This is a genomic window from Streptomyces sp. NPDC006711, assembly GCF_042869775.1.
Taxonomy (GTDB): domain Bacteria; phylum Actinomycetota; class Actinomycetes; order Streptomycetales; family Streptomycetaceae; genus Streptomyces.
On the sequence record NZ_JBIAGO010000003.1, the window covers coordinates 114,134 to 170,481 of the forward strand.

The following is a 56,348-nucleotide window of genomic DNA, read 5'->3' on the forward strand; positions in this document are numbered from 1 at the left end:
GCCGGCCAGACGGTGCCAGCCGGCCAGACGGTGCCGGCCGGTCAGGCGGTGCGGACCGGCTCGCTACCCAACGCGCCACCGCACCCACCTGGCCCCCGGTCGCAACCCGGACCGACGCCACCCATCCACCCCGCCGCCACGTGTCCCTGCCGTCAGCCCCTGCCGCCCTGCCCCTGCCGCCCTGCCCTTGTCGCCTCTCACCTGCTAACCCGCTCACCCGCTCACCCGCCCCTGTCACCCCGCGACCGAACGGAGCCGCCCCATGGGCCCGCCCCGCCCAGCAACCGACCCCGCCGACCCCGCCGACCCTGCCGACCGACGCCGCGCCGTCACCCGGCGCCGTCCCCCGCGAGGCGTCCGACGCCGCACCGAGGCATCATGACCACCTTCCTCCTCGTGTGCGCCGGACGGCTGGTCACCGCGCTCGGATCCAGCATCTCCGGCTTCGCGCTCGGCCTGTGGATCTATCAACAGACCGGCTCGGTCACGCAGTTCGCCACGGGCCTGCTGCTCGGCTTCGCGCCGGGCATGCTGGCCGCACCGGCCGCCGGTGTCCTGGTCGACCGCCACCGGCGCCGCACCGTGCTGCTCTGCGCGGACACGGCCGCGCTGCTCGCGGCAGTCGCCATGGCCCTCTCCCAGTCGACCGGGCACCTGGCGGTGTGGCAGGTGTACGCCGTCACCGTCCTCGAATCCTGCTGCGCGGCCTTCCAGTGGCCCGCGCTCGCCGCCGCCGTCACCGGCATGGTCCGGCCCGAACAGCGGGGCAGGGCGGGGGCGATGACACAGACCGCGCTGGCCGTGGCGCAGCTGCTCGGCCCGATGCTCGCCGCCACCCTGCTCGGCGTGGGCGGGCTGCGCGCCGTCCTGGTCATCGACGTCATCTCGTTCGCGCTGGGACTGCTCACCGTGGTGCTGGCCCGCTTCCCCGAGCCGGGCGACCGCGAGGCGGACAGCGGTCCGGGCGCTCAACGCCCGGGCTGGCGGGCGGAGTTGGCCGAGGGCAGGCGGCTGCTCACGGGGCAACCCGGCCTGCGCCACCTCCTGCGCGTGGTCACCGTCTTCAACGCGGCCGAGGCGACCGCGACCGCGCTCCTGCTGCCCCTGGTCCTCTCCAGCACCCCGCCGTCCGAACAGAACGCGGCGGTCGCCCTCGTCAGCACCTGCGGGGGCCTCGGCCTCGCGGTCAGCAGTGTCGCCATGTCGCTCTGCCGTCCGCCACGCCGGCCCATGCCCTGGATCACCTCGGCCACCGTCCTCAGCGGCGGCGCGGTCCTGCTCGCGGGTCTCCATCCGCGCCCGGTCCTGCTCGCCGGAGCCGCCTTCATGTTCTTCCTCGGCCTGCCGGTGGTCACCAGCTGCGCTCAGGTCCTGTGGCAGTCCGCGGTGGCCGCCGAGGCGCAGGGCCGGGTCTTCGCCCTGCGCCGCATGTTCACCCAGGGCGGCACCATGCTCGGCTTCCTGCTGGCCGGTCCGCTCGCCTCGCGGGTCTGCGAGCCGCTGGTGGGCGCGGGCGGCCCGCTCGCCTCCACCGTCGGCCGCCTCCTCGGCACCGCCCGCGACCGAGGCAGCGCCCTGCTGCTGTGCTGTACGGGTCTGACGCTGGCCCTGATCGCCCTCATCGGCCGGCGCCACACCATCGCCGCCCTGCCTCCTCCGGCGGACGAGGACACCACTCCCGTACCGGCGGCCGCCACGCGCTCTACGCCGGCGAGCCCGCCCACCGCCGCCCCCTAGGCTCATCCGGCATACGTTCCAAGCCGGCGCGTCCACCCGAACGGGCCGGGCGCGCCCGTCACTTCACCGTCATCACCCCGGAGGCACTGTGCTCTTCCGCCCCACCACCGCATCGGACCTCGACCATTTCCTGCCGCTCATCGTCGCCGACCCGGCAAGCGCCATGACCGCCGACACCTACACCTCCCGCGTCTCCCGTGGTGAGTACCGTCCCGAGTGGACCTGGATCGCGGACGACGGTTCGGGCCGGGCGCCGCTCGCCCTCGCCGTGTGGTGGGGCGGCCCGGACGAGGACCAACCGGGCGCTCTGGACGGCCTGTTCGTCCACGCGTCGGTGCCGGCCGCCGAGCGCGCCCCGTTGGCCGCGCGGCTGCTCGCCGCCGCGCACACGGCCTACGCGGGGGCCGGAGCGGACGTCGCGCCGGAGTACCACCTGTTCCTGCCGGGTGACTGGCGCGCCCGGCCCGACACCGTAGCGGCCGTGGCCTGGCGCCAGGAGGCGGCCCGACGCGCCGGTCTTGGCGCGAGTCTTGAGCGGCTGCGCTACGAATGGACCCCCGGGGCGGGTCTTCCCGAGCCGTCCGGCGCCCTGGTCTTCGATGCCGAGCCAGACGACGAGGTCTTCGTCGACCTGTTCCACCGGGTCCTCAGGGACACCCTGGACACGATGTCCCGCAAGGAGGCCGACCGCGTCGGCACCGAGAAGCAGGCACGCGACGACGTGGCGTTCTACCGCGACACGATGCCCGGGGACCGGTCCTGGTGGCGGGTCGCGCGGACCCCGGGCGGCGAGGTCGTGGGCTTCGGGCTGCCCTCGCGCAATCACACCTGCCCGGTGGTCGGGTATCTGGGCGTGCTGCCCGAGCACCGGGGCCGTCGTTACGCGGACGAGATCCTGGGCGAGATCACCCGGATCCTGGTCGCCGAGACCGCCCCCGAACTCGTCCGCGCCGACACCGACACGACGAACACGCCGATGGCGGCGGCCTTCGAACGCGTGGGGTACCGCAGCGACTCCTGCCGCCTGGTGCTCTCCGCCTCCTGAACCTCCCGGCGCGGACGACGGGCGCGAGGGCCGTCGACAGGTGGCCGAGATCCGGCGTGTATCCGGTGAATATCCCCCCTCGCTTCCATGGACCACAGGAATGGCACAGGGGTACGGGCACCGATACGCGTCGGACGATTCGGAAAAGGAACAACCGCACATGAGCATCGATGAGTTGGCCCTCGCCCCTACCGAGACCGAGGCCCGGGCCGCGTTCGTGTCCCGGGCCGGCGGCCCCGAGCTCGACGTGCGCACCCTGCTCGACCGGGCGGCGCGGTCGCTGCCGGGAGTGCTGCACGACGCGATGGACGCCGGCGCGGTGCTGGCCGAACTCGCCGCGTACGCGGCCCGGCGCCCCGTCCCCGCGGCCTGGGCGCTGGATCTGGCAACGGGCGCGCTGCACCGGGTGCCCGGGCCGCGATCGGGCGAGCCGGTGGGATTCGCGGCCGGCCTCACCTGGGTGGACGCCCTCGAATCGGGCCTGGCGGCGCACTGCGAGGCGCTGCTCGCCGACCGCTTGGCGTCCCCCGTCACCCGCGTCCCCGCGTTGCGCCTGGCCGGCGTCGAGGAGAACGGCGGCACACAGGAGTCGACCGCGCCCCTCGCAGCGCTTCCCGGGCCCCGCTCCGTTACGGCACCGCACCACGCCACGCGCGCCGAGGGCGAGTTCGTCGCGCACGACCTGTCGGGCCTGCTGTCGCTGCCCGCCTGCGCCGTACGGTTCGCACCGGCTCACGCGCCGCACGGGCGCCCGGACTCGTCCCCGTCGCCGAACACCGTCATCGCGACGGGCCCTACCCTGGCGGCCGCGACCCGTACCGCCACCGAACGCACCCAGTCCCTCAATGCTGGTCGCTCGTATGGGAGTTGGGTTCCCCGGACGGTCCCCGCCATCACCCGCGCCCAGGAACAACCCGCCCTCTGCCCACCTCCCCGCCCCCAGTGGACCCACCCTCTGGACGCCCTGCGTTCCCAGGGCCACGCTCCTGCCGCGATCCTCCTCGACCACGACACGCGCCTCACCGAGGTGCTTCCCTACGTGGTCCGAATCGTGCTGGACCGCGCAACGGCGTAATGCCGGTGCCGCGTCAGGCGCGTCCCGCGTGGGCGCGGATACGTCGGTGCCGGCGTCGGGTGGCGGTGGCGGCGTACTCCCTCGCCGGGTGCGCGAGGTTCGGCCCGGTCAGGGGTACTCAGGGGACGCGGCGGGACGGCGTCTCGGGCCACAGACGAACCAGGTACTCTTCCGTGCCTTCCAACCCTTCCCCGCCTTCCTGCCGCGACAGCTCGTTCTCCTGGGCCGGTGACGAGGTGGTTCCACGGGTTTCCTCACGCCCGCGATAGAAGACCCGGGCGTGATGATCGCCTGTCGGGACCGTGACGCATCGCGCCCCCATCGTCCCCTCGGATATGACGAGTTGGCCGGTGGGCAGCTCCATCCGCAGGTCGCGCCGGCCCTCCCAGCCTTCCGGCGTGGGTGGTTCCCCCGTCCACGTCTCGATGCGCAGCTTCACTCGGTGGGTCGCCTGGACACAGCAGATCCGCACCTCGTACCCGTTGCCCGCCGCCACGTCGGCGCGTGCCCGTGCGATCAGGGTGTTGTCGTCATGGGCGTCGCAGTCCGCGTCGAAGAGCTCGAATGCGCCGTAGTCGGGGAAGACGAGGGCTTCGTATGCCGTCAGTTGGTGCGTCACGTCTCTCCATACCTCTCACCAGTGCCGGTCGGTGCGTTCTTGTGCCCAACTACGTGACGCGGTCGAGGAGTGCGAGTACCCGACGGATGGCTTGCGTCGTGGCCCGCTCGTCGTGGGACGGCAGACCGCTGTCGGAGAACAGGTGCCGGTCACCTGGGTAGAGGAAGAGCTCGCCATCCGCTGCCGCCCCGGCCAGCGCGCGGGCCGCGTCGATGTCGCCCTCCCCCGCGAAGAACGGGTCCGCCTCCATGCCGTGGATCTGAACCGGAACGTCCCGGGGCCAGCCGCCACCGAACTCCGAGACCGGCACGCATGCCTCGAACAGCACCGCGCCCTTCGCGCCGGCGCGAGTCTGGGCCAGCTTCTGCGCCGGCAGGACACCGAGTGAGAACCCGAGGTAGACGATGTCGTGGGGTAACAACTCGGCTGCGGCGGTCCCTCGCGCGACGATCGTCCCGAACCCGATGCTCTCGGCGTAGCCGACGCCCTCCTCCAGGCTGTCGAAGACCCGCCCCTCGAACAGGTCCGGGACGTGGACGGTGTGCCCGGCCGCTCGCAACTGTTCAGCGAACGCGCGGACACCGGTGGTCAACCCGTGCCCATGGTGGAAAACCAGCACCTCAGCCATGCCGCTCCCCTCGTGCCGCCGCGCCCGATGACTTCGCAGACGAGTATGACCCCCACCACTGACATCACCCACGGCCGCCCCCACGGCCCCTGGGGCCACCTACGGCCTCCCTCGCCGGACGTACTGGACGGCCGTCGGTACGCGACGGCGGCGGGTCAGTCGATCGCGAGGGGCCCGATGCCCAGGTCCTCCCGCATGAGACGGCGCATCTTCGCCATGGCCTCGCGCCGTCGCTGTATGAGCGGCTGATCGTCGGCCGAGCCCACGGCCACCCCACGGGCGTACGCGTCACGGAGCGCCCGCAGGCAGTGGAACGCCTCGTTCCCCGCCTGCACGACCTGCGAGGGGCCCACGAGCCAGAGCCGTTCGCTCGCCGTGTATATCCCGGTGCCACGCACCGCCTCGCGCACCGCCGCGTCCCGTGCGGCCTCGGACCTGTGGTCGCCGAGGGCGACGGCGCGAATCTCCTCACCGGCGGCCTTGAGGGCGGAAACGTACTCCGTATAGACGTCCCGCCGCACCTCCAGCACGTGCCTGGCTTCCTCCCGACGCCAACGGTTGCGGTCGGCGAACAACGTGGCCGCGATGCCGATCACGGCACCGGTGAGCGTGGAGAGCAGGGGCATCCAGTCCATGCGCCACAGCTTGGCCAAACCGCGCCGCCGGCACCAGGGGGTTTCGCCATGATCCATGAAGGACGGCCACCCGCACATGAGGTGCCAGGAATCGGCCATCCATAAGGAGGCGAGCGGGTTGATGTGCGGCGGATGCCGTTATCCGACGGGAGCGCGGGGCACCCATGCAGTGCCCTGGTCCGGCCGCGGCTGCGGACGGGCCGTATCCGTGGATGAAAGACGAAGGAGTGCTCTCGGATGACGAAGGCACGCGAGATCATGACAGCGGGTGCCCAGTGCGTGGGCGCCCAGGAAACCGTGCTCGACGCCGCGAAGAAGATGACCGAGCTGGGGGTCGGCGCCCTGCCGATCTGCGGTACGGACGAACGGCTCAAGGGCATGCTCACCGACCGGGACATCGTGGTGAAGGTCCTGGGCGCCGGCAAGGACCCAGCCTCGGTCAAGGCCGGCGACCTCGCTCAGGGAGAGGCCGTCACCATCGGCGCCGACGACGACGCCGACGAGATCCTGCGCACCATGAGTGAGCACAAGGTCCGCCGGCTGCCCGTCATCGACGGCCACACCCTGGTGGGCATCGTCGCCCAGGCCGACGTCGCACGCGCCCTGCGCGACCCCAAGGTCGGCGACCTCCTCGAAGCGCTGTCGACCGACTGACCGCCGCCCGCACCAGGAGCCGAGGCCCGGGTACCCCCGTCTGCTGACGCGGCGCGGCGGGCGACCGGGCCCGCACCATCCGGGACAGAGCGCGCCCTCGGCAAGGCGATGCGCGTCTCGTCAGTCCCACGCACCGTGCCCTAAAGTCGCCCCATGCGACGAAGGCTTGGGCTGGCGATCGTCGGCGCTGCGGCGCTGGCTTGGGGCGAGTGGGTCAATTGGCGCTGGTCCCGGGCTCTTGTGGGAAGCGGTACGGGCGCATCCGAAGCCGTGGTCGTGCTGGGATTCCGAAATCCGCAGCCGACGGCGAACTTCATCAACCGCTGGCGCGTACGCGCGGGAATCCGCTCCGTGGCCGCTGACGGTCCTGGCTCCACGCGCGTGATCTTCAGCGGTGGCGTCACCGGCACAGGGGCCCCGGAGGCCCAGTTGATGGCCGACTACGCGAAGGCGGCGCTCAGCTACGACGGCACCGTACTGCTCGAGGACCGCAGCACCACGACATGGGAGAACATCACCAACGTCATTCCGCTCCTGGAGGACGTCGACCGCATCAAATTCGCCTCGCAGCCGGCGCACGCCCTCAAGGCCCGTGCGTACTTGCGGCGCCAGCGCCCCGATCTGGCCGAGAGAGTGGTGCGGGCCGATGATCACCGGCCCGGCGAATGGATGATCGGCAAACCCCTGCTCGCTCTCTACGGTTGGTGGTCCCTCCGCGGCCTCGGACCCGAGGAACGGAAGGCCGCGCCGTAAAGAACCGCCGGAACGGGGAAGCCGCCTCCCCAAGGCCGCGGCGCCGACCCCGAGCCCTCCGGCCCCCGGCTCACTGGGCCAGCATGAACGCGCGTGCCGCTTCGACAGTCATGCCGCGTCGTACGTACTCCTCTGCGAAATCCCTTAACCGGGGTTCGAGATCCATGACATCGCAGAGGCGGGTCAAACCCTCGAAGATCTCCTCCGCCAGCCAGGCCCCGGTCCGGGTGGTCCACAGGGTCGCGAAGTCCCCCTCACCCCCGTCGAGTCCGTCGAGTCCAAGCGCCCCGCACTCCTTCTCGGCCTCCGCCATTCGCTCCCGCGTAACACTCTTCGGCGTCGGCATCAATTCGCGTACCAGCCGGCGGACTTGGAGCCAGTCGGGACGGAATCCGTCGTTTTCGTCACGCTCGTCCCAGCCAGCGGTCCACGGGGGCGCCGGCTCGGGCACGAGGAGCGCGGTCGGCGGCAGCAACGCTTCGAGTGCGGCGTGCGCCGGGACGGGACCGAGCGGCCGGTCCACAACGCCCGCCGTATACGCGGGCAGTTACGGGGTCCGCGAGGCCGCCTCCTTCCACCCGCTCGCGAGGGTTTCTCAGCAACTTATGCGCGGAGTCGGACAGTTGGCTGCGCTCCCACATCGCCTCGAACCGGGCAACCTGTCCGGCAGGGACTTCCGGCAGGCGCCGCCCCTTTGACCGGCTCGCTCTTCTCGTACGCCTCGTAAAAGTCCCAGAGTTCGTCGGTCCAGCCCGGGCTGCTCGGCGGCAGAGCGGCCGCGCCCCCACAGCGGCAGGTGGCTCGTACGGCCGTGCCGCCGTGGGCGGGGGAGGTCACCAGGAACGTGCCGCCGTACGCTTCCGCAACACCGTCGCCTGATCACCCAGTTGGCGCATGGCGTCCTGCGCTGCCGGCTTCAGGGCATGCGGATCGGACGAGGGCCTGGGAGCGCGTGGGCCGGAAACGTCAATGCGCGCCACGCCGCCTCACCTCTTCCGTGTGGCGTTGCGGGCCGGGGTCCGGGTAACCCCCAGGAACGGCCCCCCATACGCCAGCCGACGCCGCCGATTCCATGCACCGCACACACACCGCACACCGCACACCACGAGGAGACCCACATGACCATGTCCGACCGTTACCGCACCGCCTGGGACGGGTTCTGGGCGGAGAGCTCGGGCGAACCGGGTGAACCCTTCTGGGACGCGGACCCGGCCCTCAGCGCGCGGCGCGACCTCGACCACCTCGACCCCTACGCCGACCGCTCCCTGCCGATCGCAGACCTGGGGTGCGGCAACGGCACCCAGACCCGCTTCCTGGCCACCCGTTTCGCCCGCGCCGTCGGCGTCGACCTATCCGCGGCCGCCGTCGCCCACGCCCGCCGCGCCGACCCGGAGGGCATCGCCACGTACGAACAGCTCAACCTCGCCAACCCCGCAGAGGCCGACGACCTGCACGAACGACTCGGCGATACCAACGTCTACATGCGGGCCGTGCTGCACCAGAGCGACCCGGAGGACCGTCCCGCCGTGGCGGCCTCCGTCGCTCAACTGGTCGGCACGCACGGACGCGCCCTCGTCCTGGAACCGACCGGGGAGGCCAAGGAGGTCATCGCCGCCGTCGCGGCGCGGCCCGGCGGCCCCTCACCCAAACTGCGCCGCGTCAAAGAACACGACCTGCACCCAGGTGAGGTGGCCGAGGGTGAAGTCGCCGCCCTGCTGCGCGCGGCCGGTCTCACCGTTCTCGACGAGGGGGCGGCCGCCCTCACCATGAGCGAGACCCATCCCGACGGCACCCCGGTGGAACTCCCCGGCCGCTGGTTCGTCGCGGGCCGCCCCTGACACCGAATTCGCCGGTCGCCGTGTGGAACGTGGATCGGTCGATCAGGCTGACCGCGAGCGTCCGCGTTCCTGCGACCGGGTCGAGGCCAGATGCCGGCCCGGATCCGCGGTGGCCCATGGAGCGAGGGCATCAACCTCTTCACGGAGCGCATGGCGGCCGGCGGATGCGACACCACTCTGCGGATGGCCGACCGGGCCGGCGGCCGCGCAACGGGACCGTCCACGCAACGGATCCGGTCGCTTGACCTCAAGTGCGGTTGACGTACGAGAGTGGCGACCATGACCCACTTCCTGGACCTCGTCCACCCCGCCGCCGGAACCGCTCTGATCAGTGAGTGGCACACCGGCACCCCCGAGCGCTCGCGCGCGGCCGCCGACGTGATGATCGGCGAGTGGGCCGCAGCGGAGATGCCCTCCGCGCTCCTGGCCCAGTACATATTCCTCTCCACCGACGGCACCGGCCTCCTCTTCTATGCCCAGTGGACAAGCGATGAGAACCACCTCACGTGGGTCCGTGCCCGGCGGGCCGGGATGGTCAATCGTGTCGACACCCTCGTGCCAGGCATCGTCCGCCCGGGGCTCAACCGGACCCGCCTCCATCGCAGCGTGGTCCACGACGCGGAGCACGAGCCCGGCGTCTTCGGGCTGTCCGTGGTGGCGACGGACCTCGCCGACGACGTGGCCACGGCGGCGCCGGGCCTGCTCGGCGCACACATCCACCTGACTCCGGACGGCCGGCGCGCGTTCGTCCTCACGGAATGGGCCGATGCCGCAGCGCAAGAGGCGGCCGACAACCATGCCGGTGGGTCGCGGCAATACGCCCTGCACCACTCGTTCTTGAATGACCGCAGCCACCACGTTCTCCCCTCGGAAGCCCGGCCCACCACAGACTGACGAAGGCCCGCCTTCTCGGAGTGGCCGTCGCGCGGGTGCGAGCAGCCAGCCGATACTGGAATTCGCGGTCGGACGCCAACTACCCTCGCAGCAAAGGGTGTTGGGTGCCAACGAGGGACCGCCCATCCCCTCGGCCCACCTGGTCGCACCCGACCTCAGGCCGGCCTCGACCGCCCGGGCCGGGACCACACGCCCATCCACTGCGCGGCCCCCCACTCCTCGAACCGTCGCACCTCGACGAACCCCAGCCGGGCCGCGAGGCGCATCGCGCGATTGTTGGCGGTCTGGGTGCGGAGGGCCACCGGTGCGTCCGGGCGCTCGTCGGCAAACCAGTCGAGTACCGCCGCGCACGCTTCGGCGGCGTACCCTCGCCCCCACGCCTCCGGCAGGAACATGTAGCCGAGCTCGGCCTCCCCCACGTCCGGCCCCATGCGCCCGGGCCGCTCGGACTCGCGCCGATCGAGGGTGACCATGCCGATCATCTCGCCGTCGAGCGCGGCCACGAAAAGTCCCGGGCGCCTCAGGGGTACGTCCGGCATCGCGCGCTCCAACTCGTCGCGCGGGCGTGGGCCACCCACGTAGACGCCCACCTCGGGTGAGGCGAACAGCTCGATGAACGCCGCGCGGTCCCGAGCCTCCGGTGTACGGAGCACGAGGCGGGCGTTCCGGATCGGGGACGACAACCAAGTGGCGGATCCCGGTTCAGTCATGCGCGGCAAGCTATCGCACGGCCGCCCGACGCAGCCGACGAGAGTTCCGCAGGTCCACCTCGTTCCGAGCCCCACCCCGGAGCTCATTGTCAGTGGGGGCGGTTACCTTCGGCTCATGGCACATACAGACCTTGACGCGTTCCGTCGTGAGTGGTCGCGGCTCGAATCGTGGCTCCGGGTGAACTCGCCCGCCGATCACGCGCTTCTGCGTGGGCCCGCGCGGCCCGAGCGGATGGTCGAGATGGAGGCTCGGCTCGGGTTTCCGCTGCATCCCGAGCTCAAGGCGCTGCTGGAACAGCACGACGGGGCCGGCGAACCCGCCGTCGTCCCCGGCTCGCGCGAATTCCTGCCTGCGGGCGCGTTTCTTCCGTTGGGCCACCGGCTCTGCGGGGTGGACGACATGGCGATGGCGTACGACGACCTCGTGGACGTCGGCGAGGACAACATCGAAGCCGACCTGTGGTCTGAGGACGCGTTGGCCGTCAACTTGCGTCGCTGCGTGCCGTTCGCGCTGCCGAACGACGGCGGTGTCGCCTTCGTCGACCACCGGCCCGGGCCCACTTACGGTTACGTGTACGAAATGGGCATCGGATCCGGCGATCTGGACGGCACCCTGTGGGCGACCAGCCTGACCGAGCTCTTCCGCTCGTTGGCCGACGCTTTGGAGACGGGCGGTTCCTTCCTGTACTACTGGCCCGCCCCTTACGAGGACGAGACGAACCACCGCTGCCTCGAATGGGCCATACGGACCTGAGCCCGTCCTGACCTCGCGCCCCCGGCAACCCGGGCTCGCGGCGCGGCCGCCGCAGCGCTGTGGGGCCGCCACACAAGGTGGCGGCCCCACAGGACGCCGGTCCGGTGCAGATCCGGTCCAGATCCGGTTCAGACCTGCGCTGCCCTCGTATCCCGCGGGCTCAGCGGACGTGCACCGTCACCACGTCGGACGCGTGCAGGCGGACGGGCTTCTGGTCGTGCCGGCTGGTCAGGCCGTAAAGCACCGCACGGAACCGCAGGTCGCCCCGGCGCGCGGACGCGCCCGCCGCGGTGACGCGCGCGTCACCCTTGGCCGGCGTGCTGCACGTCTCCTGGTGCCACCCCTCGCCGAACCCGTTCTCCTCCACGCAGAGCTGGTGCAGGAGCCCGGCGCTGTCGTCGCCGCCGTGCGCCGTGACGGTGATGGTCTTACCGACCTGAGCCGTGTGCGGCGCCGTGATCTCCACAGCGCCCTTGGCGAACGCCGGCGCGGTGGCCAGAGCCACCGACGCGAGACCCAGCGCGCCGACCGCGGCCAGCCGTCCGCCGCGCGCCTTCAACCCGGTCTTCTTCGTCCTGGTCATGGACTTCCCCTTCGTTGGGATCCCCCGCGCGGTGCGGCTCCGCGTCCTCGCGAAACCGCCCAACGCGCCTTGCTGTCCTGCCAGATGAGGCTGCCGCGCGGCGCGTTGCGTCCCGGCCGCGCCGTTACAGATTCACGACAAAACAGCCTCCAGCCATGGGACAAACACCCCTAGGCCGAACAAGTGACGATTTAGTTGGCGGTAGCCGGAAGAGTCGTTAGCGTGCGTCGCGCACACCCTCCGTACATGTGCGTGCGCATCCGTACGTACTCGCCCACGAAGGAGAACGCCCATGCCTCCCAGCCACCCCACGGCCCCCACAGGCGTCTCGCGCCGCCGAACGACGCGGGTTACAGCTGTCCTCGCCAGCGCTCTGCTTCTGCTGAGCACCGTACTGGTCACCGAAGCGGCCGCCACCCACCGCCGCGTCGCCGCCACCATCTCCGCCGCCACCACCCTCGCAGCACCCACGCTGCGGTGCGTCCTGCGCACCTCCCCCTCCATGCCCCGTCTCCTTCTCGCCCGCCGTCTCCGCCACCCCCCGTCACATCACCGCGCGCGGCACCATCCGGCTGGACGACTGCGGCGGTGAACAGTCGGGTATCCGCTCCGGTCGGCTCGCCCTCCAGGTCAGCGGGCACGCCGCCTGCACCCGGGTCTCGGACGTGCGCGGCTCCGCGACGATCACCTGGTACTCGGATCCGGACGGACACGGCCGCGTCATGGGCCGCTCCACCCTGGTCCCCACGGCGACGGGTGCCCAGGGCTACTCCTCCCTCGACTCCTTCCTCAGCGGCAGGATCCACTCGGGCACCTTCGCCGGCCACGGGGTCACCGCGCGGGCCCTGCCCACCACCGACGTCCGCTCCTGCTTCGGCCGGGGGCTGGACAGTGTGGGGTTGCGCGGCAACGTGAGCATCAGCTGACGCGGCGGCGGACCAACCGCCGCGTCAGCTGACCAGGACCGGGCGGCCGCACGCGGCCCGGTCCCCACGCGCGTCACACCTGCGTCAAAGCGCCCGCGTCAAAGCACCTGCGTCAAAAAGGGTTTGAGCCGGGATGCGCCCGCTGCTACTTTCGCGGTGGACCGTGCAATCGTCGTATGGAGGTGAGCCCCGTGAACACAGTGACTCAAGGGCGCTCCCTCACCCCGTCACGGTCCGGCGGCTGACACTCGGTGTCGCCAGGAGCGCCTGAGATGTAGGCATTCCTGGAAGGAACTCCGATGAACACAAAGCTTTTCACCCCTGGCCCGAGCTGGAACGCGGTGCTGATCACGCGCGTCGCTGACGGGCAATGGCACGCACTCGATGACGACTTGGTGATCGGGCGCGGCCATACGCACCACCGCTCCGACGGGCGCATGTTCGTGAGCGTCGACGCCTGGCACGACGCCGCCTTCGACCGGCTCGCCGAGGCGATGTCGGCGGCCCTGCCGAGGCCGCTGTACACGGTGGTCGACGAAGCCGACATGGCCGTGACGGACAGCTGGCGACGGGCCGGTTTCACGATCCGGCGCCGTGAGTGGGAGTACGTCGTGCCGACCGATCCCGGGATCACCGGGCTCGAAGCGCCGCCCTTGCCAAAGGGCGTGACGATCGTGCCCGGCGGCGAGGTGGACGAGCGGGCGCTGCGGGAGGTGGACCGCGCCATCCGGGCCGAAGTCGAGGCAACCGTCGGCTGGCAGTCGATGCCGGCGGAAGTGATCGACCACCCCAAGGGTGACACCATCGTCGACCCGTCGAAGTACGCCGTGGCCGCCACGCCGGAGCGCTGTCTCGGTCTCATCCGCGTCGTGAGGGTGAAACGGCCACGCGTCGGCCTGGTCGCGGTCAGAGCCGGTGAGCAGCGCCGTGGCATCGGGCGGGCGCTCCTCGCCCACGCGTTGGGGACGCTGCACCGCTCCGGGTGCGGCGCGGCGTGGACCGAGGTCCACGAGTCCAACCGGGCGGCGACGGCGCTGTTCGAGGGTATGGGTGCCCAACCGGTGAGCAGCAACCTGGAACTGGTACTGCGATGACGAGGAACAAGGACGTCATCGAAGTCGAGGGCAGAGTCGTGGAGTGTCTGCGCAGCACCATGTTCACCGTGGAACTCGAGAACGGCCACCAGGTGCTCGCGCACATCAGCGGCAAGATCCGCAAGAACTACATCAAGATCGTGCTGGCGGACCGGGTGCTGGTGGAGCTCCCGCCGTACGATCTGACGCGCGGCCGGATCACCTTCCGGTACCGCACCTGACGGTCGGTACGGTCGGTCCGTTCCGCACGCTCTGACGCGCGGGGCCCCGGCGGGTGGTGGGTCCCCGACCGGGACTCCGGCGGCAGCGCCCCCGGGGTCCCGGCCCGGCGCCCCACCGCGGCGCCGCCAAGCCGTCGTGGGCGAAAGTGCACCGCGTGCCCTCCGGAGCCGGTGGTCACCGCCGCGAAGGCCCGCCGGCTGCTCGGCGTCGAGGACCCCGTCCAGCGCGTACATGTGGGACCGACCCGCGATGCCACCCACCGTGTCGCACGACCAAGCCGCTCCCCTGCGGTCGGCGGCGAGCAGGATGGGATGTCGACGGTGGCGTAGTGGTCGAGATTCACCCCCGTGCGCTGGGGGCGGCCATGGCCGGGCGGCCGGACCGGGCCGCGCCCGGCTCGCCGCCCACGTCCGCCTCCGGCGACTCCGACCCCCCGCACCTCGGTCTCCGTAGCCTTGCCACGTCGGCGAACTGACGGCACGTCAGGCAGCTCGGTCACCCCGTCCTGTCATCGAGATGACCGCCGCCCCCAGCACGCACGCGGCCCCGGCCACGAGGTAGGCGAGGTGGTAGCCGGTGAGCTGGTCGTCGCTGGTCGCCGCCACCAGGACCATGACCGCCACGCCGACACTCGCGCCGATCTGCTGGGCCACGACGTTCACCGCGCCGGCGACCGCGTGCCGCTCCGGCGCGACGCCGGTGAGCCCGGCGGACGTCATCGAGGGGAAGTTCAGCCCCTGTCCGATCCCGCTGATCACCAGGCCGGGCAGCACATGCACCACATAGTCACCCTGGTGCGGCGTGCTCATCCACAACGCCGTCCCCACGCCGATCATGACGAGCCCGACCACCATCAGCGTGCGCGGTGTGTACTTGGCCAGCAGACGCCCCGTGGCGAAGTTGGCGGTCAGGAAGACAGCCGCCGACATCGGCACGAGAGCGATGCCCGACTCGACCGGCGAATACTTCAGCATCCCCTGGAGATACAGCGGCGCGAAGAACAGCATCCCGACCGAGCCCATGTACTGGAGGAACGCCGCGAGGCTCGCGGACCGCACCGAGGAGAGCCGGAAGAGACCGAGCGGCAGCACCGGGTCGGGCGTGCGGTGCTCGCGTACGACGAAGAGCAGCAGGAGCACCACCGCGCCGAACAGCGAGCCCCACGCGAGCGCGCCGTGGCTGCTCGCGCCGACGACCAGCAGCGTGAGGCCCGCCGTGCCCGCGATCGCACCGGGCAGGTCGAGCCGGCCACCCCGCCCGGTACCTCCGGGCAGTCCGGCGCGCGTCGCCGACAGCACCCCCACCCCCACCGCCACCGAGAACCACAGCACTGAACGCCAACCGAAGAACTGGGTCAGTACGCCGCCCAGCATCACCCCGCCGCTGAAGCTCGCCGCGCCCACGGCGGCGTACACACTGAACGCCCGGTTGCGTGCCGGGCCTGCCGGAAACACCTCGGTGAGCAGGGCCAGCGCGGCCGGACCGGACAGCGCGGCGCCGATGCCCTGGACCGCTCGCGCACCGAGCAGGATTGCGGTGTCGGGTGCCACGGCGCCGACCAACGCGGCCGCGGTGAACAGGGCGATGCCGCACTCGAACACCCGCCGTCGGCCGAACACGTCGGCCAGCCGCCCACCCACCAGCAGGAAACCGGCGAAGGTGACGGCGTAGGCGATCATGACCCACTGGAGCGTGACCTCGTCGAGGTGGAAACGCTCCCCGACCGAGGGCAGCGCGGCGTTGAGGACGCCAAGGCCGCTCACATCCAGGGCGAGCGCCCCGGCCAGCACTCCGAGCGCGAGCCCGGGCCGGTGCCGTCGCGTCACTTCGGTCGTGGTCATACGGGCCCCCCGACCTCGCCGACGGCCGTCAGAACACGGCGGTGACCGAGCCATAATCGCCGGGCGCCGGTGGCGTCGGCACCGGCCCTCAGTGGCTGCCCCGGGGCGGGGAGTTCTATTCGTTCGGTACTTACCACCAGGACGCGGACGTCAGTCGGCGTCGGCTCGTGGTTCATGATTTTCATGCCAAGCAGCTTGCAGTGCCTCTCGCACGCTGTCTACCTGGCCCCGACGCGACGCCCTCACCACACACCTCGCACGAACCCCCATCTCCTGCTCAGAGCACGGTGGTTGGTAGCGCGGGCACACATGTGTGGCGGCGTGATGTGTACGCTTCCGTGTTCGATGCCACCCGCCCAAGTGCGTAACAACCATGGATCATTGACCCTGTTCAGGCTGCGGGAACGGCAGCAACTAGCCGCTTCGGCACGACAGTTGTCGCGACACCGAAACGGGCAGTTCGTGGATCAAATCGCGCCACTGCACTTCTGACCCATGAGGAACACTTGTTTCACTCACCACCGGATGACACTCTGAAGTGCGTCGGCCCGGCGAGTGCCCCTCGATGCGATGTGGTTCCTCGCCGGACCACATCACGCGTCACCGGGACGCAAAGATCCTGGCGCTTGTCGGACGTGGTTGTGCGAATGGAGAGTTCCGTGTGCACATACTCGAAGGCGATGCGGTCGTGGCTCGCATGGATGCCGAGTCCATCGACGTACTCCGCAGACGCCTCCCCTCGCTTCTGAACGAGTCTGCTCCTCCCCCGACTTCTGACTTCCTCACCGTCCTGCGGCCCTCTCCACGTCGAAGCGCCGTATTCCCGTCATGAGCCACCCGGTGGCCGACCACCCCGGCGCCGGCCCATCCGCTCCGCGACCGTCCGGCGCCGGCCTTCTTCACCGCGACACGGCTGTGTGCGCCCTGGCCACCTGATGTCCGGTGCCCTGCCCCGACCGACGGCGCGACCGACCCCATGACCCGTCGGCCTCCCCCTTCATCGGCCCCATTCCGTCCGCCCCGCTGAGGAGCCGCAATGCCCCAAGAGCGCGCAGCGCGAGATTCGCATGCCCTCGCAGAGTTTCTGTTGTCTCGTGTCGCCGAGCTGATGGACCTGTCCGGCGAGGTGGTGGACCGCTGGACGCCGATGCACCAGTACGGCCTCGACTCCTTGAAGTTCTCGACGCTCGCCGCCGCCTTGTCGGATCTGCTCGGCTGGAGAGTTCCCGTCACCTGGATGTGGCAGTACCCGACCATCGACGCGCTCTCCCGCGCGCTCGCCGAGGGCCCGCGTGCCGCGCAGGCGCCACCGGACCAGGGCCGTCGCAGCGCCGCGTCGCACGAACCCGTCGCCATCGTGGGTATCGGCTGCCGCTTTCCTGGCGGGCCGGACCCGTCGGCGTTCTGGCAGCTGCTCTCCGAGGGCCGGGACGCCGTCGGACCGGTGCCGGCCGCGCGGCGCGAGCTGCTGGGCGACGCGGTGCGCTGGGGCGGATTCATCGACGGCATCGACCAGTTCGACCCGTTGTTCTTCGGCATCTCGCCGCGCGAAGCCGTCCAGATGGACCCCCAGCAGCGCCTGATCCTGGAGCTCGCCTGGGAGGCGCTTGAGGACGCGGGGGTCGCGCCCGGCAGCCTCGTCGGCACGGAGACGGGCGTGTTCATGGCCTCCTGCTGGGGCGACTACGCGGCGCTCGCGCACTACCGGGGTCCCGGCGTCCAGATCACCCCGCACACCGCGACCGGCATGCACGACGGCATCATCGCCAACCGCGTCTCCTACGTGCTCGGTCTCCAGGGCCCCAGCATGGCCATCGACGCCGCCTGCGCCGGATCGCTCGTCTCCGTGCACGCGGGATGCCAGTCCATCTGGATGGGTGAGAGCGAACTGGTGCTGGCCGGCGGAGTGAACCTGAGCTTCGTCTCCGACTACTACACCGCCATGGACGCGATGGGCGCGCTCGCCCCGGACGGCCGCTGCAAGCCGTTCGACGCCCGGGCCAACGGCTATGTGCGGGGTGAGGGCGCCGGGGTCGTCGTGCTGGCCCCGCTGAGCGTGGCCCTTGAGCGCGAGCTTCCGGTGTACTGCGTGATCAAGGGCAGCTCCTCCCAGAACGACGGCCTGAGCAACGGCATGACCGCGCCCAACCCGCAGGCGCAGGAACTCATGCTCCGCAACGCCTACCGCCGGGCCGGCATCGCGCCCGCACAGGTGGACTACATCGAGTGCCACGGCTCCGCGACGCCGCTCGGTGACCCCATCGAGGCCAACGCCATCGGAGCGGTACTCGGCGCCGATCGCGACGAGCCGTTGCGGCTCGGCTCCGTGAAGTCCAACGTCGGCCACCTCGAGGCGGCCGCCGGCATCGTGGGCCTGGTCAAGCTCGCCCTGTCGATCCGCAACGGCGTACTGCCGCCGAGCCTGCATTACGCCGCCCCCAACCCGCAGATCATGTTCGAGGAGTACAACCTCACCGTCCAGGACCGGCTCACGGCGTGGCCCCGCCGCTCCGACGCGCGCCGAGGGGGTGTGAGCTCGTTCGGGTTCGGCGGCGCGATCAGCCATGTCGTCGTGGAGGAACTGCCGCGCCCCGAAGGAGTCCTCGTCCTGCTGGCCGGGGATTCGCGCGAGGCACTGGTGGAGCGGGCCACGGCTCTGCGCGAGGACAACGACCTTCGTGCGATGTGCCAACTGCCGCCGGGTGAGGGTGCGTTCAGGTTGGGTGTGACCGCCCGCTCGGTGAGCGAGCTCAGAACGAAGCTGGACGCCTTCACCGCCGGGAGAGAGGCCGAGGGGCTGAGCGTCGGCCAACCTGCCGTGCGGGCGCCCAGGGTGGCGTTCCTGTTCTCGGGCAACGGCTCGCAGTGGGTGGGCATGGGCAGGCAGCTCCTCGCCGGTCTTCCGGTGTTCCGCCGGTCCCTGATGCGCTGCGACCGGCGGATGCGGACGCTGCTGGGCTTCTCGCTCGTCGAGCAGCTGCTCGCGCCCGACGGCCGCATCGACGACATGGACGTCTTCCAGCCGCTCCTGTTCTCCCTCCAGGTCGCGCTCGCCGACGCCTGGCGCTCCCTCGGGGTGGAGCCGGATGTCGTCGTGGGGCAGAGCGTCGGAGAGTTCGCCGCCGCGCACATCGCGGGGGCCCTCGACTTCGAGGACGCCTCCCTGCTGGCCGCCCGGCACGGCCACCTCCTCCAGCAGCTGGCCGTGGGACGCGGCGACGGCCTCGCGGTCATGACGAGCGCGGAGGCGACCCGGCCGTACCTCACCGACGACCTCACGCTGTCAGGTCACAACGGCCTCAACTCCACTCTGGTGACCGGCACTTCGCAGGCGATCGACGACCTGGCCGGGAGGCTGACCGCCGCGGGCGTCACCAACCACCGGGTACGGATGGGTCACGCGCCGCACTCCCCGCTCATCGACCATGTGCTCGCCCCGCTCAAGGCCGACCTCGCCGGCCTCAGGCCGCGTACCACGCACATCCCGATGATCTCCACGGTCACCGGCGCGCTCGTGGACGGCTCGGAACTGGGCGCCGACTACTGGGCCGACAACCTGCGCCGCGAGATCCAGGTGGTCGGCGCCCTGACGGCGCTGCGCGACCACGACATCGACGCGGTCGTCGAACTCAGCCCGCACCCGCTGCTGTTGAAGTCCGCGTCGGAGATCCTGACGGCGGCCACGCTGCCCTCGCTCAGGCGCGGCGCCGACGAGGCCTCCACCCTGCTCGGATCGCTCGGCGCGCTGTACGCCGCCGGGCTCACCGTCACTCCCAGCCCCTTCCTCGCGGGCGACCGGGGACGCCATGTCGCCCCGGGCCGAGGGGGCGGCGGCGCGGGCGACGAGCAGACCTACCTCGTGCCCGTCACCGCGCGTACGGCCGCCGCACTCACCGACACCTGCCGTGAGCTGTCCAACCACGTGGAGCGGCACCCCGATCTGCGGGTCGCCGACCTCGCCTACACCCTCGCGACCCGCCGCACCCACCACAACCACCGCATAGCGCTGTTCGCCCGCGACCGGCAGGACGTCCTGGACGGACTCGCGAGGATCGCCGCGGAACAGGCCCACCCCGACGTCGTCACGGGGACGGTGACCGGCAACGGCGACCGCCGGGTGGCGCTGGTGTTCTCGGGCGGCGGCACGCAGTGGGTGGGCATGGGCCGTGAACTGCTGGGCAGGCACGCCGGGTTCGCCGCGTCGATGCGCGCGTGCGACGCGGCGGTGCGCGCGGCCGGCGGCTGCTCGGTACTCGACGAGCTCGCGGCCCCGGCCGAGCGGACCAGGTACGAGGAGATGGACTTCCAGCAGCCCGTTCTGTTCGCGCTCCAGGTCTCGCTGGCGCGGGTCTGGCTCGACCTGGGCGTCGAGCCGGCCGCCGTCGTGGGGCACAGTCTGGGCGAGGTCGCGGCCGCCTGCGTCTCGGGCGCGCTGTCCCTCGACGACGCGGCCCGCGTCGTGGTCGCCCGCTCGCACCTGCTGGAGCGCCAAGCGGCCGTCGGCGCCATGATCTCGGTCGATCTGCCGGAGCGGGAGCTGCTGCCGAGGCTCGCCCCGTACGCACGGCACGCGGCGATCGCCGTGGTGAACAGCCCCACCAGTGCGGCGGTCTCCGGATCGCCCGAGGCCATCGCCGCCCTGGAGGCCGACCTCAAGCGGGACGGGATCTCCACGCGGCGCATCCGCGTCGAGCGGCCGGTGCACAGCCCCGGTATGGATCCGCTCGTCGAGCCGCTGCGCGAACGCGTCGCGGGCATCACCCCGTTGACCCCCGCCATCGAGTTCCGCTCCACGGCGCTCGCCGGCGCGGTGAACCCGGTCGCGGACGGGGAGTACTGGGCGCACAACCTGCGCGACCAGGTCCGGTTCGCCGAGACCATCGCCTCGCTGGTGGACGACGGCGTCGGCACGTTCATCGAGATCGGCCCGCACGAGACGCTGCGCGGCGCGGTCGAGGAGATCGCGCTCGGCCGGGGCAGGCAGGTGCACGCGGTCAACTCGCTGCGACGCGAGGAGAGCGATGTCCGCTGTCTGCTCGGGGCCGTCGCGTCGCTGTACGTGCGAGGCATCCCGCTGACGTACGACTCGTTGTTCGCCGACGACGTCGAGGTCGTGGAGACCCCGCTCGTACGGTGGCAGAAGGACCGCTACTGGCTGGACACGGTGCCCCGCGCCCAGGTGGCCGCCCCGGCGCCCGCCGGGGAGCCCGTGGCGGCGGAGATCCAGGTGCGGGCCGTGAGCCAGGGGATTGCCGATCCCGCGCCGGACCGGCCGCTGAAGGACGTCGTCCTCGCCGAGATCGCCGACGCGGTGGGTGTGCCGGCCGACCGGTTCGACCAGGGCACTCAACTGCGCGACTTCGGCCTCGACTCGATGCTCGCGATCCGTCTCGTCAACAGGCTGCAAGCCCTGTTCGGCCACCGGGTGTCGCCCGTGGTGTTCCTCGACGGCCGGACCGTGTCGGAAGTGGTCGGCCACATCGTCGGGATCGTCGAGGGACCGGTCGCCGCCACGCCCGCGCTCGCCCCCGTGCCGGCGCCGGCCACCGGCCCCGTGCCCGAGTCCGCACCCGCACCCGCACCCGCACCCGCACCCGCACCGGAGCCATGGACTTTCCTCGACGACCTGTCCGAGCTGGACGCCGAGGAGCTGGTGGAGGAACTGGCCGCGCGCGGGTTCCTCGAGCCCACCGACGCGCCGGCCCTTGAGCAGCTGCGCGCCGGTCCTGCCGGTCTCGAAGTGGCGCCCGCCTCACACGGCCAGGCATCGCTGTGGTTCATGCAGATGGTCGCGCCCGACGCCGTGCCCTACAACTTCATGGTGGCCGCCCGGATCCGTACCGAGGTGGACGAAGGGGCGCTCGAGGATGCCGTACGGGCCGTGCTGGAGCGGCATCCGGCGCTGCGCACGCTCTTCGTCGAGGCGGGCGGCAGGCCCTACCAGGTCGTCCTCGACGAGCCGGTGTACGAGTTCGTCGTGGTGGACAGCACCGGCCTGGACGACGAACAGGCCCGTGAGGACCTGGCCGAGTACGGGCACCTGCCGCTCGACATGGACAACGGGCCGCTGGTACGGGTGGTGTTGATGGCCCGTGGTCCCGCCGACCACTACCTGCTGGTGCTCGTGCACCACATTGCATCGGACGCGGCCTCCGCCGACGTGATGATCCGGGAACTCCAGGAGAACTACGCGGGCGCCGACCCCGCCGCCCGCGAACCGACCGCGCCCTACACGGAGTTCGTCGCGTGGGAGCGTCAGTGGCTCGCGGGGCCCGCGGCCGTCGCGGCCCTTGAGTGGTGGTCGCGGAAGCTGGCCGACCCGCCCGCCCGTCTCGACCTCTCCCCCGCGACCCGCCCGCCCGGCGTCACCTACGAGGGGCGCGATCTCACGCTGCGCTGGAGCCGCGAAGAGACGCGTCTGCTAAGGGAGTTCGCGGTCCGCGAGGGTGTCTCGATCAGCAGTGTGGTCCTGGCCGGGTTCTTCGCCACCCTCAACCGCGCGGCCGGCGTGGAGGACTCCGTCCTGGCCACCGCGATCGCCCAGCGCGGCGAGCCGGGATGGGAGTCCGCCATCGGTTACTACCTCAACACCGTCCTGGTGCGGGCGCGTCCGGCCGGTGACCGCAGCTTCCACGATCTGCTGCGCGAGGTCCACGCCTTCTCGCTCGGCCTCCTGGAGCACATGAACTATCCGCTCGATCTGTTGGCGTCCACCCTGAAGCCGCCGAGGGCCGAAGGCCGTTCGCCGTGGTGCGACGTGGTGGTGAACTGGCTGTCCTGCGACGCGTTCCCCCGCTCCGTGAAGCTCTTCCACGGCATCGGCGCCCCCGTCGAACCCGCCGGCGCCCTCCCGCTCGAACCACTCCAGGTGCGCAGGCACCTCGCCAAATTCGACCTGGAGATCTCGATGGCCGACATCGACGGCGAGGTGGTCGGCCACATCCAGTACAAACCGAGCTATCTGGAAAGGCAGACCGTGACGGCCCTGCTCGCGCTGTTCCGCACCGTGCTCTTCGACTCGATCGCCCATCCCGATCTGCCCCTTCAGGACGTCGCGCCGAGCGGCCGCGCCGAAGGGACGGACCAGTGAGCGACACCCTGCACTCCGCCTTCGTCGAGCAGGCGGTCAAGAGCCCCGACGCGCCCGCCGTCTACTCCGACGCCGGCGTCCTGACCTATGACGAACTCAACGAGCGCTCCCGCGCGCTGGCCGAACGGCTCGTCGCCGAGGGCGCGGGCCCCGGGGTCCCGGTCGGCATCTGCGTCGAGCGCACCCCCGACCTGCTCGTGAGCATCCTGGCCGTCCTGCGGACCGGCTCCTGCTATCTGCCCCTCGACCCCAACTACCCCGCCGAGCGGCTGGCGTTCATGGTCCGCGACAGCGGGACCCGCCTCGTGCTGACCACCCCCGCGTCCCTGGCCGCCTGCCCGGCCGGGCCGGCCGCCGTCGTCCTGGGCGAGGCCGTGCGGACCGGAGCAGGCGAGCGGCCCGTGCCGGTCGTGCCCGGTGACACCGCGTACATCATCTACACCTCGGGTTCCACCGGCAGGCCCAAGGGCGTGGCCATCCACCACGGCGGCTGCGTCGCCATGCTGGCAGAAATGGACCGGGTCTTCGCGGGGTGTGATCTCAGCGGTGTCTCGGCGGCGAGCTCGGTCTGCTTCGACATGTCGGTGATGGAGATCTTCGCCGCGCTGTGCCGGGGCGGCGCCGTCGTGCTCGTGGAGAGCGCGGTCCATCTGCCGGACAGCCGGTACGCCGACAAGGTCACCCATCTGAACGTCGTACCGTCGGTGATGAACGGTCTGCTCGACGCGGGCGCGCTGCCGCCCGGGGTGCGTACGGTCGTGTTCGGCGGTGAGCCGCTGCGGCGCAAGCTGGTGGACCGGGCGTACCGGGAGACGGGCGCCGACCGCGTCTACAACGCCTACGGCCCCACCGAGGGCACCGTGTTCTGCTCGGTCAAGCTGGTGCCCAAGGACGGGAGCGGTGAGCCCACGCTCGGCGCGCCCTCGCCCGGGGTCCGCGCCTATGTGCTGGACGAGAATGTGCGCCCGCAGCCGGCCAGCGTCCTGGGCGAGCTGTACATCGGCGGCCCGGGCCTGGCCCATGGTTACGTCAACCGGCCGCGCACCACGGCCGAACGGTTCGTGCCCGATCCGTTTCGCGACGGCGAGCTCATGTACCGCACCGGTGACGTCGTCGCGTTCACCGAGGACGGCGAGCTCCGGTTCGGCGGCCGCGCGGACCACCAGGTCAAGCTGCGGGGCTTCCGCATCGAACTGGAGGAGGTCGAGGCCCGGCTGACCGGCTGCCCCGAGGTGCGCGAGTCCGCCGCCGTCGTACGGGACAACAAGCTGATCGGGTATGTCGTGCCCGAGGGCGACGCCCGTGACGGCGTCTGGTCAAACGCCGCGCTCCAGTCGGCGATCACCGGCAGGCTCGCCGCCGAGCTGCCCGAGCACATGGTCCCCGCGACCATCGTGTTCTTGGCGGCGCTTCCGCTGGCGCCGGGCGGCAAGCTCGACCGCGCCGCGCTGCCGGAGCCCCCGGCGCCCGCCTCGGACGGGCCCATGACGGCGCCCGGCACTCCGACCGAGATCGCGCTTGCGGAGATCTGGGGGCAGCTCCTTGACCTGGAGCCGACGGGCATCGACGTCCACGCCGCCTTCTACGACCTCGGCGGGGACTCGCTGCTCCTGGTCCGGCTCGCGCGCCTGATGACCCGGCGCTTCGACCGCCGCGTGCGGGTGCCCGACCTGTTCAGCTTCCGTGACATCTCCTCCCTGGCCGGCTGGCTCGACGACGACAGCGGCGCCGCGCCCGAGGCCGTCACGTCGGCCCGCCTGCGCGCCGGCGCCCGCCGCGCGGCGCTGCGCGGGCGCGCCGCCCCCACCGGCCGCTGAGCCACATCCCCTCGCCCTGAAGCCCGTCCCCGAAGCCCGACCCGAAGCAGGAGCCTTTTCATGACCGAAAGCCCCGAGCAGGACTACGACCCGGGTGATGTGGCCGTCATCGGCATGTCGCTCCGCGCGCCCGGCGCCAGGAACAAGGAGGAGTTCTGGGACAACCTCGTCCACGGCAGGGAGTCGGTGTCGTTCCTGGCCAAGGAGGACATCCTGGTCGATGAGACCCTGATCCACAGCCCGTTCTACGTGCGTGCCTGCGGTGTGCTCGAAGGGTATGACCAGTTCGATCCGTCGGTCTTCGGCATCAGTGACCGCATGGCGGCGGCGATGACCCCGGAGAACCGGCTGTTCCTGGAGAGCGCGTGGGAGGCCCTTGAGGACGGCGGTTACGACCCGGACCGGCTGACGGCCGAGATGGGCATGTACGGCGCGAACAACCCGCAGACCGCCGCGCTCTACAGCTCCCCGCCGGACCGCGTGTCGGTCGGCCCCGAGGCGATCGAGGCCAGTCTCGCGTGGTCGCCCGACACCATGACCTCCAACGCGCTCTACTACATGGGCCTGACCGGCGAAGCCGTCACCGTCGCCGCCGTCTGCGCCGGGTTCCACTACGCGGTGCACCTGGCCTGCCAGTCGCTGCTGCTCGGCCAGAGCGACATGGCGATCGCGGGCGGCGCGATGGTCCGCCTGCCGCACCCGCGCGGTCACCTGTGGGAGGAGAACCGCGTCCTGTCCAAGGACGGCCACTGCCGGCCCTTCGACGCCAACGGCACCGGCACCTCGCTGTCCAGCGGTGTCGTGACCGTGCTGCTCAAGCCGGTGGCCGGGGCCGTCGCCGACCGCGATCACATCTACGCCGTGGTCAAGGGCTCGGCCGTCAACAACAACGGCGTCAGCGCGATGGCCTACGGTCTGGCCCAGCCCGAGCGGCTGAGCGCGTGCATCGCCAACGCCATGGAGGTCGGCGGCGTCACCCCCGACACGGTGTCCCTGTACGAGGCCAACGGTCTCGGTCTGCCGATGACGGACGAGCTGGAGGTGCACGCGGCGAGCATGGCGTTCGGCAAGCAGACCGCCACCACCTCGATCGGCGGAGTCAAGGGCAATGTCGGCCACGGCGGTGTGGTGTCGGGCGGCTTCGGCGCGATGAAGGCCGCGCTGGCCCTCCACCACCGCACCCTCCCGGCGACGATCAACCTGACGGAGGTCAACCAGGACCTCGACTTCCCGAGCACCCCCTTCGTCCCGCAGCGCGAAGGGGCGCCCTGGGAGCCGGAGTCCGGCATCCGCCGCGCGGGCATCACCTCGATCGGCGGCGGTGGTTACAACGCGCACCTGGTCCTTGAGGAGGCCCCGGCGCTCGCCCCGCGCGCCCCCGAGGCCGTCGGCAGGCCGCGCCTGGCCACGCTGTCCGCCCTGGACGACGAAGCGCTCGACCAGCGGCGCGCGAGGCTGCGGAAGTGGCTCACGGCCCATCCCGACCAGCGCCTGGACGACATCTGTTACAGCCTGAACCTGGGGCGCAAGGTGATGGCCCGCCGGTGGGCGGCCGTCGTCCGCAGCCGCGAGGAGCTGATCGCGGCGCTGTCCGACGATTCCCCCCGCGGCCAGGCCACCTCGACGGCCGCCGCGCCGCACGTGGACGTGGACTCCTTCCCACGCGGCGACCACGGCCTGGTGTGCGCGGGACCGGACGCTGGGTCGCTTTCCGCTCTGGCCGCCGCCTGGGTGACCGGTGAGCGGGTGGACTTCGGCGCCCTGCACACCGGGGAGGCCAGCCACCGCGTGCCGCTGCCCACCTATCCGTTCCGGCCGCGCCGGTTCTGGCGTACGGACTGGTGAGCGTGCGCACTCCGGTACTGGACACCGTGGACCTGGGCGACCCCGCCACCTTCGCCGAGCGCGACCTCACCGCGTTCTGGCGCACCCTGCGCGACAGCGCCCCCCTGTACTGGAACCCGCCCACCGAGGGCCGCCGGGGTTTTTGGGTGCTCTCCCGCTACGACGACATCATGGCCACCTACCGGGACAACGTGACCTTCACGTCCGAGCGCGGCAACGTGCTGGTCACCCTCCTTGAGGGCGGTGACGCGGGGGCCGGCCGGATGCTGGCCGTCACCGACGGGCACCGCCACCACGCACTGCGCAAGATCCTTCAACGGGTGCTCTCACCGAGGGTGCTCAGCCAGGTCGCCCGGACGGTTCGGGCCAACACCCGGCAGTTGGTCCGCGAGGCGGTCGAGGCGGGCGGCTGCGACTTCGCCGAGGAGATCGCCGGCCGGATCCCGATGACCACGATCTCCAACCTGCTCGGCGTGCCCGGGCAGGACCGCGAATTCCTGCTCTCGCTGACCAAGAGCGCGCTGTCGACGAACGGCACGGATGTCGACGGGGTCGAGTCCGAGATGGCCCGCAACGAGCTGTTGATGTACTTCATGGACCTCGTGGAGGAGCGGCGCGCGTCGCCGGGCGACGACGTCATCAGCATGCTCATCGCCAGCTCCATCGACGGTGTGCCGCTGTCCGACGAGGACGTCGTGCTCAACTGCTACAGCCTGATCATCGGCGGCGACGAGACCAGCAGGCTCACGATGATCGACTGCGTCCACACCCTGGCGGACCACGACGATCAGTGGCAGCGCCTCAAGGACGGCGAGGCGGGCATCGACACGGCGGTCGAGGAGGTGCTGCGCTGGGCGTCGCCCACGATGCACTTCGGGCGTACCGTCGTCCACCCGGTGGACCTGCACGGCGAACGGCTGCGGCCGGGCGAGATCGTCACGCTCTGGCACGCGTCCGGCAACCGGGACGACCGTGTTTTCGACTGGCCCGGGACCTTCGATCTGGGCCGCACCCCCAACAAACACCTGGCCTTCGGCTACGGACCGCACTTCTGCGTGGGCTCCTACCTGGCCAAGGTGGAGATTTCCGAACTGCTCATGGCGCTACGGGACTTCACCACCGGATTCGAGCGCACAGACGAGCCGCGACGCATCCGGTCCAACTTCCTGACCGGGTTCGCCACGCTGCCCGTGCGGTTCCGGCCCGATCACCGCGGACTGAAAGAGGTCGACTGATGAGCGGCAACTCCTTCGGCGCCCTTGGTCACGTCGAACCGGCCGGACAGCACGCCAAGACCGTGACGGGACCGCTCGGGGGGCAGGCGTGAACATCTATCTCTCCGGGCGCGGGGCGTTCGCGGTACAGGTCGGCGACGCCCTGCTGGACGAAGGGCACAAGGTCGTCGGCGCCGCCGCGCCCCGCCTGCGCAGGGGGCGGTCAGACGAGAGCGACGCGATGTCCTGGGACCGGCTGCGTTCGTGGGCGTATCCGCGCAGCATCCCGTGGACGGACTCGGCCGAGCTGCGCGCGATGCACATCCCCGACGGCGTGGACGTCATCGTCGCCGCCCACTCCCACGCCTTCCTCGGCCGCCGCACCCGCGCCCGTGCCGCCGTCGCCTGCATCGGCTACCACCCCAGTCTGCTGCCGTTGCACCGGGGGCGTGACGCGATCCGTTGGACGATCCGGGACGGCGACAAGGTGACGGGCGGGAGCGTCTACCACCTGACGGAGCGGACCGACGCCGGCCCGCTCGCCGCGCAGGAACACCTGCTGGTGCCGCCGGGCTCGACCGCACAGAGTCTGTGGCGTGAGCATCTGGCGCCGCTGGGTGTGCGGCTGCTCCTGAAGGTGGTCGCCGATCTCGCGCAGGACCGGCGGATCGAGGTTCCGCAGGACGAGCGCCTGGCGACCTGGGAGCCCGCGATGGACGCGAAGCCGCTGTTCAAGCCCGAGCTGATCGCGCTGCCGGGTTCGGCCCGGGTCGAGGGCGGCAAGTGGGCGCTGCATCAGTCGTGAAGCGCGCCGGGTGCCGGGAGAGCGGGCGCTCTCCCGGCACTTCGCCGTGGTGATCGGCTGTCCCGTGCTCCTTGTCGCCCGGCGCGCCAAGGAGCACGATAGGAACCGGAGGTAGAACGTCCGTATGGCTCGGAGGTGACTGCCCGATCCTCTGTCGGAGTCGTCCGCGACGACGACTCCCCTGGCCGGGACCGCCATCGCCGGCGCCGGGCTGATCCCGGCGCCCGGAGAGCGGATGGCGGGAGCGGCCCTGTTCCTGCCGGGCACGCTGTCGGCGGACGACGGCGCTGACGAGGGAGAAGAAGGTCCGCCACAGGACAACCGCCGGCGTCGGTGCGCGTCCACCCCTCACGTGAGCGCGCGGCCGGGGGCCCCGCAAGGCCAGCGGCCGTACTCCGGGGGCTTCGGCGTGCCGGGCCGGCCAACGGAACGGAGGACTCGATGTCCCTCACCGTCATCATCATCATTGTCGCCGTCGTGGTGGTTGTCATCGCCTGCGCGGTGGCGGCGGGCGTGGTCATGAAGCGCCGCCGCGAACTGCGGGAGCGGTTCGGCCCCGAGTACGAGCGCACCGTGGAGGCGCAGGACAGCCGCCGGGCCGGCGAGCACGAGCTGCGCGAGCGCCAGGAACGGCACGACGCCCTGGACATCAGGCCGCTGCCGGCCGCCGCCCGCGACCGCTACGCCCAGGACTGGGCGCACGTGCAGGAGCAGTTCGTGGACCGCCCGGACGACGCCGTCCACGACGCGGACCGGCTCGTGACGACGCTGATGAGCGAGCGCGGCTACCCCACCGAAGGGTACGAGCAGCAGGTCAAGGACCTGTCGGTGGAGCACGGCAGGACCCTGGAGCATTACCGCGCCGCCCACGACGTGCATGACCGCAGTGCCCGCCACCAGGCGACCACCGAGGAGCTGCGCGGCGCGATGGTGCACTACCGCGCGCTGTTCGAGGAACTGCTCCACGACGGAGACCGGCCGGACAAGGACGCGGCGTGATCCGGCGCCCCGGCGGCCGCTGGACGCCGCCGTCGCGGTGACCGGCCCAAGTACGGATGGATGTGCGGAGATGACAGAGATGAGCAACGCGCAGATGCCCCGCCCCGATGACGACGCCCTGTCCACGGAGGACCTGGCCGGTACCGGGCCGCAGGACACCGAGAGCGAGACCGAAGGTCTCACCGACACCCCGCCGCAATTCCCCGGTGAAGCCACCGCAGCGCCGGACGACGAACAGGGTGGCTCCGTGCGGGCGGCCGACGAAGAAAGAGGCGACGCGGAAGCGGCCGGTGAGAACGAGCCCCTGCTGGGGGCGGAACAGGAGGAGTTCCGCGCCAGGTGGCAGCGGATCCAGAGTCAGTTCGTCGACGACCCCAAGGACTCCGTCAACGCGGCCGACCAGTTGGTGGCCGAGACCATGCAGGCGCTCGCCACGACGTTCTCGACGCACAAGCGGGACCTGGAAGGCCAGTGGCACCGAGGTGAGGAGGTGCCGACGGAGGACCTGCGCGTCGCACTCCAGCAGTACCGCTCGTTCTTCAACCGGCTGCTCAGCACCTGACGTACGCCGACGTCCTGGGCGGCGCTGTCAGTGGGCCGACAGCGCCGCCAGGCGCCTGGTCACCAGGGTGCGTCCACGGGGCGGGACCGTCCACAGCTCGTGCCCGGCGATGCCCCACCGCGCGAGCAGGGCGTTGGCGGCGAGCATGCCCGTGGTGGCGGCCCGTTCCATGAGCGCCACGGGCAGGTCGCAGCGGATCATGTCGCCGGCGAGCATGACGCCGGGGTGACTGGTGCGCACGGTCGGCCGGTCCTGGTAGCTCCCCACGGCGAACAGCGGGCAGTCCTCGCGCCATTCGTGCCGGGCGTCGATCACCGCGCAGTCGCGCGTCTCGGGATAGACGCGACGCAGCTGGGCGACGAGCCGGTCCCGCGCGGCCCGCCGGTCGCCGCGTTCCGACTGTGCGTACGCGTGCAGTTCGACCACGGAGCCACCCGTGCGGGCGCTCCAGCGGGCCGCCTCGCCCTCCCAGCGTTCGAGCACGCTGACGTTGTCGAGGTCGCCGTATCCGCTGGTGCCGAGAAAGCCGGGCCGGTCGCTCGCCACGGGACCGTCCAGCCACAGCCGGCTGACCAGGAACGGCGGCGCCGTACGCAGCCTCCCGACCCGCGCCCGCCAGGCCGGATCCCCCAACTCCGGGCTTTCTCGGACCAGTTGCGCCAGTCCGGGAACGTTCAGCGCGAGGACGCAGGCGTCGTGGTGGACGTCGTCCGTCGCCGTGGCCACGCGCACGCCGCCCCGGGCGTCCGGCGTGAGGCTGTCGATCCTCGTGGAGGTGCGGACCCGTGCGCCGAGCCGCCGCAGCCGGTCCGCAAGGGGGTCCCACAGTGCCTGGGGGAACGGCTCGTCCGGCACGTCGAAGAGCAGGCCTTCGGCCGAGCCGAGGAAGTAGATGTGGAACATCAGGGCCATTTCGGCCGCCGAGAGGGTGCGCGGGTCGGCGAAGAAGCTGCGGGAGAAGACCTCGAACGCCAGGTGCCGGGCGGACCGGGGGAAGCGGATCGTGTCGAGGTAGTCGTACGCGCTGATCGAGTCGAGGCGCGCGTACACATCGGGCACGCGGACGTCGAGCAGGCCGAGGGCGGCTCCCGCGTTCACCCGGGCCAGCTCACGCGGCGGGAAGGAGCGGCTGCGGGCGGCGAAGGCCAAGGCGCTCCACGGTGGCGTCCTCGGTACGGCGGCGAAGCTGTCGTGGAGGCCGTCCGCGTGCCGGAGCGGATAGTCGGGGAGCGGCGTGAGGCGTCGCAGCCCGGGGTCGGTGCGGCGCAGCAGGGCGCGCAGGTTGTAGTACTGGCGGAAGAAGGCGTGGAAGCCCCGGCTCATCGTGACCCGGCTGCCGTCGCTCAGGGTGGTGGGCCAGCCAGCCAGGCGGCCGCCCAGTGTGTCGGCGCGTTCGTACAGGGTGACGCGCACGCCGCGTTCGGCCAGCGCCGTCGCGGCCGCGAGACCCGCGATGCCTCCTCCGACGACGCCGACGGAGAGGGACGTGGCCTCGCGGGCACGTGCGGTGCCGGGTCGCGCGGGCAGCAGGCGGGCCCGGGTGTCACGCCCCGGCCTCGGGGCGGCGGCGGTCAAGGCGCCACCGCCCGGAGGGTGAGGTCGAAGGGGACGGCGGGGTCTGGCGGGAAAGGCATGGTGTTCCTCGGGGGGAGGGGACGCTCATGAGGGCCTGGCGGGCGGCAGGACGGGGCGCCGCCTGCGAGTGGCGGCGGAGAGCGCGCTGCGCACCATGGGCAGGACCGGGGTGCGCAGACCGATCGCGAGGTCCTGGCCAAGGGTGGTCCGTCCGTCGAGGAAATACAGCAGACGCTCCATAGGAACGTGGGTGAAGAGCTGCCCGAAGAAGGCGGCGCCGTCCACCCGGCCGCTGGCCAGACCCCGCAGGAGGACCGCGTCCATGGCGCGGGACCTGCGGGAGTGCGGGGGCGGCGGGAGAGGGTCACGTCCGGACCTGAGCGCCCGCGAAATGGCCTCGGTCTGGCGCTGGATGGCGGAGAAGGCGTACCCGGTGGAGGGGCGTACGGCTCCCCCGGCCACCCCGATGGGGAAGACGCCGGGGGCGCCGCGCCGGGCGAAGCGGCCGTCGGTCATGGGGATGACCCCCGTCTCGGTGTCGGTGACGAAGTGGTCGCCGGCCGCGAGGACGTCGGTCAGATAGCCGCGCAGCATCCGGTCGTAGGCGTCCCGTGGCAGCACGGCGGCGGAGAACTGGGTGTACTCGACGAGCGCGGTCGTGGCGCTGGTGGGCAGGACGTAGAAGAAGGCCAGGCCGTCGGGCGGTTGGGGGGTGCGGAAGTCCATGAGGTCCGCGGCGTCACGCTGGAAGGCGGGCCGCCGGGTGCGCACGAACCAGCCGCGGAAATGCTGCAACAGGCAGGTGCGGGCGGGCGGCAGGGCGCTTGGGGGCCGGGAGTCGAAGACGTAGCGCGCGTGCAGCAGACCGCCACGTCCCTCGCTGTCGCGCAGGTGGACGTGGCTTCCGCGCCCGGCCGGGGTGACGCGCTCCACGGTGGCCCAACGCCGCGTGATGTGCGGGGCCCGGGCCAGGCGCTCGTCCACCAGCGTCTGGAAGGTGTCCGAGCGGATCATCTTGTAGCGCAGGGGCTCGATGTCCTGGCAGGTGGTGCGGCCGTCCTGGCCGTGGACGCGCAGCGAGCGCCAGGAAGCGGTGACCGCCTCGTCGTGGCGCCCGGGTCCGCGCTCCCAGAAGCACCAGGTCCGCCGGGGCGGGCGCAGCGGTCCCGGCGGCGCGTCGAGCAGGACGACCGATGGCGCTCCCCCGATGTACCCGGGCGCCGCCAGGCGGTCGGCCAGGGACAGGCCGGCCGCGCCCGCCCCGATGACGATCACGTCGGCTTCGTCCATCGGCGTCGATGCTCCCCTCGCCCTAATCGGGTGACTCCATCAGGTTTGCTTCCGCTGCGGGCCGGTACGTGAAGGCGTGCCGTGGTCACCAGTACCACGGTGCGTCCGTGTTCACGCCGGACGGGCGACGGTTGATCCGCCTTCCGCGCATCCGCTTCGGCGGTCGGGGCAGGCGCAGGAGCATCCGATCGTCCGGACGGACAAGCCGAAGGAGCTGCCGCGATGGACTGGGAAGACGGCCTGCGGCGCGACGGTCATTACCTCGGAGGCGGCCCGCCGGCGCCGCAAGCGGCACCCGGTCCGGCCCCCGCGGCCGGGGGCCCGGCGTACGCGGCGGTCGACGCCGATGTTCCCGAAGCGGTGCGGGCGCGGCTCGCGTCGTTCCTCGCGCACCGCGCCGGATGGGCCGAGGCGCTGGACGAGACGTTCGCGCACGACGTGGTGGCGCGTCTTGAGCGGTTCGCGCTCGGCGGCGGAAAGCGCCTGCGCCCGCAATTGCTGTGGTGGAGTCTGCGGGGCCGCGCACGACCCGGCGACGCGCGGACGCGGGGCGCGCTCGGGCTGTGCGCCGCGCTCGAACTCCTTCAGTGCTGCGCGCTGATCCACGACGACGTCATGGACGGGGACCTCGTCCGGCGCGGCGAGCCCGCGCTGCACGCGGCGGTGTCCGGCCAGTACGCGCCCCTCGCGGCGGGCGGCGGTCACCGCAGGCTCGGCGAGTCCGCCGCGATCCTCGCCGGGGATCTGGCGCTGGCCTGGGCCGACGACATGGTCGGCGAGCTGGAGCTGCCCGCGCCCCTCGCGAGGGACGTGCGCTCCGTGTGGGCGGTGATGCGCACCGAGATGGTCGCGGGGCAGTACCTCGACATGCACGGCGAGATCACCGGCACCCGGTCCCTGGCCCGCGCCGTACGCGCCGCGTGTCTGAAAAGCGCCCTGTACACGGTGGAGCGTCCGCTCCAGCTCGGCGCCCTGCTCGCGGACGCCGACGCGCGGACCACGACGGCCCTGCGCTCGGCGGGCCGGTGCGCCGGTCTCGCCTTCCAACTCCACGACGATGTAAGGGACTTGTTCAGCGGTCTCGACGGCAGGCCACCGGGCCAGGACGTCCGGGTCGGCAAACCCACCTACCTGATGGCGGTGGCTCTCGCCCGGGCCGAAGCCACCGGCGACACCGCGGCCCGGGAGGTGTTCGGCCGCGAGGTGGGCCGCGCCGGGCTCGACGCGGACGGCCTGCGGGCGGTCCGCGAGGCCGTGACGTCCACGGGAGCCCACCGGATCGTGACGCGCAGGATCGCGCGCCTGCTCGACATGGCCCACCGCCATCTCGACCGCGCCGCACTCGACCCGGACGGCCACCGCCGCCTGGCCGCCCTCATGGAGAGCGCGGCCGGGCGGTCCCCCACGACGCTCCCCGGGGACTCTGCCGCCCCTTCCCCGCCGGGCACGCGTGCCGCCGTGATCGAGGAGGTCTCATGAGGCGTACGATCCCGGGCCGCACCGACCACGTTGTCGTCGTCGGGGCCGGGCTCGCCGGGCTCGCCGCGGCGCTGCACCTCCTGGGGGCGGGCCGCCGGGTCACTCTCGTCGAGCGGTCACCGGGCCCGGGCGGCCGCGCGGGACGCCTGGACAGCGGCGGATTCCTGCACGACACGGGACCCACCGTGCTGACCATGCCGGAATTCGCCGACGAGGCCTTCGCCGCCGTCGGCGCGAGCCTGTACGACCACGTCGAGCTGATCGCGCTGCACCCGGCCTACCGGGCGCGGTTCGCCGACGGCGCCACCCTGGACGTGCACACCGACGGCGACGCCATGGAGAGCGAGGTCGCCCGCTTCGCCGGCGCCCGCGAGGCCCACGGCTACCGGGGGCTGCGGCGCTGGCTACAGCAGCTGTACCGGGCGCAGATCGGCAGCTTCATCGACACCAACTTCGACTCGCCGCTCCAGCTGCTCACCCCCGATCTCGCCCGACTCGCCGCTCTGGGCGGCTTCGGCCGGCTCGACGCGCGCATCGGGCACTTCCTCAAGGACGAAAGGCTGCGCAGGGTCTTCTCCTTCCAGGCCCTGTACGCGGGCGTGCCCCCGGCCCGCGCCCTCGCCGCGTACGCCGTCATCGCGTACATGGACACCGTCGCCGGCGTGTACTTCCCGCGCGGCGGCATGCACGCGCTTCCCGCCGCCATGGCCGACGTCGCAGCGTCCGCCGGCGCCGAGCTGCGCTATGGCCAGAGCGTGGTGCGGCTGGAGCGCTCGGGGCAACGGATCACGGCGGTGGTGACCGCGCACGAACGCATCGCCTGCGACGCCGTCGTCCTCACCCCCGACCTGCCCCTGTCCTACCGGCTGCTGGGCCGGGCGCCCCGGCGCCCGGTGGGCCTGCGGGCCGCGCCATCGGCCGTGGTCCTGCACGCCGGATGCGACCGGACCTGGCCCCAACTCGCCCATCACACCCTCTCGTTCGGCGCGGCATGGAAAGGGACATTCCACGAAGTCACCCGGCAGGGCAGGCTCATGAGCGACCCCTCACTGCTCATCACCCGGCCCACCGCGAGCGACCCGGGTCTCGCGCCGCCCGGCAAGCACCTGCATTACATCCTGGCCCCCTGCCCCAACACCGCCATCGGCCCCGACGCGCGCGCCTGGGCCGAACTCGCGCCGCGTTACCGCACCCAGCTCCTGACCGAACTGGAGCGCCGGGGCCTGGACGGACTCGCCGCGTCCGTGACGGACGAGCACCTGGTCACCCCGGCCGACTGGGAGGCGAGGGGGCACCTGTACGGAACGCCCTTCTCCGCCGCCCACACCTTCGCGCAGACCGGCCCGTTCCGGCCGCGCAACCTCGTCAACGGGACCGAGAACGTCGTCCTCGCCGGGTGCGGCACCACCCCCGGCGTCGGGGTGCCCACGGTGCTCGTCTCGGGAAAGCTCGCGGCCGCGCGCGTCACCGGGGCCGCGGCTCCCCGCCGCCGCCACCGCCCGACCTCGACCTCGGCCCCGGCCCCGGCCCCGGCCTCGACCCCCGCCCCGGTCCGCAACGCCGCCCAGGAGCGCCCCTGATGACCGCCCGCGAGCTCAACGCCGCCGGTATCACCGACCCCGGCCTGCGCCACGCCTACCGGCAGTGCAGAGAACTCAACGCCCTGCACGGCAGGACCTACTTCCTGGCCACCCGCCTCCTCCCCCTCGAACACCGCGCGGCAGTCCACGCGTTGTACGGGTTCGCGCGCTGGGCGGACGACATCGTCGACGCCCTGGACAGCACGGACACCACGGACCAACGCCGTTGCGCGCTCACGGAGTTGAGTCAGGACCTCGAAGCGGGCCTGCGCCTGGGCGCGAGCGAGCGGCCCGTCATCCGGGCGGTCGCCGACACCGCGCGCCGCTACGTCATCGACGCCCAGCTCTTCCACGACTTCATGGCGTCCATGCGCAGCGACCTCACGGTCACCTCCTACGCGACTTACGCGGACCTGCGTTCCTACATGCACGGTTCGGCGGCCGTCATCGGTCTGCAAATGCTGCCGGTGCTCGGCACCGTGGTGCCGGCGTCCGAGGCCGAACCACACGCGGCGGCGCTGGGCGTGGCCTTCCAGCTCACCAACTTCCTGCGGGACGTCGGCGAGGATCTGGACCGGGGCCGCGTCTACCTGCCCCTCGATCTGCTGGCCGCCCACGGCGTCGACCGCGAGCTGTTGGAGTGGAGCAGACGAACGGGCAAGGGGGACGCCCGTGTCACGCGGGCGCTGAAGGCGGCGGAGCAGCTGACCCGGCGGACCTACCGGGAGGCCGCCCCCGGTCTCGCGATGCTCAGCCCCCAGTCGAGGCCCTGCATCCGTACCGCCTTCGTGCTCTACCGCGGCATCCTGGACGCCATCGCCGCCGACGGCTACCAGGTCGTGCACCGCCGCGCCGTGGTGCCGCGCCGTCGGCGAGCGCTGATCGCCCTGGACGGTCTCGTCGGCCGGGCACGCGTACGCCACCGCCGGGGAAGACGCGTTACGGCCCCGAGCGGCGACACCGTGGTGGTTCACCGGCCGGAGCGCTCCGGGGCCGGGTGAAAGGATCGCGGGCAGGCGAGTCGGCAGAGGTTCCTCACGAAACACGAAAGCAGAGGCGCATGGTTTCGCGCGATCCGGCACGGCGTCCCCGCCTCCCCCTCGGCCTGCGCGAACGTGCCGTGCCCTGGGAGCGCCAGCGCAGCACATGGCGGGAGGCCGGCCCGGCCCTGATCGCGGCGGCGCTGCGCCGCGCCCAGGTAAGGCCCTGGGGCAACTGGTATGTGGCGGGCGCCTCCCGGGACCTGACCCCGGACACGCCCTGGGGACGCGTCATCGCGGGCCAAGAGATCGTGATGTGGCGCGACGCGCGGGGAAGGGTGGTGGCGGGACCCGGACAGTGCCCGCACCTCGGGGCGCCGTTGAAGGACAGCCCCGTGCGCTGCGGGACCCTGATCTGCCATTGGCACGGTCTCGCCCTGACGGGGGCCCCGACGGCGGGGTGGGAACCTCTGCCCGCGTACGACGACGGAGTGCTGATCTGGGTACGGCTCGACGCGACCGACTCGCCTCAAGTGCCGTCGCCCGAACCGATGTTGACTCGGCGCCCCGGCCTGGAGCGGTCGCTCGTCTCCGTGTACACGACGGCGGGCACCTGCGAGCCCGAGGACATCGTCGCCAACCGCCTCGACCCCTGGCACGGCGCCTGGTTCCATCCGTACGCCTTCGTCGATCTGACGGTGGTGAGCGCGCCGGGGCGCGACTGCTCCGAAGAGGACGACGCGTTCGTCGTCGACGTGTCGTTCAAGGTCGCCGGCCGCGTCGTCGTCCCGGTGCGCGCGACCTTCACGGCTCCCGGGCCCCGCACCGTCGTCATGCGCATCACCCGGGGCGAGGGCGAGGGTTCGGTCGTCGAAACGCATGCGACGCCGCTGGGCACCGACGCGCGGGGGCGGCCGCGTACCGCCGTGGTCGAAGCGGTCGTCGCCACCTCCGACCGGCCCGGCTTCCGCGTGGCCCATCTGCTCGGTCCGATCGCCAGACCCCTGATCCGGCACACGGCCGGACGACTGTGGCGGGACGACCTCGCGTACGCGGAACGGCGCTGGCTGCTGCGCTCGACGGGGCGCTTCCCCGGCTGACCACCTGGAACGGTCAACTCACCCTGTCAGTAGGGGCATTGACTTCATTCCGCCCAGACAGCGCGACGGCGGGGTGCGTGCGGCTCGATCGCCGTACGCACCCCGCCGTCGAGGGTTCGAGCCACCGCTCCGTCAGAAGCGGCCGCCCGTGGCCCGGGTGAAGGGCCCCTGCCCGCGGCGGGCGGTCGTCCGGCCCAGACTGTAGGCCCCTGCCAGGGCCGCCAGAACGCCGCCTCCCACACCCGCCGCGATCTGCCTGCGCTTGCGCACCACGGTCCACGCCGTCGATGCCGCCTGGATCGACTTGCCGGGCATCGTGGACAGCAGCTCGCCACCGGCCTTGGCCTTGGAGCGCAGCGCCACCACCCGGCTGCCCGCGCTGTCCTTGGCCTCGGACGCGGCGGACTTGGCGTCGTTCGCGGTCGAGGTGGCCTTGGCCGTGGCAGACCGAGCTCCGTTACTCGCAGAGCGGGCCGTGCGCTTGGCCGCGGTGCTGTTCGTCGTCTCGTTCTTCTTCGCTGTTTCGGACATGAGGTCCGTCTAGCCGCAGTTCCCGAATTGAAACGGCCGAAGTCCGCGCCTGTGGTCAGGGTGTGGGGAAAGACGGGAGAGAAGGCAGTCGCAGGATCTCGTCGAGGTAGCCGGGGCCCGTGGGCGGGACCACCTCAGGGGCCGTGCGGTAGCGCAGAGTTGATGACTGCCATGCGTGGTAGCCGCTCATCCAGGTGGACATGATGTCGACATAGGTGTCGACGGCGGACCGTTCCTCCGGGGTGAGGGCGAGGTGGGCGCACAGCTCGGGCACCTGGCGTGCCAGGTCCTCGAAGCGCTGGACGCGCCGGTTCACCCGGGTGCGCACCGCCGCGACGGCCGCGTCGCGGGTGAGGCTCCGGGCCGCTTCAAGGACGAGGATGAGATTGTCCATGTCGCCCCGGGCCTCCTCCTTCTCCACGGAGTACACGTCGTTGCACATCAGCGTGACGTCGATGGCGGTCTGTCGCATGATGCGCAACTGCGGCGCGTGGAAGGCCGCCACGGGCACGCTGATGCCCGCCGCGCGTTCACCGAGGGAGAGCGGCAGGTCGGTGCCGGCGATGCCCCGGCGGACCTGGAGGTAGCTCTCCAGGTCGGCGGGGATCCCGCGCAGGCGGCCTATCGCCTCGTGGGCCTGGGCGGCGAAGTAGTACTCCCACTCGTGCGCGGTCCGCGCGATCCAGGCGGGGTGGGCTTCCCTGGTCCCTCGGGTGCGGATGTCGGCGAACGCCGCCGTGCACGGGTCGGCGTCCACGGGCGCGGTGGCGCCGTGGGCGATGTCGATCAACTGCCGGCAGACGCAGGCGGTCCGGGCGGGGTCACGGCCGAGCGGGCCGTCGAACTGGTCGTCGAAGACGAAGAAGAAACCCATGGCGTCCGCGCACAGGTCCAGGGCCGGGCTGTCGGCGTGGGCGAAACCGAGGGCGGCCAGGCGGGGCATGTCCCAGGAGTCGTACCACGCCGCCGAGCGGTCGTCCGTGACCAGACCGAAGCGCCGGACCCACTCCACGTGGTGTCGGCGGGCCCGGTCGAGGCCCCGGCTGATCCCGGGGGAGGCGGGAAGGTCGAATTCGATGTCCTGGGGCATGGCTCCCCTTCGGTCGCGCGAGGGGCCGGAGCGGTCGCCGCCGGCCCTGGCCACCGCCGGTCCGGGGACTTTTCGGGGACCCGTTCTCCGGCCGGAGACCGTGTGTCGTGTCTCAGCCTTCCGCCGGCCCGGTGCGCTCCGGCCCGGCGGCCGGCGACTTGAGGTCGAGCGTCAGGGGCTCCGCGCCACCCACGCCGAGCCGCGCGAAGGAGTACGCCATGGACGCGCTCACGCTCGTCGGCGCGCGGAACGCCTCCGTGTCGCGGATCGCGGGGAGGTGGTCCCGGATCGCCTCAGGCGTGGGGTCCTTCTCCCACACCACCCCTTCGGTGGCGCCCAGGAAGATCCGGGCCACGCGACGGCCCGCCGCGTGCAGGAGTTCCCCGGTGCAGGGCACGGACGCGTGGGCCAGGAACGCCACCGCGGCCGCCACGTGCCGGGCGGGGAAGAGGTCGCCGAGCAGGGCGGCCGTCGGCTCGTCGCCGTCGAGCGCTTCGAGGGACATCCGGGTGGCGGCGATCGGCACGACGGCGTTGACCTTGATGCCGTGGTCGGCACCCTCGGCCGCCGATGACGTGGTGAGACCCAGCACGGCGCCCTTGCCCGCCGCGTACGCGCTGAGTCCGGTGTCGCCGAAGAGGGCGTCGGAGCATGTGTTGACGATGCGCCCGTACCGGGACTCGACCATGTGCGGCCACACGGCTCGCAGCATGTTCAGGGTCCCGCCCGCATGGGTGGCGAGCACCCGTGCGCACTCCTCGTCCGTGAGGTCGCCCAGGGGACGCAGGATCGAGATCCCCGCGTTGTTGACCAGGACGTCCAAGCGCCCCCAGCGCTCCACGGCGGTCCCGGCCAGCGCCCGGGCGCCGGCGGCGTCCGACACGTCGTGGACGTCCGCCACCGCCTCCCCGCCGTGCCCCCGGATCTCCTCGGCGACCTCCTGCGCGGGCGATGGCGATGCGCCGCGCCCGTCGATCCCCGTGCCCACGTCGTTGACGACCACGCGTGCGCCCCGCGCCGCGAGCAGCAGGGCGTACTCGCGGCCGAGCCCGCGCCCGCCGCCCGTGACCACGGCCACCCGGCCGTCGAAACGGAGCTCGTCCCTTGCGTCCACCTTGGCTCACCGACCTCCCGCGACGTGCGATGTCCCCGCACAACCTGCCCCGACGGAACGGATCGGGCCAGGGAGCGCGTCGGACCACCTGACGCACCGACCCACGCTCGATGCCCGCGAACGCTCCCCCACGCGCCGTTGTGCCCACGGGCGTTGCGTGCCTAGGACATCGGTGTAGCGAGGACATCGGTGTGCCGAGGGCCGCCGGTGCGCCGGCAGGCAACCGCTCGGGCTGGGCTCGCCCCCCTCGTCATCTATGCTTCATGGCGGCCGCGGGACGGTGGCTCGTCATCGCACGCGGCATGCGCGGCATGGCCCCTGGGCATGGCCCGCGGGGTCCGTCGTAGCGGCGTCGAGGACAGCGGACCGTACGACGGCCACGGTCCGGGCGGGACCGCGTGACGCCGTCACGAAGACCTTGGGGAATCAAGGAACCACCGGCAGCTGCCCCGGCGCTGCGGGGTGCTACGACCGCCCGCGCACAGAAGACCCATGGGAGAAGCGAGGTAATGCCGGTGATCTGCGTCGGAGGCATGATCGGGATCGGCAAGACGAGCGTGGCCGAACTGCTCGCCAAGGAGCTGGGCAGCGACGTCTTCTACGAGAGCGTGGACGACAACCCGATTCTGCCGCTGTTCTACACGGCGACTCCCGAGGAGGTCCAGGCCAAGCGTTATCCGTTCCTCCTCCAGCTCTACTTCCTCCAGACGCGCTTCGCGTCGATCAAGCAGGCGTACAAGCAGGCCGACAACGTCCTTGACCGGTCCATCTACGAGGACTGGTACTTCGCCAAGGTCAATCACGACCTGGGCCGCATCAGCTCCCTGGAGATGCGGGTGTACGAGGGCCTGCTCGAGGAGATGATGCGCGAGATCGACGAGCTGCCCTACCGCAAGGCGCCCGACCTCATGGTCTACCTCACGGCGGACTTCGACACGGTGCTGCACCGGATCGGCCTGCGCGGCCGCGACTTCGAGCAGGACGATGCCCTTGTCGAGTACTACCGGGTCCTGTGGTCGGGTTACGACGACTGGGTGCACCGGCACTACTCGGCCAGCGACGTCCTCGTCATCGACATGAACCGCACCGATGTGGTGGGCAACCCCGAGGACGCGGCCCGGGTGGTACGCGAGGTCAGGGCCGCCCTGGCGGCCGGCCCGACGGGGCACTGAACGCCCCCGCTCACAGGCCGCGCGCGGTGATGTCACCGTACGAGGTCGTCGCGTGGATACGCAGGCCGGCCTCGGCGCCCTCGGTGTTGCGGAGCGCGTTGTGGACGCGGCCGTACGACGTCTCCGCGTCCAGGGTGGCCGAGGCGCCGGGGGCCGTGCCCACGGTGATCGCCCCGTAGGCGGTGCGCAGGGTGAGGGTGCCGCGGGTGGCTTCGTCGATGTGGATGTCGCCCGCCGACACCGTGATGCGCGCGTCGCCGGCGAGGCGGCCGACCCGGACGTCGCCCGCGTGGACGCTCAGCCGCAGACTCGCGGCCTCCTCGATCCGGGCGGCGCCGTGCGCCCCGTCGAAGGTGACATCGCCAAGGGGACCGGACGTGTGGAACTCGGCGGCGCCCGCCTTGGCCGCGACCTCCGAGCCGCCCGGGAGCCGGACGGACACGTCCAGTGCGCCCGAGGCACCGAAGTACTGGTTCTTCGCCGGGGCGACGATCCGCAGCACCCCGTCCTCGAAGGCGACCGAGGTCTGCCGCGCTGCCTTCACGTCACGGCTCCTGGACGCGTCCGCGGGCTTGATGTCGACGCTGACGTCGGCCTGGTCGGTGGCGCTCACCCGTACCCGTCCTGCCGGGATGTCGAGGACGGCGGTGACGGGGGCGGGGGCGGCGAACGTCTGCATGGTGTGCTCCTGCGTCTCGTGGTCCTGCGCGGCGGGTGGCTTGTCCGCCGCGTTCTGTGGCAGATCATGCGAGGTACGGGTTTCAGCCCGGCTTCACCACGGATTCAGCCCGCTTCACCACGGATCCCGTCGGGTTCGGTGGGCCCCGCTCGGCCCCTGTCGCATTTTCCGCGGGCATTTTTGTCGACGGCCTTCATTTCTCGCGGCGGCTCCGCTGTAGTGGCCCCTACGGGCCGACGGCTCGCTCGCGGGTCGGCGGCCGCCGCGCGGACGCGGCACGTGACCAGCTGTTCGGCACCACCAGTTCGGCACCACTTGTTCGTCACCACCTGTTCATCCACCGAAGAGGCAGGAAGGAACGCCATGAGTCCCAGCCCCAGTCCCGTGGAGCTCCAGATCCGCGAAGCGGGTCCGCTCGACTTGGAGGAGCAGTTCATCGAGTTCGAGGACGACGTGGATCCCGGGCGTCGCGTGGAGGCCTGCATGGTCGACCCGTGGCCCACGGCCACCACCCGGGTGGCCTGCGACTGAGCCCGCCCCGGCGGCCCCGGTCATCCGGCCGGGGCCGCGCGCACGGGCTCGGCACCGGCGGGGAGCCAGGATCGCGGGACGTGGAACGGGGAGCGCATGAGGGCGGCCCGGCACGACGACGCACGGGACACCGACGACGCGGAGGACATCGACGATATACAGGACGCGGACGACGCGGACGACGCGGACGCGCTGCGGCGCCGCCTCGAAGCGCTGCTCGGCGGAGCCCAACGGCGGCTCGCCGCAGACGAGTTGTGGCTCTACCTGATGGATCCGGCCATGCCCGCGTATGAGCACGGCTGGAAGCTCCGCGTCTCCACCCGGCCTGACGAGCTCATGGAGACCATGGGCCTTATCGTGCCGGTCCTGCTGCGCCACACCTGTGACGCCAAGTTCGCGCTCAGCCCCTCGGTTCTTCGGGACCTCAACAGTGGCGAACGCCATCCCCACCTGGTTGGCAAGGCGGTCACCGTCTACCCGCGCGCCGAGGACTTCGTGACCATCGCCCATGAACTGGCCGGCATCCTCGACGGACGCACCGGCCCCCGCGTGCTCAGCGACCGCCGCGTGCGGGACGGGGCGCCGGTCCACTACCGGTACGGGCCCTTCAGAGCGGCTGGGAGCACCCTCGTCATGACCGGCCCGGACGGGCGCGCCTTCACGGGCCGCGCGGGTCCCCGCTACCGTCAACCGCCGTGGGCCGACGACCCGTTCGGCCGCCCTGCCCCCTGCGTGGTCCCGGCCGCGAGCCCTCTGGTCGGCGGCCGTTTCCGGGTCACCAGGGGCATCGCCCGGTCACCACGCGGAGACGTCCTTCGGGGCTTGGACACGACGACCGGTGAACCCGTGGTCATCAAGCAGGCCAGAGCCCACATGGCGGAGGACGAGCGGGGGCTGGACGCGCGGGGCCGGCTGCGCAACGAGCACCGGGTGCTGGCGGCGCTGGCCGGCACCGTCGGCGTACCGCGCGTCGTCGGCCATCTGCGGCACGGTGAGGACGAGTACCTGGTCATGAGCGACTGCGGCCCCGCGGACCTGCGCCGGGACATCCACAGCCACGGCCCCTACGCGGCGCGCGGCGACGGCGGTGGCCGCCAAGTGGCCGCCCTGGCACGCCAGTTGCTGGTTGTCCTGGCCGCGATCCACGCCCGTTCCGTGGTGGTCCGCGATCTCAAACCGGACAATGTGGTGCTCGGTTCCGACGGCACGGCGCATCTCGTCGACTTCGGCATCAGCGCCCTCGGCGGCTCCCGCCCGGCCGGTGCGACACGCGGCTACTCCCTGCCCGTCTACCGCCCCGACGCCGAACCCGACCCGGCCGACGACTTCTACGCGCTGGGCGCCACCCTGCACTTCGCGCTCACCGGCATGGATCCGGTCGCCGTCGACCCCGACCGCGCCGTCAACCGCGAGCGGACCCTGGCGTGCCTGACCTCGGCCGCGCCCGGCGCCGCCCTGCGGCCGCTGCGCCTGCTGGTCGCCGGCCTGATGAGCTTCGATCCGGCCGAACGCACCGGCGCCGCACGGCGGTTCGCGGCAGGGCTGCCCGCCCTCCCCGGCAGGCGCCGGATCCCGTCCCCTGTCCGTCCCTCTCCGGCCCTCCTGGACGAGGTGATCGGCCACACCGTCGCCGCGAGTGTCGCCGCCGTGCCCGGTCTGTGGGACAGGCCCGGTGCGGATCACCCGGGCTCGTCGCTCACCCTGTACGCGGGCGCGGCCGGCGTCGGCCTCGAACTGCTCCAGCACCTGGACCGGCCCGGCGTTGTGGAGGCCGTCGCCGAACTGGCCCGCGCCACCGCACGCCATGCCGAACTTCCGCGCCTGAACGCGGCGTTGTACACGGGCCGGACCGGCGTCGATGTGTTCCTCGGCGCGGCCGCCCGGGCCGTCGGGCCCCTGTCCCGCGAACCGCTCGGGCCACCGGACCCGCCGGACGACACCGGTGACCAGATCGGCGGCCGGGCCGGAACCGGCACGGGTCACCTGGTGCTGGCGGCGCGGGCCACCGCCGACGGACGCGACCTTGACGCCGGCCGCCACCTGGCGATCGCGTCCGACTGCGCCGCCGCGCTCCTTGCCCGAGGAGCGGACGCGGTCCCCGACCTCGTACGGCCCGCCGCGTCGTCGGACGCGGCGTACGAACTCGGCTTCGCCCACGGCGTCGCGGGCATCGCGCACTTCCTCTACGGCTGTCAACGGGCCACCGCCGACCAAACCGTGCGCGCCGCCGCCCTCAAGTCCCTCGACGCCCTGGCCGCCCGCGTGCCCGGCCTGGTGAGCGCGGCCGAACGCCCCGAGGCCAACCGCCGGTACGGTTCCTGGTGCCGGGGGCTGGCCGGCATCGCGGCGCTGTTGATCGAGGCGGGCACCGGCGAACAGGACGCGAAACTGCTCGGCCTAGGGCTGCGCGCCGCCCGGGCCTGTCACCGGATCGCTCCCCGGATGAGCCTGGTGTCGCAGTGCTGTGGCCTGTCCGGCGTCGGCGACGTCCTGGTCGACGCCGCGCTCGCCACGGGCGACGACGCGTACTGGGCCGGAGCGAAGGACATCGCCTCACTGATCCTGGCGCGCAGCGGCGGAACCGTACGCCGGCCGCTGTTCCCCGACCACACCCTCACCGGAACCGACGTGGCCTGGGCGACCGGCGGCGCGGGCGTGCTCACTTTCCTGCGCAGACTGCGCGACCGGGGCGGCGCCCGACTGTGGGACCCCGCCGGCCCCTGACCCGCTGTTGGCGCGGCGGCGGAAGGCCTCCTCCTCGTCCGAGAGGCCGCCCGCCCGCGCCAAGTTGTTGACGAGGCCGAACACCCCGGTGAAGTGGCCTCGGCCGTTGCGGTGAGGGGACTGGAAGCGTACGTAGAGGACGGCCTCGCCGTCGCCGTCGGTCTTCTCCATCGGCCCATCTTCCCCCAGACCTTCGCGTGCCGTGGTTGAGCCGGGGGCCGGGCTCGTACATCACCGGGTGTAGGGGCGTTCAACCCCCGGGTGCAGGCCTGGCGCCACGATGTCGGTCCCTGGAGCGTCGTGGGGCCGGTCCTCGCGGACCTAGCGTGGACAGCGTCCGTTCCGGACCCCCTATGGCCTTTTTCGCAAGGACGCTCTTCATGATCGAAGCCCATTCCCTCACCAAACGCTATGGCGAGCGCACCGCCGTGGCGGACCTCAGCTTCACCGTGCGCCCCGGCGTCGTCACCGGATTCCTCGGGCCCAACGGCGCGGGCAAATCCACCACGATGCGGATGCTCCTCGGCCTCGACGCGCCCACCTCGGGCCACGCGGTCGTGAACGGCAAGCGCTATGCCGAGCACCGGGCGCCGCTGCACGAGGTGGGGGCGATGCTGGAGGCACGGGCGATCCACACCGGTCGCAGTGCCTACAACCACCTCCTGGCGCTGGCCGCGACCACCGGCATCCCGGCCCGGCGGGTGAACGAGGTGATCGACCTGGTGGGTCTGCGCGCCGTCGCGAAGAAGCGGGTGGGCGGGTTCTCCCTCGGCATGGGACAGCGGCTCGGCATCGCCAGCGCCCTGCTCGGCGACCCGGCCACGGTGATCCTCGACGAGCCGGTCAACGGCCTCGACCCCGAGGGCATCCTGTGGATACGCAATCTGCTCAAGGGGCTCGCCGCCGAGGGCCGTACGGTCCTGGTGTCCTCGCACCTGATGTCCGAAATGGCGCTCACCGCCGAGCACTTGATCGTGATCGGCCGTGGCCGGCTGATCGCGGACACATCGGTGGCCGAGTTCACGGCGCGCGCCGCGGGAGACGTGGTGCGGGTGCGGACCGAGGAGTGGGAGAAGCTGCGCAAGCTCCTCGCGGGTCCCGACGTCACGATCACGGCGCGGGAGCCGGGGGTCCTCGAAGTGAGCGGTCTCAGCAGTGAGCGGATCGGGCACGTCGCGGCCGGCCAGGCCATCGCGCTGGCCGAACTCACGCCGCAGCAGGCCTCGCTCGAAGAGGCGTTCATGGAGCTGACCAAGGACTCCGTGGAGTACCAGGCTCCGGTGGCCGAGCTGGTCGCCGCGGGCAGCGAAGGAAGTGCGGCATGACGACGGCGTCCATCATTCCCGCCGCGGAGCGCGGCGAGGTCAGTCAGATCCGGGTGATCCACTCCGAGTGGATCAAACTGCGCTCGCTGCGCTCCACTCTTTTCACGTTGCTCGCCGCCGTGCTCGCGATGATCGGCCTCGGCCTGCTGTTCAGCTACTTCACGGCCGACCGCTGGTCGCATCTGCCGGCCGACGAGAAGGCCCACTTCGATCCGACGATGGTCAGCCTGCGCGGCTTCTTCCTGGCGCAGCTGGCCGTCGGCGTCCTCGGTGTCCTCGTGGTCAGCGGCGAGTACGCGACCGGCATGATCCGCGCCTCCCTGGCCGCCGTGCCCCGCCGACTGCCGGTCCTGTGGGCCAAGGCGCTGGTGTACGGGGTGGTGGCGTGGGCACTGATGACGCTCGCCTCGCTCGTCGCCTTCCTCGCCGGCCAGGCCGTGCTGTCCGGGCACCACCTGGGTACGTCGCTCGGCTCGCCCGGCGTCCTGCGGGCGGTCCTGGGGGCCGGGCTCTATCTGACGGTCGTGGGGCTGCTCGGCGTGGCCTTCGGCGCACTGATCCGCAATACGGCCGGCGGCATCGCCACGGTCTTCGGCGTCCTGCTCGTCCTGCCCGTGCTCGCCGAAGCCCTGCCGTCCTCGTGGTTCCAGAGCATCAACCCGTATCTGCCGAGCACGGCGGGGCAGGGTCTCATCCACCTCCACCAGGAGCCGCATACCCTGGCCCCATGGACCGGGTTCGCATTCTTCTGCCTGTACGCGCTGATCGCGCTGGCCGGGGCGGGAGTGGCGCTCAAGCGACGGGACGCCTGATGAGGCCGGCGGCGACCGGTCGCGTGCACGGCGTGAGCGGTTCGACGCCAAGGCGCCCGGGCGCCGCCGGTTCTTCGTGGGCCTGGGGGGTGGCGCCGTGACGTCGGCCCGCGTGGCCCTGGTGCGGCAGCGGACGCGGTCGTGGCGCGCCCTCGCGACGCGCGCCCGCCTCCGGGTCCGCGACAGGCTCTCACCGCTCGCGGTGGACGCGCTGTTCGCCACCGGGGTCTTCCTGACGCTCACCGGCATGGCACGGCATACGCTGCACGATCACCCCTGGACGATCGTGGGCTTCACGGCTCCGATGGTGCTGCCGCTCGTGTGGCGCCGACGGGCGCCGTTCGCGGTGTTCGCGACGATGGCGGGGGTCGCGTTCGTCCAGTGGCTCGCCGGTCTGCGGCTGCCCGCCGACATCGCGCTGCTCATCGGCCTCTACACGGTCGCGGCGCACGCGAGCAAGCGGCGCACCCGGCTGGCGATCGGCGTGCTGGAGGGCGGGGTGCTGCTCGCCGTCGTCCGCTGGGCGCCTGAGGACAGGATGGCGCAGGCCTTCATCGGACTCTCCGCGATGGCCGTGGCCGCCGCCGTCATCGGCAGCAACATGCGCGGTCGGCGCGCCGAGATGGCTCTCCTCGCGGAACGGGCCCAGCGCCTGGAGCACGAGCGCGACCAGCAGGCCCAGCTCGCCGTCGCCGGGGAGCGCTCGCGGATCGCCCGCGAGATGCACGACATCGTCACGCACAATCTGTCGGTGATGGTGGCGCTGGCCGACGGCGCGGTCTTCGCCCAGGACCGCGCCCCCGAACGGGCCACCACGGCCATGCGCCAGGTCTCCACGACCGGGCGCCAGGCGATCACCGACATGCGGCGGTTCCTCGGCGTGCTGCGGGACGACGAGCCGGACGCCCTGCGTCATCCCATGCCGGCCGTCGCGCAGCTGGAATCCCTGGCCGAGCAGGTGCGTGCCGCGGGCCTTCCCACCCGCCTCGAAGTAGACGGGGACCCCTCGGCCGCGACCGCCGCCGCACAGCTGACCGTCTACCGTCTGGTGCAGGAAGCCCTCACCAACACGCTCAAGCACACACCCGCCGGCACCAGCGCCTTCGTACGCGTCGGCTGTCGCCCCGAACGGATCACCGTCGACGTCACCGACGACGGTCCCCCCACCGAGCTCCCCCACATCGGCACGACCGGGCACGGTCTGCACGGGATGCGGGAGCGGGCGGCCGCCTACGGCGGCACGCTCACGGCGGGTCCGCTGTCCGGCGGCGGCTGGCGGGTCCGCGCGGTGCTCGCCCTCGACGGAAGTGAAACGCAGCCGGCATGACCATTCGTGTCCTTCTCGTCGACGACGAGCCCCTGCTCCGCATGGCTTTCACCATGGTGCTTGACGCCCAGGCCGACATGGAGCCGGTCGGCGAGGCGGGCGACGGCGCCGAGGCCGCCCGGCTCGCCCGTGAGCTGCGGCCCGATGTCGTGCTGATGGACGTCCGGATGCCCGGCACCGACGGCATCGAGGCGACCGAGCGCATCGTTCGCGAGTCGCCGGAGTCGAAGGTCCTCATCCTGACGACGTTCGACCTCGACGAGTACGCCTTCGCCGGGCTCCGGGCCGGCGCCTCGGGTTTCCTGCTCAAGAACGCGCTCCCGGTGGAACTGCTCGCCGCCATCCGCTCCGTGGCGGCCGGCGACGCGGTCGTCGCGCCGCGCGTCACGCGGCTGCTCCTGGAGAACTTCGCCCACCAGCTGCCGGCGGGCTCCGGCCGCGGCGAGGACGACCGGTTGGGCAGGCTCACGGCCCGCGAACGCGAGGTCCTGACGGAGGTGGGCCGCGGCCTGTCCAACACGGAGATCGCCGCCGCGCTCTGTCTGGCCGAGGCAACGGTGAAGACCCATCTGAACCGCATCCTGGTCAAGCTGGAACTGCGCGACCGGGTCCAGGCGGTGGTCTTCGCCTATGAGACGCGGCTCGTGCGGCCGGGTTGACGGGCCCCGTCCACGACCCGGGACCGGGACGGCGGGAGACGAGCGCTACGAGGTGGGCACCGAGACCACGCCTTCGTCCGCCGGGCTCGACGCGCCTCTTCTGAGGACCGTCTCCACCGCGTAGGCACCCGGGCCAAGGCACGCGATCAGCAGAAACGTGAAGCAGAACAGGACGGCCGGCTCGCCCCCGTTGTCGATGGGGAGCAGCGCGTTGGCCTGGTGGACGCTGAAGTAGGCGTAGGCCATGGACCCGGAGGAGACGACGGCGGCGGTCCGGGTGAACAGGCCGAGGGCCACCAGGGACCCGCCCACCAGCTCGATGGCGGCGGCCCACCATCCCGGCCATTGCAGAAGGGGTACCGTGCCGCCGCCGTGGGCGCCGCCCAGGACGCCGAACAACGACGAAGCGCCATGACAGGCGAAGAGAAAACCGGTCACCACGCGGAACCCGGTCTGCGCCAAGGGGCGCGCGGCGCCTAACGCGTGTGCGGGCGAGAAGGTCATGGGGGTTCTCCTCAGGTCCGGGAAACCTGACGGCGGAGCCAGGTTTCCGACGTGTTCACGACACGCCAGGTGTAACGCAGGACCCTTGGGCCGTACCAGCCGACGGAAGCTCTGAGTTCCCTCAGAAAACCCCCAACTGCCGTACGCCCGCGCCGCGTTCCGCATCCGCTCGGCCTCGCCCACCCGGACCCCGCCCCCTCGGATCCCGCCGGCTCGGACCCCGCCGACTCGGACCGACCCCGCTCAGAGGGTGAGGAACAGGACCGGGCCCAGCAGCAGCGTCCCCGCGGTGAGCACCGAACCCACCACCGTGAACACCACCCAGATCGTCGATGTGTCCCATCCCTTGACCTCGAACCGGCGGGGCTTGTTCGCGTCGTACATCACCGTGACAGCGGAGCCGACGGAGAAGCCGGGCAGGACCGTCGAGCGTCCGAGCACCGAGGAGTGCCTGCACTCGCGGCCGTCGCGGTCCGTCCAGGCCACCACCAAATGGTGCGACTTGCCGCCCTCTTCGTCCCGCCTCATGTCGTGCCCGACGATCCGCCCCCGCGCGGTGACACCGGCGCGGCGCAGCGCGGCGGTGCGCCGTAGTCCGTACACACCGGCACTGAGAAATCCCCCACCCACCACGAGGGGTATGAACGCGAACAACCATCCGTACATCACGCCCTGTCCGACGCGCGGATGGCGGCATTGGTTGCCCCTCACGGTCCACTCGTCGGCCACCCCACGGCCACTTCATGACCAGCCCCGTTACGAGGCGGCCATCGCCGGGCATCGGCCACAGGAGGCGAGCGGCCCCGGCCCGCGTCAGACGGCTACGAGACCCCGGCGCCCCGGGCGGCCCGCGCCGTCGGCGCCATCGCTCAGGGCGACGCGTGCGATGACGCGCTTGCCGAACGGATCCTCGCGCACCTCGAAACTCTGCGCCACGGACACCACGATCTCCAGGCCGTGCTGTCCCACGCGTCCGGCGTCCGCGGCGCCGGCGACCGGGAACACCGGATCGGAGTCGCGCACCACGACTTCCACCACCCCGCCCCTGATCCGCACGTCCATCAGGACCGGCCCGGGAGCGTACTTGAGGGCGTTGGTGACCAACTCGCTCACGATCAGGCACGTGAGGTCAACGGCGCGCGGCGGGATCGGCTCGCCATGCTCCCCGTGGGCCGACGCCAGGAATCGTGCGGCCGCGTGGCGGGCCTCGGCGATGCACGGGCCGTCGCCCCGCAACGCCACGCTGAGCCACGGGAAACGCTCGTCCGGCATCTCGCGGCGCTCGTCCACCCAGTCCGCTTCCCGTACGGCCATGATTCGTTCCCCCTCCGCAACTCCCTTCGCATACCCGCGCGTCCAGAATCGACGCACCTGCCCCGGTGTCGCATTCGCCACACGCTCATAACGTCCCGGCCCGCCGGGCCGCACTACGCCCAGAGGCTGACGTGTGCCAGGATCCTCGGCATGGCTGAGACAGAGACGACGAGCCCGGCACACGCTGAGCAGCAGCCCGAGCAGCTGGCGGTCGTGGCTACCGACACCGGCGGCATCCGGGTGCTCACCGTGGCCGGCGAGATCGATTACCACACCGGCGACACGCTCCACCGGGCCCTGGGCACCACCGGAGCGGGAGACGCCCGCGTCGTCCTGGACCTGCACCAGGTCACGTTCATGGACTCCAGCGGGATCAACATCCTCATCACCGCTCACCACGCGCTCACCGAAGCGGGCGGCTGGCTGCGCCTGGCGGCCCCCGCCGAAGCGGTCCTGCGCACCATCAGCCTCGTCGGCGTCGACACCTTCATCGACTGCTGCCCCACTCTGGAGGAAGCCCTCAGCTACTGACCTGGTACCGGCCCGGCCGCTGGCCGGCGTTTCCCCGAGTCGCGCGGGAGGGCGGGAGGGGGCGGGTACGACCGCGCGCTCTGGGCACACGAGTCCCATGCACGGACAACACGCGCGCCCCGCGAGCCCCCTGTTCGGCCCGGCACCGGCGGCCGGCACCACGCCGGCCGGACACGGCGGCCCCAAGCATTCCCGCCCGCACCGCCGCACCGGGCGGCTGCGACGCCGGATCCTCGCCTACCAGGCCATCGACTTCCAGTCCACGCATCTCCCGGAGACCGCGGGCCCCGGCGAGGAATGCCTGCTCTTCGTCCACTTCCGTCAGGTCGTCGGCCAGATCCGCTACCGGTTCTGCGAGTCCTGCGCCCACGGCGTGATCACCGATGTCGTCATCGACGAGCGCTTCCACGACACCGGCCTCGGCACCCGGGCGCTGTCCCATCTGTCCTCGCGCCACCCCGGCGCCGTCTGGAGCAGCGACTCCCGCACATGGAGCACGGGCGGCACACGGGATCTCCCGCACCGCATGCGCGTCCCCGCGACCGCCGCCGCCACGCCGTGCGCTCATATCCACGCGCCGTTGTCCCGCCCGGCGCACACCACCGCCTGACACCCCGCCCCATGCGTCCGCCTCCCCCAATACGTGTACGTCAGCCGGATTCCGAACGGCGAGGGTGCCTGCCCGGGTATGCCTCAAGAGCCCACAGGCTCGGGCTCCCCCACAGGAGGTACACGGCAGATGAGTGAGAGCGGCACGCTGGGTGCCTCGGGTGCGGCCGGTGCCGGTATGTCCGCGTGGAGACGCGAGGGGCGCGGACACCGGGTCCGGCGTCGGCTGGCCGCCGTGCTCCTGGCTTTGGCCGCGGTGCTGTACAACGACTGGCTGCTGCAATTCTGGGTGCGCACGGGGCTCGATCAGCGCGACTCGTACGTCAGTGAGGCCTTCGCCGCGGACCAGCCGCACCGTGTGCTGTTCAGCGTGGTGGAACTGGCCACGGCCGCCTTGTTGGTGGCGGCGGTGGGACTGGTGATGGCGGAGCTTTCGTGGGGGTGGGCGGCCGCCGGATGGGGGGCGCTCGGAGTGTTCGGCGCGTGCTCGGCGGCGGACGTGGCCCTGCCGATGCGGTGCGCGCCCTCGCTGGAGACGGACTGCCCGGTGGACAGCGTGGCGCACACGGTGACCAGCGGTCTGGTACATCTGGCCGTGTTCGTCTCCATGGCGGCCTTCGTTCTCGCGGCCCGGTCGGGCTCCCCCGGCGTGCGCGGGGCCGGGCGGTGGGCCCTGCGGCTGCTCCCGGTGTCGGTGGTCGCCGCCGTCCTCTCCGCAGGTCCCTACATCGGCCGTCCGGGCGGCCAAGGACTCGCCCAGCGCGTGCACCTGATCACGGTGGGCCTGTGGTTCGGGTTGCTGGCGGCCACGCTGCTCAGGCAGCGTACGCAGGCCACCGCCCCACAGCCGACCGAGGACGGACGTTCTTGCCCGGCCAGTCCCTCCGACACGGCGGACGGCGGACGCGGCCACGATGGCTCTGAGCCCGGCCACCGCTCACTTGGCTGACCCGGAGAAGGTCGAGAAGTCGACAGCCCCGAGGAGCGGGGCCCGTAAGCCGGCCCGAACAGCCGTGCTCACGCCGCCTGTCGGACGAAACGCGCTTGTCCTCCGGCACGGCATCCGGCGCCTTCGCGACTTCGGCCGCTCATCACGGGTTTTGCGGCGATGACTGGATCGACGGCGGCGCGCGCGGCTGCGGCGCCACGACGGCGGTGTCCAGGTCGTGCGCACAGCAGGCAGCCGGTGCCAACTGCGTTCTCGGTGGCCGCCGTTGGGCATTGTCCTGATCCGGTCCCCTTAGGACCGTTGCGTGCGCGAGGACTTGCCAAGCCCTTGACGATCCGTTCCCTGGGCGTTAAACCGGCCGCCCACGTCCCCGCAGCGTGCTGTCCCTAGGTTTCCCCGGGGGCTTGGGGAATGAAGGGAACATGGACACACTCCGCGCGGTCCGCGCCTGTGGGATCACCAAATACTTCGGCGACGTCGTCGCACTCGACGGCGTCGATCTGGAGGTGACGCAGGGACAGATCCACGGCTTGGCCGGGCCGAACGGCGCGGGCAAGACGACGCTGCTCGGACTCCTGCTCGGCCTGGCCGTCGCCGACAGCGGGAGCCTTCACATCCTCGGTGCGCCGCTCACGCGGACGTTCAGTGCCCCCGACGGCGTGGCCGGCTTCGTGGACGGCCCCGGCCTCTACCCCGCGCTCACCGCACGGCAGAACCTCGCCGCGCTGGCCGCCCTGCGCGCACGTGGCGGGCGCGCCGCGAGGAGCGGGGCGAGGATCGACGACGCACTCGACCAGGTCGGTCTCACCGCCGTCGCCGACGAGCGCGCCCGGGGCTTCTCGCTCGGGATGCGCCAGCGCCTCGGGCTCGCGGCCGCCCTGCTCACCGGCCCCCGCCTCCTCGTCCTGGACGAACCCTCCAACGGACTCGATCCGGCCGGCAAGCAGCACGTGCACGCGGTCCTGACCCGGCTCGCCCGGGACGGGACGAGCATCGTGCTCTCCAGCCACCGCATGGACGACCTCGAGGCCCTGTGCTCCGAGGTCACCATCCTCGCCACCGGACGCGTCGTCTTCTCGGGCCCGCTGCGCGAACTGGCCGCCGAGAAACGCGAGTTGCGCTACCGGCTGCGGACCGGGGACCCTCGGGCGGCCCGCCGGACGGCCGCCGAAACGACCGGGATCCGGCTTCTGGAGGACGCCGACGCACGGCAGGATGCCGAGGTCGTCGTCGTGGACGCGGACGTGGCCGCTCTCGACGAACTCGTCGCCGGCCTCGTGCGGTCGGGCATCGCGGTGCGCGAACTCACGCCTGTGATGTCGCCGCTGGAGGCCGCCTTCATCGCCCTCACCGACCAGCAGGAGGCGACCCCCCGATGACAGCGCCCGTGGCCGATACCGACGCCGGGACCGGCCCGGACGCCGACGCCCGGACCGGCGCCGGCGACCACTCCCGTCCCCCCGCCGTCCACCGCGTTTCCGTCTGGCGGATCTACCGTTTCGAGCTGGTCAAGCTGATGGCGCAGTGGCGGGTCCGGCTGCTTGTCCTGGCCTGCTGGCTCGCGCCGGGCCTCTTCGTGGCCGGGGTGAGCGCGCAGAGCACACTCCCCTCCGACACGCTCTTCGGGCGCTGGACGCACGCCACGGGCTGGGCCGGACCGTTGGTGATCCTCGGCTTCGCGGGCACCTGGGCGCTCCCGCTGCTCACCTCCCTGGTCGCCGGCGACGTGTTCGCCGCCGAGGACCGGCTCGGGACGTGGCGGCATCTGCTCGTGGCGGTGCGCTCGCCCCGGCGGCTGTTCGCGGCGAAGTCCCTGGCCGGGCTGAGCGTCGTCGTGCTGCTGGTGGCCGGTCTCGCGTGTTCCAGCGTGGCCGGTGGCCTGGTGTCGGTGGGCAACCGGGCGCTGGTCGGCCTCGACGGCCATGTGCTGAGCCCGCGTGACGCCGCCGTCAGGGTCCTGCTCGCCTGGGTGTGCGCCCTGGCCCCCACCCTGGCGCTCGCCGCGATCGGGCTGCTCGGGTCGGTCGCGTTCGGCCGGTCCCCCACCGGGCTTCTGCTGCCCGCGCTCGTGGCGCTCGCGATGCAAGTCGCGCAGATGCTGCCGCTGCCCGTCGCCGTACGCCTCGCGCTGCC

51 protein-coding genes (1 of these 51 cut by a window edge) are annotated in these 56,348 nt (G+C 72.0%); 35 read left to right on the top strand and 16 right to left on the bottom strand.

Going from position 1 to position 56,348, the window contains the following annotated elements; genetic code table 11:
- The first annotated feature begins 378 nt into the window (after positions 1-378).
- From ACFYM2_RS08200 to ACFYM2_RS08210, 3 genes are all read left to right on the top strand, one after another.
- On the top strand, positions 379-1,737 hold the full coding sequence (locus ACFYM2_RS08200) for an MFS transporter (RefSeq protein WP_388459977.1): 1,359 nt from the start codon (positions 379-381) through the stop codon (positions 1,735-1,737).
- 88 nt (positions 1,738-1,825) lie between these two features.
- Positions 1,826-2,782, top strand: a complete 957-nt coding sequence (locus ACFYM2_RS08205) for a GNAT family N-acetyltransferase (protein WP_388834406.1) — start codon at positions 1,826-1,828, stop codon at positions 2,780-2,782.
- A gap of 160 nt (positions 2,783-2,942) precedes the next feature.
- The gene (locus tag ACFYM2_RS08210; RefSeq protein ID WP_388459979.1) at positions 2,943-3,857 is read left to right on the top strand and encodes a hypothetical protein; all 915 of its coding nucleotides are present in this window, start codon (positions 2,943-2,945) and stop codon (positions 3,855-3,857) included.
- 118 nt (positions 3,858-3,975) lie between these two features.
- Here ACFYM2_RS08210 and ACFYM2_RS08215 read toward each other — a convergent pair whose 3' ends face one another.
- The 3 genes from ACFYM2_RS08215 to ACFYM2_RS08225 form a co-directional block, all read right to left on the bottom strand.
- Positions 3,976-4,476 carry a hypothetical protein gene (locus ACFYM2_RS08215; RefSeq protein ID WP_388834409.1) on the bottom strand — a complete coding sequence of 167 codons (501 nt, stop codon included), beginning with the start codon at positions 4,474-4,476 and terminating at the stop codon, positions 3,976-3,978.
- 49 nt (positions 4,477-4,525) lie between these two features.
- A complete protein-coding gene (locus tag ACFYM2_RS08220; RefSeq protein ID WP_388834412.1) occupies positions 4,526-5,104 on the bottom strand; it encodes a dienelactone hydrolase family protein in 579 nt (192 codons plus the stop codon).
- A gap of 155 nt (positions 5,105-5,259) precedes the next feature.
- Positions 5,260-5,739: a hypothetical protein gene (locus tag ACFYM2_RS08225; RefSeq protein WP_388459982.1), complete on the bottom strand. Its 480-nt coding sequence runs from the start codon at positions 5,737-5,739 to the stop codon at positions 5,260-5,262.
- A 237-nt stretch (positions 5,740-5,976) separates the two neighbouring features.
- Here ACFYM2_RS08225 and ACFYM2_RS08230 point away from each other — a divergent pair, with 237 nt between their 5' ends.
- Positions 5,977-6,393, top strand: coding sequence for a CBS domain-containing protein (locus tag ACFYM2_RS08230; RefSeq protein ID WP_350228462.1), 417 nt, complete (start codon positions 5,977-5,979; stop codon positions 6,391-6,393).
- Between the two features lie 153 nt (positions 6,394-6,546).
- Entirely contained in the window at positions 6,547-7,146 is a 600-nt protein-coding gene (locus tag ACFYM2_RS08235) for a YdcF family protein (RefSeq protein ID WP_388834415.1), read from the top strand.
- 70 nt (positions 7,147-7,216) lie between these two features.
- On the opposite strand, the gene ACFYM2_RS08240 is transcribed toward ACFYM2_RS08235, so the two are convergent.
- Complete coding sequence (locus ACFYM2_RS08240) at positions 7,217-7,669, bottom strand: hypothetical protein (RefSeq protein ID WP_388834419.1); 453 nt, start codon at positions 7,667-7,669, stop codon at positions 7,217-7,219.
- A 595-nt stretch (positions 7,670-8,264) separates the two neighbouring features.
- On the opposite strand from ACFYM2_RS08240, the gene ACFYM2_RS08245 reads away from it, so the two are divergent.
- Entirely contained in the window at positions 8,265-8,984 is a 720-nt protein-coding gene (locus tag ACFYM2_RS08245) for a class I SAM-dependent methyltransferase (protein ID WP_358994116.1), read from the top strand.
- A gap of 279 nt (positions 8,985-9,263) precedes the next feature.
- Positions 9,264-9,878 carry an antibiotic biosynthesis monooxygenase gene (locus ACFYM2_RS08250; protein WP_388834422.1) on the top strand — a complete coding sequence of 205 codons (615 nt, stop codon included), beginning with the start codon at positions 9,264-9,266 and terminating at the stop codon, positions 9,876-9,878.
- Between the two features lie 155 nt (positions 9,879-10,033).
- Here ACFYM2_RS08250 and ACFYM2_RS08255 read toward each other — a convergent pair whose 3' ends face one another.
- Positions 10,034-10,588: a GNAT family N-acetyltransferase gene (locus ACFYM2_RS08255; protein ID WP_388834425.1), complete on the bottom strand. Its 555-nt coding sequence runs from the start codon at positions 10,586-10,588 to the stop codon at positions 10,034-10,036.
- A 115-nt stretch (positions 10,589-10,703) separates the two neighbouring features.
- Between ACFYM2_RS08255 and ACFYM2_RS08260 the strand changes: the two genes are divergently transcribed.
- A complete protein-coding gene (locus tag ACFYM2_RS08260; protein WP_358994125.1) occupies positions 10,704-11,342 on the top strand; it encodes an SMI1/KNR4 family protein in 639 nt (212 codons plus the stop codon).
- 160 nt (positions 11,343-11,502) lie between these two features.
- Here the strand turns inward: ACFYM2_RS08260 and ACFYM2_RS08265 are convergent, their stop codons facing one another.
- Positions 11,503-11,925, bottom strand: coding sequence for a hypothetical protein (locus ACFYM2_RS08265; protein ID WP_358994127.1), 423 nt, complete (start codon positions 11,923-11,925; stop codon positions 11,503-11,505).
- Positions 11,926-12,217: 292 nt separating this feature from the next.
- Here ACFYM2_RS08265 and ACFYM2_RS08270 point away from each other — a divergent pair, with 292 nt between their 5' ends.
- The 4 genes from ACFYM2_RS08270 (at position 12,218) to infA (ending at position 14,166) form a co-directional block, all read left to right on the top strand.
- Positions 12,218-12,517: a hypothetical protein gene (locus tag ACFYM2_RS08270; RefSeq protein WP_388834428.1), complete on the top strand. Its 300-nt coding sequence runs from the start codon at positions 12,218-12,220 to the stop codon at positions 12,515-12,517.
- Positions 12,518-12,590: 73 nt separating this feature from the next.
- The gene (locus ACFYM2_RS08275) at positions 12,591-12,851 is read left to right on the top strand and encodes a hypothetical protein (protein ID WP_388834431.1); all 261 of its coding nucleotides are present in this window, start codon (positions 12,591-12,593) and stop codon (positions 12,849-12,851) included.
- A 299-nt stretch (positions 12,852-13,150) separates the two neighbouring features.
- Positions 13,151-13,945, top strand: a complete 795-nt coding sequence (locus ACFYM2_RS08280) for a GNAT family N-acetyltransferase (protein WP_388834434.1) — start codon at positions 13,151-13,153, stop codon at positions 13,943-13,945.
- Positions 13,942-14,166 (top strand): translation initiation factor IF-1, encoded by a 225-nt coding sequence (gene infA / locus ACFYM2_RS08285; protein ID WP_388834436.1) that lies wholly within the window; start codon positions 13,942-13,944, stop codon positions 14,164-14,166. The genes ACFYM2_RS08280 and infA overlap by 4 nt, the downstream gene beginning before the upstream one ends.
- Positions 14,167-14,649: 483 nt before the next feature.
- Here infA and ACFYM2_RS08290 read toward each other — a convergent pair whose 3' ends face one another.
- The gene (locus ACFYM2_RS08290) at positions 14,650-16,008 is read right to left on the bottom strand and encodes an MFS transporter (RefSeq protein ID WP_388834438.1); all 1,359 of its coding nucleotides are present in this window, start codon (positions 16,006-16,008) and stop codon (positions 14,650-14,652) included.
- A 1,087-nt stretch (positions 16,009-17,095) separates the two neighbouring features.
- Between ACFYM2_RS08290 and ACFYM2_RS08295 the strand changes: the two genes are divergently transcribed.
- From ACFYM2_RS08295 to ACFYM2_RS08325, 7 genes are all read left to right on the top strand, one after another.
- Positions 17,096-23,098, top strand: a complete 6,003-nt coding sequence (locus ACFYM2_RS08295) for an acyltransferase domain-containing protein (RefSeq protein WP_388834441.1) — start codon at positions 17,096-17,098, stop codon at positions 23,096-23,098.
- Entirely contained in the window at positions 23,095-24,915 is a 1,821-nt protein-coding gene (locus ACFYM2_RS08300) for an amino acid adenylation domain-containing protein (RefSeq protein WP_388834443.1), read from the top strand. Before ACFYM2_RS08295 ends, ACFYM2_RS08300 begins: the two co-directional genes overlap by 4 nt.
- Positions 24,916-24,975: 60 nt before the next feature.
- Positions 24,976-26,760 carry a type I polyketide synthase gene (locus ACFYM2_RS08305; RefSeq protein WP_358994146.1) on the top strand — a complete coding sequence of 595 codons (1,785 nt, stop codon included), beginning with the start codon at positions 24,976-24,978 and terminating at the stop codon, positions 26,758-26,760.
- A complete protein-coding gene (locus tag ACFYM2_RS08310; protein WP_388834448.1) occupies positions 26,757-27,995 on the top strand; it encodes a cytochrome P450 in 1,239 nt (412 codons plus the stop codon). The genes ACFYM2_RS08305 and ACFYM2_RS08310 overlap by 4 nt, the downstream gene beginning before the upstream one ends.
- 88 nt (positions 27,996-28,083) lie before the next feature.
- Positions 28,084-28,779 carry a formyltransferase family protein gene (locus ACFYM2_RS08315; protein WP_388459994.1) on the top strand — a complete coding sequence of 232 codons (696 nt, stop codon included), beginning with the start codon at positions 28,084-28,086 and terminating at the stop codon, positions 28,777-28,779.
- Positions 28,780-29,220: 441 nt separating this feature from the next.
- The gene (locus ACFYM2_RS08320) at positions 29,221-29,778 is read left to right on the top strand and encodes a hypothetical protein (protein WP_350228478.1); all 558 of its coding nucleotides are present in this window, start codon (positions 29,221-29,223) and stop codon (positions 29,776-29,778) included.
- A 70-nt stretch (positions 29,779-29,848) separates the two neighbouring features.
- Positions 29,849-30,340, top strand: coding sequence for a hypothetical protein (locus ACFYM2_RS08325; protein WP_388459995.1), 492 nt, complete (start codon positions 29,849-29,851; stop codon positions 30,338-30,340).
- Positions 30,341-30,367: 27 nt separating this feature from the next.
- Here the strand turns inward: ACFYM2_RS08325 and ACFYM2_RS08330 are convergent, their stop codons facing one another.
- Together ACFYM2_RS08330 and ACFYM2_RS08335 are read right to left on the bottom strand one after the other, a co-directional pair.
- Complete coding sequence (locus ACFYM2_RS08330; RefSeq protein WP_388459996.1) at positions 30,368-31,915, bottom strand: FAD-dependent oxidoreductase; 1,548 nt, start codon at positions 31,913-31,915, stop codon at positions 30,368-30,370.
- Positions 31,916-31,999: 84 nt separating this feature from the next.
- Positions 32,000-33,205 (bottom strand): lycopene cyclase family protein, encoded by a 1,206-nt coding sequence (locus ACFYM2_RS08335; protein ID WP_358994158.1) that lies wholly within the window; start codon positions 33,203-33,205, stop codon positions 32,000-32,002.
- A 222-nt stretch (positions 33,206-33,427) separates the two neighbouring features.
- Between ACFYM2_RS08335 and ACFYM2_RS08340 the strand changes: the two genes are divergently transcribed.
- Genes ACFYM2_RS08340 through ACFYM2_RS08355 form a run of 4 tightly spaced genes read left to right on the top strand, consistent with a single transcriptional unit; the run spans position 33,428 to position 38,344 of the window.
- Positions 33,428-34,684 (top strand): polyprenyl synthetase family protein, encoded by a 1,257-nt coding sequence (locus tag ACFYM2_RS08340; RefSeq protein ID WP_388834452.1) that lies wholly within the window; start codon positions 33,428-33,430, stop codon positions 34,682-34,684.
- Positions 34,681-36,264, top strand: coding sequence for a phytoene desaturase family protein (gene crtI / locus ACFYM2_RS08345; protein WP_388834454.1), 1,584 nt, complete (start codon positions 34,681-34,683; stop codon positions 36,262-36,264). Before ACFYM2_RS08340 ends, crtI begins: the two co-directional genes overlap by 4 nt.
- Positions 36,264-37,265, top strand: coding sequence for a phytoene/squalene synthase family protein (locus ACFYM2_RS08350; protein ID WP_388834456.1), 1,002 nt, complete (start codon positions 36,264-36,266; stop codon positions 37,263-37,265). The genes crtI and ACFYM2_RS08350 overlap by 1 nt, the downstream gene beginning before the upstream one ends.
- Before the next feature lie 59 nt (positions 37,266-37,324).
- On the top strand, positions 37,325-38,344 hold the full coding sequence (locus ACFYM2_RS08355; protein WP_388834458.1) for a DUF5914 domain-containing protein: 1,020 nt from the start codon (positions 37,325-37,327) through the stop codon (positions 38,342-38,344).
- Positions 38,345-38,476: 132 nt separating this feature from the next.
- Here the strand turns inward: ACFYM2_RS08355 and ACFYM2_RS08360 are convergent, their stop codons facing one another.
- The 3 genes from ACFYM2_RS08360 to ACFYM2_RS08370 all read right to left on the bottom strand — a co-directional run bounded on the left by ACFYM2_RS08360 (position 38,477) and on the right by ACFYM2_RS08370 (position 41,079).
- The gene (locus tag ACFYM2_RS08360) at positions 38,477-38,875 is read right to left on the bottom strand and encodes a hypothetical protein (protein WP_388834461.1); all 399 of its coding nucleotides are present in this window, start codon (positions 38,873-38,875) and stop codon (positions 38,477-38,479) included.
- A gap of 55 nt (positions 38,876-38,930) precedes the next feature.
- A complete protein-coding gene (locus ACFYM2_RS08365; RefSeq protein ID WP_388834464.1) occupies positions 38,931-39,965 on the bottom strand; it encodes a terpene cyclase in 1,035 nt (344 codons plus the stop codon).
- Between the two features lie 112 nt (positions 39,966-40,077).
- On the bottom strand, positions 40,078-41,079 hold the full coding sequence (locus tag ACFYM2_RS08370; protein WP_388834467.1) for an SDR family NAD(P)-dependent oxidoreductase: 1,002 nt from the start codon (positions 41,077-41,079) through the stop codon (positions 40,078-40,080).
- A 509-nt stretch (positions 41,080-41,588) separates the two neighbouring features.
- On the opposite strand from ACFYM2_RS08370, the gene ACFYM2_RS08375 reads away from it, so the two are divergent.
- Complete coding sequence (locus tag ACFYM2_RS08375; RefSeq protein WP_388834469.1) at positions 41,589-42,251, top strand: deoxynucleoside kinase; 663 nt, start codon at positions 41,589-41,591, stop codon at positions 42,249-42,251.
- 10 nt (positions 42,252-42,261) lie between these two features.
- On the opposite strand, the gene ACFYM2_RS08380 is transcribed toward ACFYM2_RS08375, so the two are convergent.
- Positions 42,262-42,930 (bottom strand): DUF4097 family beta strand repeat-containing protein, encoded by a 669-nt coding sequence (locus ACFYM2_RS08380; protein ID WP_358994185.1) that lies wholly within the window; start codon positions 42,928-42,930, stop codon positions 42,262-42,264.
- Between the two features lie 363 nt (positions 42,931-43,293).
- Here ACFYM2_RS08380 and ACFYM2_RS08385 point away from each other — a divergent pair, with 363 nt between their 5' ends.
- The 6 genes from ACFYM2_RS08385 to ACFYM2_RS08410 all read left to right on the top strand — a co-directional run bounded on the left by ACFYM2_RS08385 (position 43,294) and on the right by ACFYM2_RS08410 (position 50,308).
- Positions 43,294-43,461, top strand: coding sequence for an SflA family class IV lanthipeptide (locus tag ACFYM2_RS08385; RefSeq protein WP_350228489.1), 168 nt, complete (start codon positions 43,294-43,296; stop codon positions 43,459-43,461).
- Between the two features lie 96 nt (positions 43,462-43,557).
- Positions 43,558-46,185, top strand: a complete 2,628-nt coding sequence (lanL, locus tag ACFYM2_RS08390) for a class IV lanthionine synthetase LanL (RefSeq protein WP_388834473.1) — start codon at positions 43,558-43,560, stop codon at positions 46,183-46,185.
- A 380-nt stretch (positions 46,186-46,565) separates the two neighbouring features.
- Entirely contained in the window at positions 46,566-47,510 is a 945-nt protein-coding gene (locus tag ACFYM2_RS08395; protein ID WP_358994191.1) for an ATP-binding cassette domain-containing protein, read from the top strand.
- Positions 47,507-48,322 carry an ABC transporter permease gene (locus ACFYM2_RS08400; RefSeq protein ID WP_358994194.1) on the top strand — a complete coding sequence of 272 codons (816 nt, stop codon included), beginning with the start codon at positions 47,507-47,509 and terminating at the stop codon, positions 48,320-48,322. Before ACFYM2_RS08395 ends, ACFYM2_RS08400 begins: the two co-directional genes overlap by 4 nt.
- A 97-nt stretch (positions 48,323-48,419) precedes the next feature.
- A complete protein-coding gene (locus tag ACFYM2_RS08405; protein ID WP_388460005.1) occupies positions 48,420-49,649 on the top strand; it encodes a sensor histidine kinase in 1,230 nt (409 codons plus the stop codon).
- A complete protein-coding gene (locus tag ACFYM2_RS08410; protein WP_358994197.1) occupies positions 49,646-50,308 on the top strand; it encodes a response regulator transcription factor in 663 nt (220 codons plus the stop codon). The genes ACFYM2_RS08405 and ACFYM2_RS08410 overlap by 4 nt, the downstream gene beginning before the upstream one ends.
- Positions 50,309-50,353: 45 nt before the next feature.
- Here the strand turns inward: ACFYM2_RS08410 and ACFYM2_RS08415 are convergent, their stop codons facing one another.
- The 3 genes from ACFYM2_RS08415 to ACFYM2_RS08425 form a co-directional block, all read right to left on the bottom strand.
- A complete protein-coding gene (locus ACFYM2_RS08415; RefSeq protein WP_358994199.1) occupies positions 50,354-50,812 on the bottom strand; it encodes a DoxX family protein in 459 nt (152 codons plus the stop codon).
- Between the two features lie 243 nt (positions 50,813-51,055).
- Complete coding sequence (locus ACFYM2_RS08420; RefSeq protein ID WP_388834477.1) at positions 51,056-51,523, bottom strand: DUF3592 domain-containing protein; 468 nt, start codon at positions 51,521-51,523, stop codon at positions 51,056-51,058.
- Between the two features lie 102 nt (positions 51,524-51,625).
- On the bottom strand, positions 51,626-52,126 hold the full coding sequence (locus ACFYM2_RS08425; protein WP_388834480.1) for an ATP-binding protein: 501 nt from the start codon (positions 52,124-52,126) through the stop codon (positions 51,626-51,628).
- 150 nt (positions 52,127-52,276) lie between these two features.
- Here ACFYM2_RS08425 and ACFYM2_RS08430 point away from each other — a divergent pair, with 150 nt between their 5' ends.
- From ACFYM2_RS08430 to ACFYM2_RS08450, 5 genes are all read left to right on the top strand, one after another.
- Positions 52,277-52,657, top strand: a complete 381-nt coding sequence (locus tag ACFYM2_RS08430) for an STAS domain-containing protein (RefSeq protein ID WP_358994202.1) — start codon at positions 52,277-52,279, stop codon at positions 52,655-52,657.
- A 97-nt stretch (positions 52,658-52,754) separates the two neighbouring features.
- The gene (locus ACFYM2_RS08435) at positions 52,755-53,267 is read left to right on the top strand and encodes a hypothetical protein (protein ID WP_388460008.1); all 513 of its coding nucleotides are present in this window, start codon (positions 52,755-52,757) and stop codon (positions 53,265-53,267) included.
- Between the two features lie 129 nt (positions 53,268-53,396).
- Positions 53,397-54,215 (top strand): DUF998 domain-containing protein, encoded by an 819-nt coding sequence (locus ACFYM2_RS08440; RefSeq protein WP_388460009.1) that lies wholly within the window; start codon positions 53,397-53,399, stop codon positions 54,213-54,215.
- 422 nt (positions 54,216-54,637) lie between these two features.
- Entirely contained in the window at positions 54,638-55,594 is a 957-nt protein-coding gene (locus ACFYM2_RS08445) for an ABC transporter ATP-binding protein (RefSeq protein ID WP_388460010.1), read from the top strand.
- Positions 55,591-56,348, top strand: the 5' portion of a protein-coding gene (locus tag ACFYM2_RS08450; protein ID WP_388834483.1) for an ABC transporter permease. Its footprint extends 646 nt past the window's final position; the window shows 758 of its 1,404 coding nt (coding positions 1-758); the start codon lies at positions 55,591-55,593; the stop codon falls past the right edge of the window. The genes ACFYM2_RS08445 and ACFYM2_RS08450 overlap by 4 nt, the downstream gene beginning before the upstream one ends.

What these genes read in the sequence shown, in the direction of transcription:
- ACFYM2_RS08200 (WP_388459977.1), top strand. Translation starts at nt 379, where the DNA reads ATGACCACCTTCCTCCTCGTGTGCGCCGGACGGCTGGTCACCGCGCTC.
- ACFYM2_RS08210 (WP_388459979.1), top strand. Translation starts at nt 2,943, where the DNA reads ATGAGCATCGATGAGTTGGCCCTCGCCCCTACCGAGACCGAGGCCCGG.
- ACFYM2_RS08220 (WP_388834412.1), bottom strand. Translation starts at nt 5,104, where the DNA reads ATGGCTGAGGTGCTGGTTTTCCACCATGGGCACGGGTTGACCACCGGT.
- ACFYM2_RS08225 (WP_388459982.1), bottom strand. Translation starts at nt 5,739, where the DNA reads ATGGACTGGATGCCCCTGCTCTCCACGCTCACCGGTGCCGTGATCGGC.
- ACFYM2_RS08230 (WP_350228462.1), top strand. Translation starts at nt 5,977, where the DNA reads ATGACGAAGGCACGCGAGATCATGACAGCGGGTGCCCAGTGCGTGGGC.
- ACFYM2_RS08235 (WP_388834415.1), top strand. Translation starts at nt 6,547, where the DNA reads ATGCGACGAAGGCTTGGGCTGGCGATCGTCGGCGCTGCGGCGCTGGCT.
- ACFYM2_RS08245 (WP_358994116.1), top strand. Translation starts at nt 8,265, where the DNA reads ATGACCATGTCCGACCGTTACCGCACCGCCTGGGACGGGTTCTGGGCG.
- ACFYM2_RS08250 (WP_388834422.1), top strand. Translation starts at nt 9,264, where the DNA reads ATGACCCACTTCCTGGACCTCGTCCACCCCGCCGCCGGAACCGCTCTG.
- ACFYM2_RS08255 (WP_388834425.1), bottom strand. Translation starts at nt 10,588, where the DNA reads ATGACTGAACCGGGATCCGCCACTTGGTTGTCGTCCCCGATCCGGAAC.
- ACFYM2_RS08260 (WP_358994125.1), top strand. Translation starts at nt 10,704, where the DNA reads ATGGCACATACAGACCTTGACGCGTTCCGTCGTGAGTGGTCGCGGCTC.
- ACFYM2_RS08265 (WP_358994127.1), bottom strand. Translation starts at nt 11,925, where the DNA reads ATGACCAGGACGAAGAAGACCGGGTTGAAGGCGCGCGGCGGACGGCTG.
- ACFYM2_RS08270 (WP_388834428.1), top strand. Translation starts at nt 12,218, where the DNA reads ATGCCTCCCAGCCACCCCACGGCCCCCACAGGCGTCTCGCGCCGCCGA.
- ACFYM2_RS08280 (WP_388834434.1), top strand. Translation starts at nt 13,151, where the DNA reads ATGAACACAAAGCTTTTCACCCCTGGCCCGAGCTGGAACGCGGTGCTG.
- infA (WP_388834436.1), top strand. Translation starts at nt 13,942, where the DNA reads ATGACGAGGAACAAGGACGTCATCGAAGTCGAGGGCAGAGTCGTGGAG.
- ACFYM2_RS08290 (WP_388834438.1), bottom strand. Translation starts at nt 16,008, where the DNA reads ATGACCACGACCGAAGTGACGCGACGGCACCGGCCCGGGCTCGCGCTC.
- ACFYM2_RS08305 (WP_358994146.1), top strand. Translation starts at nt 24,976, where the DNA reads ATGACCGAAAGCCCCGAGCAGGACTACGACCCGGGTGATGTGGCCGTC.
- ACFYM2_RS08320 (WP_350228478.1), top strand. Translation starts at nt 29,221, where the DNA reads ATGTCCCTCACCGTCATCATCATCATTGTCGCCGTCGTGGTGGTTGTC.
- ACFYM2_RS08325 (WP_388459995.1), top strand. Translation starts at nt 29,849, where the DNA reads ATGACAGAGATGAGCAACGCGCAGATGCCCCGCCCCGATGACGACGCC.
- ACFYM2_RS08335 (WP_358994158.1), bottom strand. Translation starts at nt 33,205, where the DNA reads ATGGACGAAGCCGACGTGATCGTCATCGGGGCGGGCGCGGCCGGCCTG.
- ACFYM2_RS08340 (WP_388834452.1), top strand. Translation starts at nt 33,428, where the DNA reads ATGGACTGGGAAGACGGCCTGCGGCGCGACGGTCATTACCTCGGAGGC.
- crtI (WP_388834454.1), top strand. Translation starts at nt 34,681, where the DNA reads ATGAGGCGTACGATCCCGGGCCGCACCGACCACGTTGTCGTCGTCGGG.
- ACFYM2_RS08350 (WP_388834456.1), top strand. Translation starts at nt 36,264, where the DNA reads ATGACCGCCCGCGAGCTCAACGCCGCCGGTATCACCGACCCCGGCCTG.
- ACFYM2_RS08355 (WP_388834458.1), top strand. Translation starts at nt 37,325, where the DNA reads ATGGTTTCGCGCGATCCGGCACGGCGTCCCCGCCTCCCCCTCGGCCTG.
- ACFYM2_RS08360 (WP_388834461.1), bottom strand. Translation starts at nt 38,875, where the DNA reads ATGTCCGAAACAGCGAAGAAGAACGAGACGACGAACAGCACCGCGGCC.
- ACFYM2_RS08365 (WP_388834464.1), bottom strand. Translation starts at nt 39,965, where the DNA reads ATGCCCCAGGACATCGAATTCGACCTTCCCGCCTCCCCCGGGATCAGC.
- ACFYM2_RS08375 (WP_388834469.1), top strand. Translation starts at nt 41,589, where the DNA reads ATGCCGGTGATCTGCGTCGGAGGCATGATCGGGATCGGCAAGACGAGC.
- ACFYM2_RS08380 (WP_358994185.1), bottom strand. Translation starts at nt 42,930, where the DNA reads ATGCAGACGTTCGCCGCCCCCGCCCCCGTCACCGCCGTCCTCGACATC.
- ACFYM2_RS08385 (WP_350228489.1), top strand. Translation starts at nt 43,294, where the DNA reads ATGAGTCCCAGCCCCAGTCCCGTGGAGCTCCAGATCCGCGAAGCGGGT.
- lanL (WP_388834473.1), top strand. Translation starts at nt 43,558, where the DNA reads ATGAGGGCGGCCCGGCACGACGACGCACGGGACACCGACGACGCGGAG.
- ACFYM2_RS08395 (WP_358994191.1), top strand. Translation starts at nt 46,566, where the DNA reads ATGATCGAAGCCCATTCCCTCACCAAACGCTATGGCGAGCGCACCGCC.
- ACFYM2_RS08400 (WP_358994194.1), top strand. Translation starts at nt 47,507, where the DNA reads ATGACGACGGCGTCCATCATTCCCGCCGCGGAGCGCGGCGAGGTCAGT.
- ACFYM2_RS08410 (WP_358994197.1), top strand. Translation starts at nt 49,646, where the DNA reads ATGACCATTCGTGTCCTTCTCGTCGACGACGAGCCCCTGCTCCGCATG.
- ACFYM2_RS08415 (WP_358994199.1), bottom strand. Translation starts at nt 50,812, where the DNA reads ATGACCTTCTCGCCCGCACACGCGTTAGGCGCCGCGCGCCCCTTGGCG.
- ACFYM2_RS08425 (WP_388834480.1), bottom strand. Translation starts at nt 52,126, where the DNA reads ATGGCCGTACGGGAAGCGGACTGGGTGGACGAGCGCCGCGAGATGCCG.
- ACFYM2_RS08430 (WP_358994202.1), top strand. Translation starts at nt 52,277, where the DNA reads ATGGCTGAGACAGAGACGACGAGCCCGGCACACGCTGAGCAGCAGCCC.
- ACFYM2_RS08435 (WP_388460008.1), top strand. Translation starts at nt 52,755, where the DNA reads ATGCACGGACAACACGCGCGCCCCGCGAGCCCCCTGTTCGGCCCGGCA.
- ACFYM2_RS08440 (WP_388460009.1), top strand. Translation starts at nt 53,397, where the DNA reads ATGAGTGAGAGCGGCACGCTGGGTGCCTCGGGTGCGGCCGGTGCCGGT.
- ACFYM2_RS08445 (WP_388460010.1), top strand. Translation starts at nt 54,638, where the DNA reads ATGGACACACTCCGCGCGGTCCGCGCCTGTGGGATCACCAAATACTTC.